Source organism: Geodermatophilus sp. SYSU D01180, assembly GCF_054050415.1.
Genome location: NZ_JBJGZH010000035.1, coordinates 1 through 45,313, shown reverse-complemented (window position 1 = coordinate 45,313; position 45,313 = coordinate 1). Strand labels below are relative to the sequence as shown.

At 75.8% G+C, this 45,313-nt stretch carries 38 protein-coding genes; 27 read left to right on the top strand and 11 right to left on the bottom strand.

Annotated elements, in window-relative coordinates; genetic code table 11:
• Positions 1-168 precede the first annotated feature (168 nt).
• On the top strand, positions 169-2,223 hold the full coding sequence (locus ACI8AA_RS21800; protein ID WP_457046461.1) for a prolyl oligopeptidase family serine peptidase: 2,055 nt from the start codon (positions 169-171) through the stop codon (positions 2,221-2,223).
• A 1,859-nt stretch (positions 2,224-4,082) separates the two neighbouring features.
• Here ACI8AA_RS21800 and ACI8AA_RS21795 read toward each other — a convergent pair.
• Positions 4,083-5,789 carry an Hsp70 family protein gene (locus ACI8AA_RS21795; protein ID WP_457046460.1) on the bottom strand — a complete coding sequence of 569 codons (1,707 nt, stop codon included), beginning with the start codon at positions 5,787-5,789 and terminating at the stop codon, positions 4,083-4,085.
• 97 nt (positions 5,790-5,886) lie between these two features.
• Between ACI8AA_RS21795 and ACI8AA_RS21790 the strand changes: the two genes are divergently transcribed.
• Both ACI8AA_RS21790 and ACI8AA_RS21785 read left to right on the top strand, forming a co-directional pair.
• The gene (locus tag ACI8AA_RS21790) at positions 5,887-6,897 is read left to right on the top strand and encodes a TerD family protein (RefSeq protein ID WP_457046459.1); all 1,011 of its coding nucleotides are present in this window, start codon (positions 5,887-5,889) and stop codon (positions 6,895-6,897) included.
• Positions 6,898-6,997: 100 nt separating this feature from the next.
• Complete coding sequence (locus tag ACI8AA_RS21785) at positions 6,998-7,330, top strand: hypothetical protein (RefSeq protein ID WP_457046458.1); 333 nt, start codon at positions 6,998-7,000, stop codon at positions 7,328-7,330.
• A 27-nt stretch (positions 7,331-7,357) separates the two neighbouring features.
• Here ACI8AA_RS21785 and ACI8AA_RS21780 read toward each other — a convergent pair whose 3' ends face one another.
• Positions 7,358-7,600 carry a hypothetical protein gene (locus tag ACI8AA_RS21780; protein ID WP_457046457.1) on the bottom strand — a complete coding sequence of 81 codons (243 nt, stop codon included), beginning with the start codon at positions 7,598-7,600 and terminating at the stop codon, positions 7,358-7,360.
• 77 nt (positions 7,601-7,677) lie between these two features.
• Positions 7,678-8,337 (bottom strand): MBL fold metallo-hydrolase, encoded by a 660-nt coding sequence (locus ACI8AA_RS21775; RefSeq protein ID WP_457046456.1) that lies wholly within the window; start codon positions 8,335-8,337, stop codon positions 7,678-7,680.
• A gap of 48 nt (positions 8,338-8,385) precedes the next feature.
• Between ACI8AA_RS21775 and ACI8AA_RS21770 the strand changes: the two genes are divergently transcribed.
• From ACI8AA_RS21770 to ACI8AA_RS21760, 3 genes are all read left to right on the top strand, one after another.
• Entirely contained in the window at positions 8,386-9,807 is a 1,422-nt protein-coding gene (locus tag ACI8AA_RS21770) for an amidase (RefSeq protein WP_457046455.1), read from the top strand.
• 136 nt (positions 9,808-9,943) lie between these two features.
• Positions 9,944-12,841 carry an excinuclease ABC subunit UvrA gene (uvrA, locus tag ACI8AA_RS21765; RefSeq protein WP_457046454.1) on the top strand — a complete coding sequence of 966 codons (2,898 nt, stop codon included), beginning with the start codon at positions 9,944-9,946 and terminating at the stop codon, positions 12,839-12,841.
• A 10-nt stretch (positions 12,842-12,851) separates the two neighbouring features.
• Positions 12,852-13,658 carry an MBL fold metallo-hydrolase gene (locus ACI8AA_RS21760; RefSeq protein WP_457046453.1) on the top strand — a complete coding sequence of 269 codons (807 nt, stop codon included), beginning with the start codon at positions 12,852-12,854 and terminating at the stop codon, positions 13,656-13,658.
• Between the two features lie 18 nt (positions 13,659-13,676).
• Here ACI8AA_RS21760 and ACI8AA_RS21755 read toward each other — a convergent pair whose 3' ends face one another.
• Both ACI8AA_RS21755 and ACI8AA_RS21750 read right to left on the bottom strand, forming a co-directional pair.
• Positions 13,677-14,246, bottom strand: a complete 570-nt coding sequence (locus tag ACI8AA_RS21755; RefSeq protein ID WP_457046452.1) for a copper resistance CopC family protein — start codon at positions 14,244-14,246, stop codon at positions 13,677-13,679.
• A gap of 184 nt (positions 14,247-14,430) precedes the next feature.
• The gene (locus ACI8AA_RS21750; RefSeq protein ID WP_457046451.1) at positions 14,431-14,847 is read right to left on the bottom strand and encodes a hypothetical protein; all 417 of its coding nucleotides are present in this window, start codon (positions 14,845-14,847) and stop codon (positions 14,431-14,433) included.
• A 1,605-nt stretch (positions 14,848-16,452) separates the two neighbouring features.
• On the opposite strand from ACI8AA_RS21750, the gene ACI8AA_RS21745 reads away from it, so the two are divergent.
• From ACI8AA_RS21745 to ACI8AA_RS21650, 20 genes are all read left to right on the top strand, one after another.
• Positions 16,453-16,599, top strand: a complete 147-nt coding sequence (locus ACI8AA_RS21745; protein WP_457046450.1) for a hypothetical protein — start codon at positions 16,453-16,455, stop codon at positions 16,597-16,599.
• A gap of 102 nt (positions 16,600-16,701) precedes the next feature.
• The gene (locus ACI8AA_RS21740) at positions 16,702-17,136 is read left to right on the top strand and encodes a helix-turn-helix domain-containing protein (protein ID WP_457046449.1); all 435 of its coding nucleotides are present in this window, start codon (positions 16,702-16,704) and stop codon (positions 17,134-17,136) included.
• Between the two features lie 10 nt (positions 17,137-17,146).
• Complete coding sequence (locus ACI8AA_RS21735; protein WP_457046448.1) at positions 17,147-17,569, top strand: VOC family protein; 423 nt, start codon at positions 17,147-17,149, stop codon at positions 17,567-17,569.
• Positions 17,570-17,708: 139 nt separating this feature from the next.
• Positions 17,709-18,737: a Bug family tripartite tricarboxylate transporter substrate binding protein gene (locus ACI8AA_RS21730; protein WP_457046447.1), complete on the top strand. Its 1,029-nt coding sequence runs from the start codon at positions 17,709-17,711 to the stop codon at positions 18,735-18,737.
• A 23-nt stretch (positions 18,738-18,760) separates the two neighbouring features.
• Complete coding sequence (locus ACI8AA_RS21725) at positions 18,761-19,321, top strand: tripartite tricarboxylate transporter TctB family protein (protein ID WP_457046446.1); 561 nt, start codon at positions 18,761-18,763, stop codon at positions 19,319-19,321.
• Positions 19,321-20,889 carry a tripartite tricarboxylate transporter permease gene (locus ACI8AA_RS21720; protein WP_457046445.1) on the top strand — a complete coding sequence of 523 codons (1,569 nt, stop codon included), beginning with the start codon at positions 19,321-19,323 and terminating at the stop codon, positions 20,887-20,889. The genes ACI8AA_RS21725 and ACI8AA_RS21720 overlap by 1 nt, the downstream gene beginning before the upstream one ends.
• Positions 20,886-21,302, top strand: coding sequence for a universal stress protein (locus ACI8AA_RS21715; protein WP_457046444.1), 417 nt, complete (start codon positions 20,886-20,888; stop codon positions 21,300-21,302). The genes ACI8AA_RS21720 and ACI8AA_RS21715 overlap by 4 nt, the downstream gene beginning before the upstream one ends.
• Before the next feature lie 87 nt (positions 21,303-21,389).
• Positions 21,390-21,638, top strand: coding sequence for a hypothetical protein (locus tag ACI8AA_RS21710; RefSeq protein ID WP_457046443.1), 249 nt, complete (start codon positions 21,390-21,392; stop codon positions 21,636-21,638).
• A complete protein-coding gene (locus ACI8AA_RS21705; protein ID WP_457046442.1) occupies positions 21,635-22,567 on the top strand; it encodes an alpha/beta fold hydrolase in 933 nt (310 codons plus the stop codon). The genes ACI8AA_RS21710 and ACI8AA_RS21705 overlap by 4 nt, the downstream gene beginning before the upstream one ends.
• A gap of 69 nt (positions 22,568-22,636) precedes the next feature.
• Entirely contained in the window at positions 22,637-24,709 is a 2,073-nt protein-coding gene (gene uvrC, locus ACI8AA_RS21700; protein WP_457046441.1) for an excinuclease ABC subunit UvrC, read from the top strand.
• Entirely contained in the window at positions 24,706-25,671 is a 966-nt protein-coding gene (rapZ, locus tag ACI8AA_RS21695) for an RNase adapter RapZ (protein ID WP_457046440.1), read from the top strand. Before uvrC ends, rapZ begins: the two co-directional genes overlap by 4 nt.
• On the top strand, positions 25,671-26,636 hold the full coding sequence (locus tag ACI8AA_RS21690; protein ID WP_457046439.1) for a gluconeogenesis factor YvcK family protein: 966 nt from the start codon (positions 25,671-25,673) through the stop codon (positions 26,634-26,636). Before rapZ ends, ACI8AA_RS21690 begins: the two co-directional genes overlap by 1 nt.
• A 112-nt stretch (positions 26,637-26,748) precedes the next feature.
• The gene (gene whiA / locus ACI8AA_RS21685; RefSeq protein ID WP_425454189.1) at positions 26,749-27,723 is read left to right on the top strand and encodes a DNA-binding protein WhiA; all 975 of its coding nucleotides are present in this window, start codon (positions 26,749-26,751) and stop codon (positions 27,721-27,723) included.
• Between the two features lie 171 nt (positions 27,724-27,894).
• The gene (locus ACI8AA_RS21680; RefSeq protein ID WP_457046438.1) at positions 27,895-29,568 is read left to right on the top strand and encodes a histidine kinase N-terminal 7TM domain-containing diguanylate cyclase; all 1,674 of its coding nucleotides are present in this window, start codon (positions 27,895-27,897) and stop codon (positions 29,566-29,568) included.
• Between the two features lie 113 nt (positions 29,569-29,681).
• A complete protein-coding gene (gap, locus tag ACI8AA_RS21675) occupies positions 29,682-30,689 on the top strand; it encodes a type I glyceraldehyde-3-phosphate dehydrogenase (RefSeq protein WP_457046437.1) in 1,008 nt (335 codons plus the stop codon).
• On the top strand, positions 30,689-31,882 hold the full coding sequence (locus ACI8AA_RS21670; protein ID WP_457046436.1) for a phosphoglycerate kinase: 1,194 nt from the start codon (positions 30,689-30,691) through the stop codon (positions 31,880-31,882). The genes gap and ACI8AA_RS21670 overlap by 1 nt, the downstream gene beginning before the upstream one ends.
• Positions 31,883-31,894: 12 nt before the next feature.
• The gene (gene tpiA / locus ACI8AA_RS21665; RefSeq protein WP_457046435.1) at positions 31,895-32,704 is read left to right on the top strand and encodes a triose-phosphate isomerase; all 810 of its coding nucleotides are present in this window, start codon (positions 31,895-31,897) and stop codon (positions 32,702-32,704) included.
• Between the two features lie 25 nt (positions 32,705-32,729).
• Positions 32,730-34,538, top strand: a complete 1,809-nt coding sequence (locus ACI8AA_RS21660; RefSeq protein WP_457046434.1) for an ABC transporter substrate-binding protein — start codon at positions 32,730-32,732, stop codon at positions 34,536-34,538.
• Between the two features lie 35 nt (positions 34,539-34,573).
• Positions 34,574-34,807: a preprotein translocase subunit SecG gene (gene secG / locus ACI8AA_RS21655; RefSeq protein ID WP_387992967.1), complete on the top strand. Its 234-nt coding sequence runs from the start codon at positions 34,574-34,576 to the stop codon at positions 34,805-34,807.
• Positions 34,808-34,952: 145 nt separating this feature from the next.
• A complete protein-coding gene (locus ACI8AA_RS21650; protein ID WP_456929787.1) occupies positions 34,953-35,333 on the top strand; it encodes an RNA polymerase-binding protein RbpA in 381 nt (126 codons plus the stop codon).
• A 142-nt stretch (positions 35,334-35,475) separates the two neighbouring features.
• Here the strand turns inward: ACI8AA_RS21650 and pgl are convergent, their stop codons facing one another.
• From pgl to tkt, 6 genes are read right to left on the bottom strand one after another with little or no spacing between them, the layout of a single operon-like run.
• Complete coding sequence (gene pgl, locus ACI8AA_RS21645; protein ID WP_457046433.1) at positions 35,476-36,303, bottom strand: 6-phosphogluconolactonase; 828 nt, start codon at positions 36,301-36,303, stop codon at positions 35,476-35,478.
• The gene (locus ACI8AA_RS21640) at positions 36,300-37,445 is read right to left on the bottom strand and encodes a glucose-6-phosphate dehydrogenase assembly protein OpcA (RefSeq protein WP_457046432.1); all 1,146 of its coding nucleotides are present in this window, start codon (positions 37,443-37,445) and stop codon (positions 36,300-36,302) included. Before ACI8AA_RS21640 ends, pgl begins: the two co-directional genes overlap by 4 nt.
• Positions 37,446-37,470: 25 nt before the next feature.
• Entirely contained in the window at positions 37,471-38,988 is a 1,518-nt protein-coding gene (gene zwf / locus ACI8AA_RS21635) for a glucose-6-phosphate dehydrogenase (RefSeq protein WP_457046431.1), read from the bottom strand.
• Positions 38,989-39,012: 24 nt separating this feature from the next.
• Positions 39,013-40,623: a glucose-6-phosphate isomerase gene (locus ACI8AA_RS21630; protein WP_457046430.1), complete on the bottom strand. Its 1,611-nt coding sequence runs from the start codon at positions 40,621-40,623 to the stop codon at positions 39,013-39,015.
• Positions 40,620-41,717 carry a transaldolase gene (tal, locus tag ACI8AA_RS21625; RefSeq protein WP_457046429.1) on the bottom strand — a complete coding sequence of 366 codons (1,098 nt, stop codon included), beginning with the start codon at positions 41,715-41,717 and terminating at the stop codon, positions 40,620-40,622. Before tal ends, ACI8AA_RS21630 begins: the two co-directional genes overlap by 4 nt.
• Before the next feature lie 30 nt (positions 41,718-41,747).
• The gene (tkt, locus tag ACI8AA_RS21620) at positions 41,748-43,973 is read right to left on the bottom strand and encodes a transketolase (RefSeq protein WP_457046428.1); all 2,226 of its coding nucleotides are present in this window, start codon (positions 43,971-43,973) and stop codon (positions 41,748-41,750) included.
• Positions 43,974-44,302: 329 nt separating this feature from the next.
• Here tkt and ACI8AA_RS21615 point away from each other — a divergent pair, with 329 nt between their 5' ends.
• Positions 44,303-45,217 carry a heme o synthase gene (locus ACI8AA_RS21615; protein ID WP_457046427.1) on the top strand — a complete coding sequence of 305 codons (915 nt, stop codon included), beginning with the start codon at positions 44,303-44,305 and terminating at the stop codon, positions 45,215-45,217.
• Positions 45,218-45,313: the final 96 nt, after the last annotated feature.

The window sequence follows — 45,313 nt, the reverse complement described above, 5'->3', positions numbered from 1 at the left end:
GCCTCGTCCTCGGGCTCGAGCGCGTGCAGCGCCCAGCCGACGGCCAACTCGTCGAAGGGCTCGTGGGAGTCGGGGCGGGGGGGGGGCCCCCCCCCCCCCCCCCCCCCCCCCGCCCCCCCCCCCCCCCCCCCCCCCCGGGGGTGACGACTGCACTACGCTCGGTGGGCCATGCGGCCCGCCGACCTCGCCCTGCTGCGGACGCCGGGGACGCCGGCGGTCTCGCCGGACGGACGCATGGCCGTGGTCGCGGTCGCGCGCCCCGACCTGGACGCCGACGCCTACGGCGCCCAGCTGTGGGCGGTGCCCACCGACGGCTCGGCGCCGGCCCGCCCCCTGACCTCCGGCGCCCGCGACTCCGCCCCGGCGTTCTCCCCGGACGGCCGCTGGCTGGCCTACCTGTCGGCCGCGCCCGGCGGGCACCCGCAGCTGCACCTGCTGCCCACTGCCGGCGGCGGGGCGCGCCGGCTCACCGACGCGCCGCTGGGCGCCGGCGCCCCGGTGTGGTCACCGGACTCCCGCCGGCTGGCCTGGGTGGCCCGCGTGCCCGAGGAGGGCCGCTACGGCACCGCTGACGACGTGCCGCCGGAGGCCGAGCCGCCGCGACTCGTCACCCGGCTGCGGCACCGGGTCGACGACGTCGGGTACACCGCCGACCGCCCCAGCTGCGTGTTCGTCCTCGACCTGCCTCCGGACCCGTTCGACGACACCGGTGACCCGCCCGAGGCGCGGCAGCTCACCGACGGCCGCGGCGAGGACACCGACGTCGCCTGGTCGCCGGACGGCGGGACGCTGGCGTTCGTCTCCGCGCGGCACGCCCGCGCCGACCGCGACTGCGTCCGCGACGTCTGGCTCGTCCCGGTGGGCGGCGGGGAGCCGCGCCGGGTCACCCGCGGCCGCGGCGAGTGCCGGCTGCCGGCGTTCGACCCGGCCGGGACGTGGGTCTACGTGACCGCCCGCCCCGACCTCGGCCCCGACGGGCTGGACGTCGCGGGGCGCGGGCTGACGCTGTGCCGGGTGCCGGCCGCCGGCGGCCCGCTGGAGGCCGTGCTCGACCCGCGGGACACCCACCGCGGCGACGAGACGCCGGCGACGGTGCTCTGCGGCGGCGCGGCGCTGGTCGGCGTCGAGCGGCGCGGCTCGGTGGCGCTGCTGCGGGTGCCCCTCGACGGCGGCGCCCCCGAGACCCTGGTCGAGGGGCCGTTCACCGTGCGCGGGGTCGCGGCCGGGGACGGGGTCGTCGTCGCCACCGTCGCGCACGACCGGTCGGCGGGGGAGCTGGTGGCGATCACCCCCGGCCGGCGCCGGCTGCTCACCGGCTTCGGCGCCGCGCTCGGCGCCACCGGCCGGCTGCACCGCGCCACCGAGCGCACCGCCACGGCTCCCGACGGGGCGCCGGTGCACGGCTGGGTCACCGTGCCCGACGGCCCCGGCCCGCACCCGGTGCTGCTCCTGGTGCACGGCGGGCCGTTCGCCCAGTACGGCTGGTCGCTGCTGGACGAGACGCAGGTGTACGTGTCGGCGGGCTACGCGGTCGTGCAGTGCAACCCGCGCGGCTCGTCCGGCTACGGCGAGGAGCACGCCCGCGCCGTCGTCGGGGCCTGGGGCGACCGGGACGCCGCCGACGTGCTGGCCTTCCTCGACGCCGCGCTGGCCGACCCGGCGCTGGACGCGGAGCGGGTCGGGATCCACGGCGGCTCCTACGGCGGCTTCCTCACCGCGCTGCTGCTCACCCGCACCCACCGGTTCGCCGCCGCCGTCGTGGAGCGGGCGGTGACCGACCCGGCGTCGTTCGCCGGCTCCAGCGACATCGGCTGGTGGTACGCCGACGCGTACCTGGGCGCCGAGCCGGTGAGTCCGCTGGCGCAGGCGGCGGCGATCCGCACGCCGACCCTCGTCGTCCACTCCGAGCAGGACGAGCGCTGCCCGGTCGAGCAGGGCCGGCGGCTGTTCGTCGCGCTGCAGCGGCAGGGCGTGCCGAGCGCGCTGCTGCTGTTCCCCGGCGAGGGCCACGAGCTGTCCCGCTCCGGCCGCCCCCGGCACCGGCTGGCCCGCTTCGAGCACCTGCTCGCCTGGTGGGACCGCTGGCTGCCGGCCGCCGCTCAGGCCGGCCGCAGCCGCGCGCCCTCGGCGGACACCACCAGCCGGCCGTCGACCCGGGTGGCCGGGAACACCGCGACGTGGCCGGGCGCCGCCGGGACCGGCAGCCCGCCGTCGATCTCGTAGCGCGAGTTGGTGACCTTGCGGCGGGTGCCGGCCGGGTCGTCGGGGCCTGCCGGCGGCGCGTCGGGCCGCAGCACGACGACCACCTCGGTGCAGCCCGGGGGCCAGTCCCAGCGCAGCCTGTCGCCCCGCAGCACCACGCCGGTGACCGGCGGCAGGGAGACGGCAGGGGGCCGCGGCCGGGCGTCCCCGCCGTGCGCCTCGGGCGCCGCGACGCCGAGCCGCGAGGCGACGACGACGTAGCCGGCGACCTCGCCGTACCCGCCGTCCTCGAGCGCGGTGACCGTGGTCGACCCGACCACCTGCCGGGTGCCGTCGGGACGCACCCGCAGCACCCGGTACTCGACCGGCCCGGCGGAGGCCGACGCCGTCCAGCGCACCTCGCGGGCGCCGCCGGGCGCCGGGGCGACGACGACGTCGGTGGCCGGCGCGAGGCCCAGCGCGGCGAGCTCGGCCCGGGCGGCGGAGTGGTCGGCGACGGCGTCGAGGGCGGCCACCAGCGCGTCCTCGCGGTCCCGGCCGGTGCAGGGCGGGGCGAGGACCGCGTCGGCCAGCGCCAGCGCCTCACGTGACCGCCGGAGCAGCTCGGCGGCGTCCTCCCCGCCCGGGCCGGGGACGTCGGCGGCCGTGGCGACCAGCTGCCCGAGCGCGGCGGCGGCAGCCGCGTGGCGCCGGGCGGCGACGGCAGGGGCCACGCCGCGCCAGGCCGCCTCCGCCCGCGCGACCGCCTCCGCGGCCTCGTCCTGCACCGCGCGGATCGGCGGCTGCATGCCGCCGGCCGCGGCCAGCGCGGCGGAGGCGTGCCGGCGCGCGGCGACCGGCCGCCCGGCCCGCAGCGCCGCCCGGGCCGCGGACACCTCCGCCTGCCAGTCGCCCCGGCCGGGCGCGGGCGGCGGGGCGAGCTCGACCGCGGTGCCGACCGCGGCGGCCAGCTCGGTGACGACGGCGGCGGCGCGCCGAGGGTCGAGCCCGGCGGCCATCGCCTCTCGCACCAGGACGTGCGCGTCGGCGGGGGTGAGCCGGTCCTCGACGAGCACCGCGGCGGCCACCCGCGGGCGCAGCGCCTCGCGGACGTCGGCGGCCAGCGCGTCGAGGTAGCGGTCCGGGTCGCCGTCGACCAGCAGCGCGCCGACGGCGGCCAGCAGGTCGTCGACGAGCGCGCGGCGCCGGTCGGGGCGGCGCTGCCGGTTGAGGACGAGCAGCGCGTCGCGGCGGCGGCGCACGGTCTCCCGGTCCGCCGTCGGGGGCAGCTCGAGGAACGCGTGCAGGCCCGGCACCGGGGTGCCCTCGATCCGGCCGAGCTCCTCCAGCCCGTCGCGGACCTGCCGGAGGACGGCGGCGTCGGCCCCGGCGGCGTCGTCGGCGGTCGGGGCGGCGCCCAGCTGCCGGTGGCGGCGCAACCGGACCTCGAACTCGGCGTCACCGACGCCCGCGGCGGCGGCCAGGGCGCGCAGCCCCTCGACCTTGTCCGCCGGCACGCCGCCGAGGCGCTCGGCCAGCCGCTCCAGGGCGGCGTCGAGCTCGGCGAACCGGGCGGCCTCCCGCCGCTCCCGCTCGGCGCGGGTCTGCCCGGCCAGCCACTGCCGCCCGCCCGGGGTGCGCAGCTGCACGGCGAGGGCGTCGTGCGACTGCAGCAGCGCGGTGACCAGCCCGCGGTACTTGGGGTGGTCGCGCTGCTTCTGCCAGAACGCCCAGACCTCCTCGACCCGGCGGGCGACCTCGTCGTCGGTCAGCGACGCCGCGGCCTCCAGCGGGAGGTCGTAGACCTCGAAGGGGTCGGTGGCGTCGGGGCCGCCGCGGCGCTCGATCGCGGCGAGCACCCGCTTGCGGTAGCCGTTGCCGTCGAAGGGAGGGAGCACGGGTCAGTCCTGCCGGCGGCGGACCCGGCCGACCTGCGCGCGCTCGCGGGCGACGTCGGCCTGGCTGAGCGCCGCGCCGGTCTCCACCCGCACGGTCAGCGGGCGGTCGGCCAGCCCCTCGTGCAGCGCGGTCAGCTCGAGGATGCCGTCGAAGCCCATCCGCAGCACGACCTGGATCTCGGTGCCGGCGGGGTGGCCGGGCGGGATGTCCTCGATGGAGGCCTCGGCGAGCAGCTTGGCGTCCTCGGGCCGGGCGGACTCGGCGCCGCCGCCCTGCTCCACCACCCGGATGGTCACCACCCGCTGGTCGTCGTGCACGGTGCCGAACGAGCGGCGGACGGCGACCGGCAGCCGGTCGTCGCGGTGCACGAGGAAGACCGCCGACGGCTCGCCGAACCGGTCCAGCGCCAGGACGCCGAAGCCGCGGGAGACGGTGTTGAGGACCTGGATCTCCACCGTGCGCCGCACCTGCGCCGCGGTCAGGCCCACGGCGTCGCCGAGGCGGGCGCAGGCGGCGTCGACGTCGGCGGGAGCGGCGTACTCCAGCGGGGAACCGTCGCGCAGCTGCCCGCGGGTGACCAGGTCGGCGGTGAGCAGCCGCTCCAGCTGCTTCTTGCGGCCGTAGACCGCGGCGCCCTTGGCGACGGCGAGGTCGGGGTCGTGCACCTCGGCGGGCACACCGAGCTCGGCGGTCAGCCGGCGTGCGACGGCGGGCATCCGGGTCGAGCCGCCGACCAGCAGCACCCGGTCGATCCGGTCCACGCCGCGGGCGCGGGCCGCCGCGACCGCCGCGCGGGTCAGCTCCATCGTGCGGTCGAGCAGGCCGGCGGTGAGCCGCTCGAACTCCGCGCGGGTCACCGGCACGTCCACCCGGCGGCCGTCGTGCTCGACCGGCACGACGACGCTCTCGCGGACGCTGAGCTCGCGCTTGGCCCGCTCGGCGGCGAGCACCAGCGCCTGCCCGCCGGCGCCGTCGTCGAGCGGGTCCTCGGCGTCGGGGTGGGCGGCGAGGAAGGCGCGCGAGAGGTGGACGGCGAGCTTCTCGTCCCAGTCGGCGCCGCCGAGCTCGTGGTCGCCGTCGGTGGCGACGACGGCCAGCCGCCGGTCGGCCAGCTCCACGACCGCGACGTCGACGGTGCCGCCGCCGAGGTCGTAGACGAGCGCGACCTCCTCGAGGTGCCCCGCCGGCCCGCCGCCGTCGAGGCGGGCGAAGCCGTAGGCCAGCGCGGCCGCCGTCGGCTCGTTGATGACGTCGAGGACGGTGAGGCCCGCGTACTCTCCGGCCAGCCGGGTGGCCCGCCGCTCCTCGTCGCCGAAGTAGGCGGGCACGGTGATGACGACGTCCTGCACGGGGCTGTGCGTGGAGAAGCTCGTCTCGCTGACCAGCGCCTTGAGCACCAGGCTGCTGACCGCGGGCGCCGACCAGGAGCGGCCGTGGCTGACGAACCGCCACGTGCTGTCGCCCATGCGCCGCTTGACCAGCGTGCACACGTCGTCGGGCACGGCCCGGGCCAGGACGCGGGCACGCTCGCCGGTGACGTAGTCGTCGGGGCCGACGAACAGCACGACGCTGGGCAGCGTCGGGGCGCCGTCGAGGAGGGGGACGACCCGCGCGGCGCCGTCGTCGCCGACCTGCGCCAGGCAGCTGTACGTGGTGCCCAGGTCGATCCCGTACACGGCAGGGGAGGGCGAGGGGGCACCGCGCGGCATGGGCCGGAGGGTAGCGGCGGCACATAGGGTCGGGGGGACGTGTCCGCCGCTCAGAGCGCAGGTCGGCCCGGTCGGGCGACCTGCGGGGAGGCCTCCCTTGGTCGACTACACGAAGCGCCCGAAGTCCCCGCCGCCGCAGCCGGAGACCCCTCCGGCGCCGCCGCAGCCGCCGCCGTACCAGCCCCCGCAGCCGCCGCCGGGTCAGCCGTACGGCCAGCCGCCGCACCAGGGGCAGCCGCCGTACCCGCCGCCGGGCCAGTACCCGCCGCCCGGACAGCCGCCGTACCCGCCGCCGGGTCAGCCGTACGGGCAGCCGCCGTACCAGGGGCAGCCGCCGTACCCGCCGCAGGGCCAGCCGCCCTACCCGCCCCCGGGTCAGCCGCCCTACGGCCAGCCGCCGCAGCAGGACCCGTACGGCCAGCAGCAGTACGGCCAGCCCCCGGCCCCGCCGCAGCAGGGCGGGGTGAACATGGACAAGGTGTCGCTGACGAAGTCGGCGCCGTCGGTCTCGCTGACGAAGACGGCCGGCACCACCGGCGTCCTGCGGGTCAACCTCAACTGGAACTCCCGGCCCGGTGGTGGCGGCGGGGGCGGCGGCTTCCTCAAGCGGCTGGCCGCGGCCGCCGGCGGCGGGGCGATCGACCTGGACCTCGGCTGCCTCTACGAGTACGCCGACGGCTCCAAGGGCGTCATCCAAGCGCTGGGCAACGCCTTCCGCGGGCAGCACACGCTGGGCAACGGCGGGTCGATCGTCTGGCTGGACGGCGACGACCGGTCGGGCGCCAGCAGCGGTGGCGAGAACCTGATGATCGACCTGCAGCACACGCAGCTGATCCGCCGGATCCTCGTGTTCGCGCTCATCTACGAGGGCGTGCCGAACTGGGGCCAGGCCGACGCCGTCGTCACGATGTTCCCGGCGAACGGGCCGCAGATCGAGGTGCGCCTGGACGAGCACGACCCGCGGGCCCGCATCTGCGCGATCGCGATGATCGAGAACCAGGGCGGGCAGCTCGTCGTCAACCGCGAGGTGCGCTACGTGCACGGCGGCCAGGACGTGCTCGACCGCACCTACGGCTGGGGCATGGACTGGACGCCCGGCCGCAAGTGAGCCGCTGAGGCCCCGCTCCTGGAGCCGTTCCCGTACTCCGGGGGTCCTGCAGGACCCCCGGAGGACGAGGACCGCTCCGGTCGCGGCGCACACTGCGACGGTGAGCGCACCGATCACCGTCTCCGTCGCCGCCCTGCAGCGGGCGCTGACCGCCGTCCTCGACGAGGTCGCCCGCCAGCACGGGGACGAGGTCGAGCTGACCGCCGACCACTACTGGGTGCTCACACCCCGGGCCGCGTACGACCTCACCGCCGACCCGGACGTCCGGAGCTGCACCGTCGCGCAGCTGTCCGACGACGTCGCCACCGTGAGGGAGATCCTCGGGCGCGCCGACGACGAGGAGGAGGTCCTGTCGCCGTGGCACGACCTCGCGCACCTGGCCGGGATCCTGCAGCGGCTCGCGGCGCAGGACCGCCCTCCGGCGCGTGCCTGACGCGTTCCCGGGCGATCCGGGCGCCGGTCAGGCGGTGCGTGTCCGGGAGGACGCCCCGTTGTCCGCGGCCTTCTGCGGTGCGGGGGCCGCCCGGCGCGAGGAGGTCTCGGGCATCGGGCCGCCGGCGGTGAGCCGGTAGGCCTCCGCCAGCCGGCGCAGGAGCGCGGCCTTCTCCGCGGGCCGCATCGCGGACCGCATGTTCTTCTCGGCCTGGTCCCTGATCGCGGTGAACAGGGCTTCCTGCGCCTCTTGCTTCGCCTGGGAGTGCATCCGGTGCCTCCTCGTGACCCGCCGCCGGCCGTCCTGGCCTGCACGGATGGTCGCACCGGGAGGCGCTCCGCAGCGAGTCACCAGCCGCGGGCGCGCCACTCCGGCAGGGACGGGCGCTCGGCGCCCAGCGTGGTGTCCTGGCCGTGGCCGGGGTAGACCCAGGTGTCGTCGGGCAGGACGGCGAACAGCCGCTGCTCGACGTCGTCGATCAGGCTGGCGAACCGCTCCGGGTCCTGCTGCGTGTTGCCGACGCCGCCGGGGAAGAGGCTGTCGCCGGTGAAGACGTGCGTGCCGGCGCCCTCCGGCCCCCGCCAGACCAGCGCGACGCTGCCCGGCGTGTGCCCGCGCAGGTGCACCACCTCCAGCACCTGCTCGCCGACCGCGACGGTGTCGCCGTGCGCGACCGTCCGGTCGACCGGGACGGGCAGGTCGCCGGCGTCGGCGGCGTGCGCCACCGTCTGCGCCCCGGTGGCCGCGACGACGTCGGGCAGCGCGCGGTGGTGGTCCCAGTGCCCGTGCGTGGTGACGACGGTGCGCAGGTCGGCGTCGCCGATCAGGGCGCGCAGGGTGTCGGGTTCGGCGGCCGCGTCGACGAGCAGCGCCTGCCCGGTGGCGGTGTCCCGCAGCAGGTAGGCGTTGTTCGCCATCTCGCTGACGGCGACCTTGCTGATCGTGAGCCCGGGCAGCTCCCGCACGTCGGCCGGGCCGCCCACCTCGACGTCGCCGGTGTAGGTCATCGGGCCTCCGTTCGAGAACTGTCGGCGACCGCGGTTACGGTCGCCCGCATGGACGCTAGCGGAGCTCCGGGCGGCGCCCGGCTCGTCGGCCTGCCCGCCTCCGTCCTCGCCGCGCGGGTGCGCGCGGGCGAGGTGTCCGCGGTCGAGGTGGTGCGCGCGCACCTGGCCCACCTCGCCGACGTCGAGCCCCGGATCGGCGCGTTCCGCGTGGTCCGCGCCGAGGAGGCGCTGGCCGAGGCGGCCGCGGTCGACGCCGACCCGCGCCGGGCCACGCTGCCGCTGGCCGGCGTCCCGGTGGCGGTCAAGGACAACGTCGGCGTCGCCGGGGAGACGGTGACCGACGGCTGCTCCGCGGCCTCCCTCGCCGACGCCGACCACGAGGTCGTCGCCCGGTTGCGCGCCGCGGGCGCCGTCGTCGTCGGGATCACCCGGGTCCCGGAGCTGTGCCTCTACGCCGCCACCGACGGGCCGGGCACCGTCACCCGCAACCCCTGGGACACCGCGCTGTCCCCGGCCGGGAGCTCCGGCGGCAGCGCCGCCGCGGTCGCCGCGGGCGCGGTCCCGCTGGCGCACGGCAACGACGGGATGGGCTCCCTGCGGCTGCCGGCGGCCGCGTGCGGCCTGGTCACCCTCAAGCCCGGGCGCGGCGTGCTGCCCGGCGGCATCGGCGCCGACGACTGGTCGGGCATGGCGGTCAACGGCGTGCTCGCCACCACGGTCGAGGACGTCGCGCTGGGCACCGCGGTCCTGGCGGGGGAGGACCCCGGCCTGGACTGGTCGGCGCCCGACCCGGGGCGGCCGCTGCGGATCGCCGCGGGCCGGCGCTCCCCGCTGCCGTGGGCCCGTCCCGACGCCGCCGCCCGAGGGGCGGTCGAGCGCACGGCGCGACTGCTGCGCGGCGCCGGGCACGTCGTCGTCGAGCGGGACGCGGTGGTCCCGTGGGGAGCCGCCTTCGGCGCGACCGCCCGCTGGCTGGCCGGCGCGGAGGACGACGCCGCGGCGCTCGGGCTCGACCGCGCGGCGCTGCAGCCCCGCAGCCGCACGCACGCCCGGCTCGGGCGGCTGGCCCGCCGGGCCGGCCTCGTGCGGCCGGCGACCGCCGAGCGGTTCCGGGAGCGGACGGCGGCGTTCTTCGCGGACGGCGACCTCGACGTGCTGCTGACCCCGATCACCAACGGCCCGCCGCTGCCGGCGCGGCCGTGGCACGAGCGCGGGTTCCTGGCGAACTTCGACGCCAACAACCGGTGGGCCCCGTGGGCCTGGCCGTGGAACCTGGCCGGGGTCCCGGCGGTCGTGCTGCCCGTCGGGACGCGCGAGGAGGGGGTGCCGCTGGCGGTCCAGCTGGTGGGCTCCCCGGGTAGCGAGACGCGACTACTCTGGCTGGCCGGAGAGCTGGAGCGACGCGCGCCCTGGCGCCGTCACGCCCCGGTGTTCGACCCCGCCGGAGCGCCGTCCCCAGCTCCCGTCTGAGCACCCCCACCCGGCGGCAACGTCGCCGTCGTCACGGATTGCCCGCGGTCGGTGACGGCGTTGTCCGTATCGACATCTCGACACCCCTCCGCGGCCCGGCGAGACCGGCCGGCCCGGCTGACCGACAGGGATCACTTTGGACCGTCTCGTCGTCCGCGGCGCCCGTGAGCACAACCTCAAGGACGTCCACATCGACCTGCCCCGCGACGCCCTGATCGTCTTCACCGGGCTGTCCGGGTCGGGCAAGTCGAGCCTGGCCTTCGACACGATCTTCGCCGAGGGCCAGCGGCGCTACGTCGAGTCGCTGTCGGCCTACGCCCGCCAGTTCCTCGGCCAGATGGACAAGCCCGACGTCGACTTCATCGAGGGCCTGTCGCCCGCGGTGTCGATCGACCAGAAGTCGACCAACCGCAACCCGCGGTCGACCGTCGGCACCATCACCGAGGTCTACGACTACCTCCGGCTGCTCTACGCCCGCGCCGGCCAGCCGCACTGCCCCAACTGCGGCAAGCCGATCGCCCGGCAGACGCCGCAGCAGATCGTCGACCAGGTGCTCGCCATGGAGGAGGGCACCCGCTTCCAGGTGCTCGCCCCGGTCGTGCGGGCGCGCAAGGGCGAGTACGTCGACCTGTTCAGCTCGCTGCAGACGCAGGGCTTCTCCCGCGTCCGGGTCGACGGCGTGGTGCACCCGCTGACCGAGCCGCCGAAGCTCAAGAAGCAGGAGAAGCACACGATCGAGGTGATCGTCGACCGGCTGACGGTGAAGGAGAGCGCCAAGCGCCGCCTCACCGACTCGGTCGAGACCGCGCTCGGCCTCGCCGGCGGCCTCGTCGTCCTCGACTTCGTCGACCTGCCCGAGGACGACCCGGAGCGCGAGCGGACCTTCTCCGAGCACCTGGCCTGCGTCGACGACGGCCTGTCGTTCGAGGCGCTCGAGCCGCGCTCGTTCTCGTTCAACTCGCCGTTCGGCGCCTGCCCGGAGTGCACCGGCATCGGGACGCGCAAGGAGGTCGACCCCGACCTCGTCGTCCCCGACCCGGAGAAGAGCCTGGCGCAGGGCGCGATCGCCCCGTGGGCCGGCTCGATGAGCAACGAGTACTTCCAGCGGCTGCTGTCCGGGCTGGCCGACCAGCTCGGCTTCTCCATGGACACCCCGTGGGAGAAGCTCCCGGCGAAGGTGCAGAAGGCCGTCCTGCACGGCTCTCCGGACCAGGTGCACGTCCGCTACAGGAACCGCTACGGCCGCGAGCGCAGCTACTACGCCGCGTTCGAGGGCGTGCTGCCGTTCCTCGAGCGCCGGCACGAGGACACCGACAGCGACTACATGCGGGACAAGTACGAGGGCTACATGCGCGACGTGCCCTGTCCCGTCTGCCACGGCACCCGGCTCAAGCCCGAGATCCTCGCGGTCAAGCTCAACGGCCGCTCGATCGCCGAGGTGACCGGCCTGTCGATCGGCGAGGCCTCCGACTGGCTGGGCGCCCTCGAGCTGGGCGAGCGGGAGCGTGCGATCGCCGACCGCGTGCTCAAGGAGATCCAGGCGCGGCTGTCGTTCCTCGTGGACGTCGGCCTGGACTACCTGTCCCTCGACCGGCCGGCGGCGACGCTGGCCGGTGGCGAGGCGCAGCGGATCCGGCTGGCCACGCAGATCGGCTCCGGCCTGGTGGGCGTCCTGTACGTGCTCGACGAGCCGTCGATCGGGCTGCACCAGCGGGACAACACCCGGCTGATCGAGACGCTGGTCCGGCTGCGGGACATGGGCAACACGCTCATCGTCGTCGAGCACGACGAGGACACGATCAAGACCGCCGACTGGGTGGTCGACATCGGCCCGGGCGCCGGCGAGCACGGCGGCGAGGTGATCGTCAGCGGCACCGTCGAGGAGCTGCTCGCCAGCGAGGAGTCGCTGACCGGGCAGTACCTGTCGGGCCGGAAGGAGATCACCGTGCCGAAGGTGCGGCGGCAGCCGCAGCCCGGTCGCGAGCTGGTGGTCAAGGGCGCCCGGGAGCACAACCTCAAGGGCGTCGACGTCACGTTCCCGCTGGGCATGCTGGTGGGCGTCACCGGGGTGTCCGGCTCGGGCAAGTCCAGCCTGGTCAACGACATCCTCTACACGGTCCTGGCCAACGAGCTGAACCGGGCGCGGATGGTGCCGGGCCGGCACCGGACGGTCACCGGGCTCGAGCACCTGGACAAGGTGGTGCACGTCGACCAGTCGCCGATCGGCCGGACCCCGCGGTCCAACCCGGCCACCTACACCGGCGTGTGGGACCAGGTCCGCAAGCTGTTCGCGCAGACGTCGGAGGCGAAGATCCGCGGCTACCAGCCGGGGCGGTTCTCCTTCAACGTCAAGGGCGGGCGCTGCGAGGCGTGCTCCGGCGACGGCACCCTCAAGATCGAGATGAACTTCCTGCCGGACGTCTACGTCCCGTGCGAGGTGTGCAAGGGCGCCCGGTTCAACCGGGAGACGCTCGAGGTGCACTACAAGGGCAAGACGGTCGCCGAGGTCCTCGACATGCCGATCGAGGAGGCCGCGGACTTCTTCGCCGCGATCCCGGCGATCTCGCGGTACCTGCGCACGCTGACCGACGTCGGCCTGGGCTACGTGCGGCTCGGCCAGCCGGCGACGACGCTGTCCGGCGGCGAGGCGCAGCGGGTGAAGCTGGCCAGCGAGTTGCAGAAGCGGTCCAACGGCCGCAGCGTGTACGTCCTCGACGAGCCGACCACCGGCCTGCACTTCGAGGACATCCGCAAGCTGCTGCAGGTGCTGCAGGGGCTGGTCGAGAAGGGCAACTCGGTCATCGTCATCGAGCACAACCTCGACGTGATCAAGAGCGCCGACTGGCTGATCGACATGGGGCCCGAGGGCGGGTTCCGCGGCGGCACGGTCGTGGCCGAGGGGCCGCCGGAGTTCGTCGCGTCGGTGCCCGAGTCGCACACCGGCCGGTACCTGGTACCGCTGCTGGACGCCGCCGCGATCGAGGCGGCGGCCGCCGGCCCGAAGAAGCGGGCCACGCGCAAGCGCGCGAGCTGAGCGGGACCGGGTGCGCGTCGGGGACGTGCGGGTCGACGCCGTCGCGGACGGGACGTTCGTCGCCCGCCGGAGCTACTTCGGCGGGGACGTCCCGCCCGGCGCGCACCCGGAGCTGTTCGACCGGGACGACGCGGCGTGGCTGCCGATCGGCTGCTTCGTCGTCCGCACCGGCGGCCGGGTCGTCCTGGTCGACGCCGGGATGGGCCCGGAGGCGCAGACGCTGCCGGACCGGATGCTGCTGGTCGGCGGGCAGCTGCCGACCGGCCTGCGGGCGCTCGGCGTGCACCCGGACGACGTGACCGACGTCGTGTGCACGCACCTGCACGCCGACCACGTCGGCTGGCTGTTCGGGCCCGACGGGGAGCCGGTGTTCCCCGGAGCGACGATCTGGTTCGGCGCCGCCGACGGCGCCCACTTCGTCGACGGGCCGGGGGAGATGGCCGCGCACGTCCGCACCGGCTTCCGCCGCTGGGCCGGGACCGGGCGGCTGCGTCCGCTCGCCGGGGACGCCACCGTGACCCCCGGGGTCGACGCCGTGCTGACGCCCGGGCACACGCCGGGGCACCTGGCCGTGTCGGTGACCTCCGGCGACGAGCGCCTGGTGCTGCTCGGCGACGCCATCACCTGCCCGGTGCAGCTGGCCGAGCCGGGGTGGCGGTCGATGGGGGACGTCGACGCCGCCCTCGCCGACCGCACCCGCCGGCGGCTGTGGCGGGAGCTGGGGGAGGAGGGGACCTCCGGTGTGGGCGCCCACTTCCCGCAGCTCGCGCGCGGCCGGGTGACCCGCGCGGGCCGGCGCTGGGAGCAGGCGGACTGAGACCGGCCCCGCCGCGCCTCAGCGGCGTCCGCGCCGGGCGAGGAGCCTGGCGGCCAGGACGGTCGTGAGCGCGACGGCCACGAGGACGGGCACCGCCCGGGCCGCTGCGCCGCCGTCGTCGGGGGTGGACGCCGTGCCGGTGCCGGCCGGCTCGGCGGCGGTGGGCGGCGGGGTGCTCCCGGCCGGCGCGAGTCCGGACGGCGACGCCGCGGGTGCGTGGTAGAAGACGAAGGCGCCGCGCTGCCGGTGGCCGTCGTCGGAGACCGCGGACCAGGTGACGGCGTGCCGGCCCGCTGCGGTGAGGGCGACGGGTGCGGCCAGCACGGCGCCGTCGAGCACCACCGGGCCGGCGCCGACGGACGCGCCGTCCGGCCCGGTGACCGCCACCTCGCCGCCCGCGGGCCGGGCCGCGAAGGTCAGGGTGACCGCCTGCGGGGTCGTCCTCACGGTGCTGTCGGCCACCGGCTCGGTGGCGAGCAGCAGCGGGTGCGCCGACGCGGTGCCGGGCGCGGCCAGCGCGAGGCCGAGGACCAGCAGCGCCGTGAGGAGCAGGTGCGGCGGTGTCGTGGGTCCGCGGACGGTCGGCACGAGGGCCTCGGGGCGCCGCTACGTCCAGTCGTGGGTGATGACCCGACCGGCCTGGACGGCGGGCAGGTCCTGCGCCGTTGTCGACTCCGTGTCCCCCATGGTCGCTCGCCACTCGGGCCGGTGCACGGCAGGTCGGCCGTGGATGGCGTGCGCCCGTCATCGTGTCCGCGGGCTCCGGGACCGGTCAACGTCCCGGGTCCCTGAGCCGGTGCGCCTCAGTAGGGCGGTGGGGTGGTGACGGCGGTGAGGCCGGTGGGGGTGGTGACGGTGAGGGTGCCGTCGGGCGTGAGGTCGTGCCGCCAGCCGGGGCCTGGTGCTTGCCGCGGTGGTGGCCGGCGCAGTAGCCGGCGAGGTTGTGCGCGGCGGTGGGTCCGGCCGGCCAGGGGACGGCGTGGTCGAGGTGGCCGGTGCGGCGGCGGCAGCCGGGGAACCGGCAGCGCCGGTCGCGGGCCCGGGCGTGCCGGTCGAGTGCCGTGGCGGGGTGGTAGCCGGCGGTGGGGCCGGGGACGGTGAGGCCGGTGCCGGTGGTGTCCGCGCGGTGCAGGGCCGGTAGGTCGGTGAGGGTGAGCAGCGCGCCGGTGAGGGCGTCGGTGAGGACCAAGCGGGGCCGGTCGGCCAGCCCGCCGCCGGCGGTGCGCCGGAGAGGTCGGCGAGCGCCTCCCGCGCGGCGTCGGTCGCGGCGGCGAGGGCGGTCAGGGCGTCGGGTGCGGCGGTGATCCGCCCGGCGGGGCTGTCGGCCCGGGCGGTCTCGTCGGCGGTGTCGGCGCGCTCGGCGGTGGCGACCATCCGGGCGGCATGGCCCAGTGTCCGCTGGGCGGTGAGCAGGGCGGTGCCGGCGTCGTCGACGGCGCAGTCGGCGCGCGCCCACCAGCCGTCAGGCTCCTCGCCCGGCGCTGACCCGTCGTCCGGCGGTGGACCGGGCTCGGTTGAGCCCTCGCCGATCGCCCACCGCGCCCCCACCTCGGTGAGATCGACCAGGGGTGGGTGCCCGCCGGCCAGTTCCTCGACCAGCACCCGGCGCACCGTGTCGATCCACCACCGGACGAAGTCCGGATCGAGCTGCCCGTCCCCGGTGCCCGCGCACAGCGGAGGCGCCGGTGGAGCCTCGGTGTCGGAGCCGATCGGGCCGTCGGAACCGGTGGGCGCGCTGTCGACCGCGGTGGTGCTGGTTGCGGCGGTGTTGGTTGCGGTGTCGGCGACCGGGGCGCTGGCGTCCGGGATGTTGTCAACCGGGGTGTCGACGGCCGCTGGGCCCCGGGCGTGGTGGTCACGCGCGAGGAGCCGGTGAGCGCGGTGCGCACGGCGCGGACCACATCCGCGGGCACCACCTGCCCGTCGATCTCGCACGGCTGGTCGCCGCCCAGCAGTGCCCCCACCGGCGCCACGACGTCCAGGCGCACCTGCACCGGCGGCAAGCCCGGTCTCCCCGGGACGCAGCACCAGGTCGAGCAGGCGCCCAGCTGCGCCGGCGTGGTCACCCGCCCCGCCATCCACCTCAGCAGGTCGGCCTCCAGCGCGGCGCGCACCGCGTCGTCGGCGATCGGTGCGACCTGGTCCAGCAGCGGCCACAGGTGCCCCGGGTGCAGCATCCCCGCCTCCAGCGCCGCCAGCGTGGCCGGCAGCCGGTGCACCAGGGTCAGCGACCGCTCCAACAGCGCGTGCGCCGCCTCCGCGGACAACGACAGCGCCACCGCCAGCTCCTGCGTCGCCCACGCGCTCACCGGCCGCAGCACCTCCGGCCGCGCCGCCCACCGCTCCGCCGACATCGCCCCCAGCGCACCCAGCGCACCCAGCGCACCCTGCGGACGATCCACCGAGGCCGGCCGGGAGGCCGCGAACGCCGCCACCGCCCGCGCCCGCAGCGCCGTCGGCCGGGCGATCTCCCGGTCCGCGGCCTGCACCGCACCCAGCGGCCCGGACGACAGCCCGGCCGGCGCGGCGGCACCACCGGCACCGGAGCGGTCAGCACGTCGTCCACGCGTTCGATCCATACGTTCGACGACCGACCGGACAAGCGGTTGACCTGCGAGGACGACGCCCACGGTAACAAGACGGCATCGTCCGAGGCGCGGCCGGATGTGATCCGGGGCACGCTGGGGTCGTGATTACTGACCGAACAGTCAGTGCGGCCGGCGCGAGCCTCCTGTGCGGCCGGCCGCGGTCCTGCTGGCCCCCACGGATGAGCCCGGGCGGGGAGGCGGGGCTCGTGCACGCCGTCGAGGTGCACCGCAGCGCGGAGGAGTTGACGGGGGAGAACGAGGTGGCTCTCTGCGGGGCGATCGTGCAGGTGCTCGACGCCCCGTGGCGCGTGGCGGACGACCCCTGCCCGCGGTGCCGCCGGCTCGTGGGGTGAGCGGGTGGCCCGAACCCCCCCCGTGGCCCTGGACCGCCCTCCGCGGAGTGACGTCCCGCCGTCGTGCGTCAGGATCCCGTCGAGCCCTGGGATGCTGCCTGGGTGAGCCGGGCCAGCGAGGACTCCAACCGGCGCATGCTGCGGGCGCGGGACGAGATGGACCGCTCCTACGGGGAACCGCTGGACGTCCCGGCGCTCGCCCGCATCGCGCACGTCTCCGAGGCGCACTTCATCCGCACCTTCAAGGAGACCTTCGGCGAGACGCCGCACCGGTACCTGCAGCGCCGCCGGGTGGAGCGGGCGATGTTCCTGCTGCGCAGCACCGACCGCACGGTCACCGACGTCTGCATGGCCGTCGGCTTCTCCAGCCTCGGCACGTTCAGCCGGGTGTTCACCGAGGTCGTGGGGGAGCCGCCGAGCGTCTACCGGCGGCGCGGGCCGCTGGCGCCGGTGCCCTCCTGCTTCGGCATGCGCTGGCTGCGGCCCAGCGAGAAGACAGCAGTTCCGGAGAAGCCCGCCGACGGCGCCCGCCCCTAGCGTCGTCGGCATGTTGACCTCCATCTCGATCACCTCCCTCTACGTCCTCGACCAGGACCAGGCGCTGGACTTCTACGTCGGCAAGCTGGGCTTCGAGGTCCAGACCGACCAGCAGTTCGGGCCGATGCGCTTCCTCACCGTGGTCCTGCCCAGCGACCCCGGCCACGCGGTGCTGCTGGAGCGGCCCGCCCCGCCGTCGGTGAGCCCGGAGATCGCCGACACGGTGCGCGACCTGGTCACCAAGGGCGCCGGCGGCGGCCACCTGTTCCTCACCACCGACGACGCGCACAAGACCCACGCCGCGCTCAAGGAGCGGGGCGTCGACCTGCCGGAGGAGCCGGTGGTGCAGCCCTACGGCATCGACTTCGGCTTCCGCGACCCGTTCGGCAACTCCGTCCGCATCGCCCAGATGACCCCGCCGCCCTCGGCGTGACCCCGCCGGCCGGGTCCGCCGGGACCGCGTCGCCGTCCCGGGCCCGGCCGTCACGGAGCCGACCGCGCAACCCGCACGTCGGGGTCCGCCGGCTCGACCGCGCGTTGGACCGCGCCTCCGGCCGGGTCTAGCGTCCGGTGTGACCGACGTCACCACCGAGGGGAGGCCGTCGGTGCCCCTGAGCCGGAGGTCCTTCCTCGCGGGGACGGTGGCCGTGCCGGCGCTGGCGGCCGCGGCCGGGGCGGTCACCGGATGCGCCGGGACGGTCGTCCAGCCCGGCGACCTCTCCCGGCTGCGGCTGATGGCGCCGGCCAGCCCCGGCGGCGGGTGGGACACCACGGCGCGGGTCTTCCAGCGGGTCGTGCAGACCAGCGGCCTGGCCCGCAACGTGCAGGTCTTCAACGTCGAGGGCGCCGGCGGCACCATCGGCCTCGGCCAGCTCGCCCGGGAGACCGACGACGCGCTGCTCATGATGATGGGCCTGGTCATGGTCGGCGCCGTGGACACCAACGACTCCACCACCCGGCTGTCCGACGTCACCCCGATCGCCCGGCTCATCGGCGAGACCGAGCTCATCGTCGCCCCGGCCGAGGCGCCCTACACCGACATCGCCGGCTTCGTGGAGGCGTGGGCCGCCGACCCGGCCGGCACCCCCATCGCCGGCGGCTCGGCCGGCGGCACCGACCAGATCCTCGCCGGATTGCTCGCCGAGGCCGCCGGCATCGACCCCGCGCAGGTCAACTACATCGCCTACTCCGGCGGCGGCGAGTCGCTGGCCGCGCTGCTCGGCAACCAGGTGGCCGCCGGCATCTCCGGCCCCACCGACTACGGCGAGCAGGTCCGCACCGGCGACCTGATCGGCCTCGCGGTGTCCACGGCCGAGCGGTCGGAGCAGGTGCCCGACGTCCCGACGCTGGTCGAGTCCGGCTTCGACGTCGAGGTCTCCAACTGGCGCGGCCTCATGGCCCGGCCGGGGATGTCGGCGAAGGCGCGCGAGGACCTCACGCAGCTCGTCGTCGACGTCCACGACACGCCCGAGTGGGCCGAGGCGGTCGAGACCAACGGCTGGGACGACCTGCTGCTCACCGGCGACGAGTACGGCGACTTCCTGGCCGACGAGGAGGAGCGGGTGCGCGCGATCCTCGAGCAGATCGGGCTCGTGCAGTGAGCGGCGGCTCGCCGGACCCGGACGTGTCCACCGCCGACGCCACCGGCACGCACGACGCCGCGGAGTCCCGGCACCCCGCCCCACCACCGACGGGCGTCAGCCGCGGCGAGCTGGCGATGGTGGTGCTGCTGGGCGCGCTCGGGCTCTACCTGGTCCTCGACGCCGCGAGCATCGCCGTCCCCGGCTCGGCGAACACCATCGGCCCGCGGTTCTTCCCCTACCTGGTCGGCGGGGTGGTCCTGGCCACCGCCCTGGCGCTGGGCTTCCGCGTGCTCAAGGGGGACCGCGGGCCCTCCGACGAGAGCGAGGACGTCGACCCCGACGCCCCGACGTCGTGGTCCGCGGTGGGCATCATCGCCGTCGCCTTCCTCGGGCACGCGCTGCTCATCAACGTCATCGGCTGGCCGCTGGCGGTCACGCTCATGTTCGCGCTCGTCGCCTGGGCCCTCGGCGCCCGCGGCATCGTGCGGCCGCTGCTCGCGGGCGGGGTGCTCTCGGTCGTCGTCTGGATCGTGTTCGTCAAGGGCCTCGGCGTCGCGCTGCCCGGCGGCACCCTCCTCGAGCTGGCGACGGGCTGGTTCTGATGGGCGCGCTCGCGGACCTGGCCGCCGGCTTCGCCGACGCGCTCACCCCGGTCAACCTGCTGTTCGCGCTGCTCGGCGTGCTGCTCGGCACCGCCGTCGGCGTGCTGCCGGGCATCGGCCCGGCCATGACCGTGGCGTTGCTGCTGCCGGTCACCTACGCGTTGGAGCCGACGACGGCGTTCATCATGTTCGCCGGCATCTACTACGGCGGCATGTACGGCGGGTCGACGACGTCGATCCTGCTCAACACCCCCGGCGAGTCCAGCTCCATCATGACCGCGCTCGAGGGCAACCGGATGGCCAAGGCCGGCCGCGGCGCCGCCGCGCTGGCCACCGCGGCGATCGGGTCGTTCGTCGCCGGCACGATCGCCACCCTGCTGCTGGCGCTGGTCGCGCCGACCGTCGTCGACCTGGCCATCGGCATCACCCCGGCCGACTACTTCGCCCTCGCCGTGCTGGCCTTCGTCGCGGTGGCCACCGTGCTCGGCGCCTCGCCGCTGCGCGGGCTGGCCTCCCTCGGCGTCGGCCTCTACCTCGGGCTGGTCGGCACCGACGTGCTCACCGGGCAGGAGAGGTTCACCCTCGGCGTCCCGCAGCTGACCGACGGGGTCGACGTCGTCGTGGTGGCGGTCGCGCTGTTCGCCGTCGGGGAGGCGCTCTACGTCGCCTCCCGGCTGCGCCGCGGGCCGGTGCAGGTGATGGCCGCCTCCGGGCCCTGGCTCACCCGCCGCGACCTGCGCCGCTCGGTCGGCCCGTGGCTGCGCGGGACGGCGCTGGGCTTCCCGCTCGGCGCGCTGCCGGCCGGCGGCGCGGAGATCCCGACGTTCCTGTCCTACGCGGCCGAGCGGAAGCTCACGAAGCACCCGGAGGAGTTCGGCCGCGGCGCGATCGAGGGCGTCGCCGGGCCGGAGGCGGCCAACAACGCCGCGGCCGCCGGCGTGCTCGTCCCGCTGCTCACCCTCGGCCTGCCCACCTCGGCCACCGCGGCGATCATCCTGGCCGCCTTCCAGGGCTACGGCATCCAGCCCGGCCCGACGCTGCTGTCCACCGAGTCCTCGCTGGTCTGGACGCTGATCGCCGCGCTCCTCATCGGGAACGTCATGCTGCTGGTGCTCAACCTGCCGCTGGCCCGGGTGTGGGTGCAGCTGCTGCGCGTCCCGCGGCCCTACCTCTACGCCGGGATCCTGCTGTTCGCCTCGCTCGGCTGCTACGCGGTCAACGCCGACCCGCTGGACCTGGTCCTGCTGCTGGTCCTCGGCCTGCTGGGCTTCGCGATGCGCCGCTACGGCTGGCCGGTCGCACCCGCGGTCATCGGGCTGATCCTCGGCCCGGTCGCCGAGACCAACCTGCGGCGCGCGCTGGCGATCAGCAGCGGCGACCTCGGCGTGCTGGTCGAGACCTGGTTCAGCCGGGTCGTGCTGTTCCTGGCGCTGCTCGCGCTCGTGCTGCCGGTGGTGCTGCGCGCGGTGCGCGGCCGCCGCTCCACCCCGGAGGAACTGCAGGCGGGAGAGGGGCTGCGGCACCACGAGCGCGTCGGTGCGCCCGCCGACGGGGAGGAGGAGCGGTGAGCCGGCAACCGGTGGTCGTCGTCGGGCACGTGCCCACCCCGCGCGGGGAGGCGGCGCTCGAGCACGCGCTGGCCGAGGCGCACCGCCGCGGCGCCCGGCTGGTCGTCGTCAACAGCAGCCGCGGCGACGCGCTGGTCGACGAGGAGTACCTGCAGGGCGCCCCGCTGCGCCGGCTGCAGGACGAGCTCACCGTCTCCGGCCTGCCCGTCGAGCTGCGCCAGCCGATCGGCCGCGACGTCGCCGAGGAGCTCGCCGACGCCGTCTCCGAGACCGGCGCGGAGCTGCTGGTCATCGGCCTGCGCCGGCGCAGCGCCGTCGGGAAGCTGCTGATGGGCAGCGCGGCCCAGCGGATCCTGCTCTCCGTGGACTGCCCGATCCTCACCGTGAAGGGGCCGCCCGCGGCGACGGCTTGAACGCCGGGCGTCACTGCGCTTATCGTCTGTGTGACGGACGTCACGCCGTGGGGCGGCGTGGCGGGGCCCTCGATGGAGGAGTCGCCCATGAGCGCGCTCACGCCCGACTGCGATCCCGACCTGGCGCACTGCGGTCAGCCCCGGCCCAGTGACGGGATCCGCTCCACGCTGGTGCTCGTCGCGCTCGTGACCGTCGCGGCCCTCGCCGTCAGCGGCGAGGCCGTCCCGGGTGCGGTCGCGGTCGTCGCCGGCGGTGTCGGGCTGGTCGCGGCGCTCCTGCTGGGCACCCGCGCCGTCCGCCTGGGCCGGCGCGCCGTCGCGGCGGTGCACCCATGACCCTGTCCGCCGACCCCACCCTCGTCCCCGCCGCCGACGGCACGCGGCTTTCCGAGCGCCGCTGGATCCCCGACGGCGAGGTGCGCGCGGTCGTGCAGGTCGTGCACGGGCTCTCCGAGCACGCCGGCCGCTACGGCCGCCTGGCCGCCGCGCTCACCGCCCGCGGGTTCGCCGTCGCCGCCCAGGACCAGCGCGGGCACGGGCTCACCGCGCGGTCGACCGGTCCCGGCCGGTTCGGCGACCCCGCCGCCGGACACGCCGCGGGCAGCGACGCCGTCCTCGACGACGTCCGCGAGCTCGGCCGCCGGCTGGCCGCCGACCACCCCGGCGTCCCCTACGTCCTGCTCGGCCACTCGCTCGGCTCGGCGGTCGCGCTGGCCTCGGCCGAGCGGGACGGCGACGGGCTGGCCGGGCTGGTCCTGTCCGGGCCGATCGGCGTGGCCCCCCACTTCGCCGCGACGGCGCAGCAGCTCGAGGCCGCGGTCGCCGGCGGGGCGGGCGACGAGCCGATGGAGGCCCTCGCCGCCTTCAACGCACCGTTCGAGCCGGCCCGCACGCCCTACGACTGGCTGACCCGCGACCCGGCCGAGGTCGACGCCTACCTCGCCGACCCGCTGTGCGGCGACGACGTCCCGCCCACCCGCCGCTACGGCGCCGGGATGTTCGCCCTCGTCGCCCGCGCCGCGACCCCCGAGGCCGTCGCCGGGCTGCCGGACGGCCTGCCGGTGCTGCTGCTGTCCGGGCAGCGCGACCCGGTCGGCGGCGAGGACGCCGCCCAGGTGACCGCGCTCGCCGGCCTGCTGCGCGACCGCGGCCTGCCCGTCGGGCAGCACGTCTACCCCGACGCCCGCCACGAGGTGTTCAACGAGACCAACCGCGACGAGGTGACCGCCGACCTGCTCGCCTGGCTGGAGTCGCGGGTGGGCTGAACCACACGGATGTGGTTCCCCGCGACCGAGGGTGAGCAGACCGTCGGCCGCGCCACCTACTGTGGGTGCGTGCCCGACCCGTCCACGTACCGCCCGGCGGTCGGCTCCATCCCCGAGTCGCCGGGGGTCTACAAGTTCCGCGACCCCACGGGCCGCGTCGTCTACGTCGGCAAGGCCAAGAGCCTGCGCCAGCGGCTGAACAGCTACTTCGCCGACGTCGCGGGCCTGCACCCGCGCACCCGGCAGATGGTCACGACGGCGGCGAGCGTCGAGTGGACCGTCGTCGGCACCGAGGTCGAGGCCCTCCAGCTCGAGTACAACTGGATCAAGGAGTTCGACCCGCGGTTCAACGTCCGGTACCGCGACGACAAGAGCTACCCGTCGCTGGCCGTGACCCTCAACGAGGAGTACCCGCGGCTGCAGGTGATGCGCGGGCCGAAGAAGAAGGGCGTCCGCTACTTCGGCCCCTACGCGCACGCCTGGGCCATCCGCGAGACCCTCGACACGCTCACCCGCGTCTTCCCCGCCCGCACCTGCTCCAACGGCGTGTTCAAGCGGGCCGGGCAGATCGGCCGGCCGTGCCTGCTCGGCTACATCGGCAAGTGCTCCGCGCCCTGCGTGGGCCGGGTCAGCGCCGAGGAGCACCGGGCGATCGTCGACGACTTCTGCGACTTCATGGCCGGCCGCACCGACCTCATGGTCAGGCGCCTCGAGCGCGAGATGGCCGAGGCCGCCGAGGCGATGGAGTACGAGAAGGCCGCCCGGCTGCGCGACGACCTCGGCGCGCTCAAGCGGGCGATGGAGAAGCAGGCCGTCGTCCTCGGCGACGGCACCGACGCCGACGTCGTCGCCTTCGCGCAGGACGAGCTCGAGGCCGCCGTCCAGGTCTTCCACGTCCGCGGCGGCCGGGTGCGCGGCCAGCGCGGCTGGATCATCGACAAGGTCGAGGAGGTCACCACCGGCGAGCTGGTGGAGCAGTTCCTCCTCCAGGTCTACGGCGGCGTCGACGAGCAGACCGGCTCCTTCGAGGCGGGCGAGTCGGTGCCCAGGGAGGTGCTCGTCCCCGAGCTGCCCGACGACGCCGACGTCTACGAGGAGCTGCTCAGCGAGCTGCGCGGCTCGAGGGTGTCCCTGCGCGTGCCGCAGCGCGGCGACAAGCGCAGCCTGCTGGAGACCGTCGAGCGCAACGCGAAGGAGGCCTTCGCCCGGCACCGGGTGAAGCGCTCCAGCGACCTCACCGCCCGCTCGCTGGCGCTGGCGGAGCTGCAGGAGGCGCTCGAGCTGCCCGAGGCGCCGCTGCGCATCGAGTGCATCGACATCAGCCACGTGCAGCAGACCAACGTGGTCGCCTCGATGGTGGTGTTCGAGGACGGGCTGGCGAAGAAGTCCGACTACCGGCGCTTCGCCGTGCACGAGGGCACCGACGACACCGCGGCGATGGCCGAGGTGGTCCGCCGCCGCTTCGCCCGGCACCTCAAGGAGGAGGCCGACCGGCGCGACGAGCAGGGCGTCGCCGCGGAGGAGGGCCGGCCTCGCCGGTTCGCCTACCCGCCGAACCTGCTGGTCGTCGACGGCGGCGCTCCGCAGGTCGCCGCGGCGGCGCGGTCCCTGGACGAGCTGGGCATCGTCGACGTCGCCGTCTGCGGGCTGGCCAAGCGCATGGAGGAGGTGTGGCTGCCCGGGGAGAGCGACCCGGTGATCCTGCCGCGCACCTCCGAGGCGCTGTACCTGCTGCAGCGGGTGCGGGACGAGGCCCACCGGTTCGCCATCACCTACCACCGGCAGAAGCGTTCGGTCAGCATGCTGGTCTCCCTGTTGGACGACGTCCCCGGTCTCGGGGAGACGCGGCGGAAGGCGCTGATGAAGCAGTTCGGGTCCCTCAAGCGGCTGCGCGCGGCCACGGTGGAGGAGCTGACGGCCGTCCCCGGCATCGGCCGCCGGACGGCGGAGGCGGTCATGGCCGCCGTCGCGGAGCCCGCCGCCGACCGTCCCGCGGGGGAGGACGCGGCCGCGGAGGCCGGTGCGGAGACCGTCGCGGAGACCGTCGTGGAGAGCACCACGGCACCCAGCGGGCCGGCGGAGCGGGGCACCCCCCGCACCGGGGCCGGGGAGACCGCCGAGGTCGGCCGGGTCGCCTCGTGAGCGCCGGTCAGGACGCGGGGACGGCGCCGGTGCCGTCCCCGGAGGGCCAGCACGGGCCGCACGCCGACGTCCCCGCCGGGCTGGACCCGGCGAGCACCGAGACCCCGCCGGTCGAGGTCGTCGTCGTCACCGGGCTCTCCGGCGCGGGCAAGAACACCGCCGGCCGGGTGCTCGAGGACCTCGGCTGGTACGTCGTGGAGAACCTGCCGCCGGCGCTGCTGCTGCCGATGGTCGAGCTCGGCGCCCGCGGCGACGTGCGCCGCTTCGCCGCCGTCGTCGACGTCCGCAGCCGGGCCTTCTCCAGCGACCTGCAGGAGGCCATCCGGGTGCTCGCCGAGGCCGGCCACCGCCCCCGGGTGGTGTTCGTGCACGCCCGCGACGAGGTGCTGGTGCGCCGCTACGAGTCCAACCGGCGGGAGCACCCGCTGCAGGGCTCCGGGCGCCCCCTCGACGGCATCACCGCCGAGCGCACGCTGCTGACCGGCATCGCCGGCGAGGCCGACCTGTGGGTGGACACCAGCGACCTCAACGTGCACCAGCTGCGCGCCACGCTGGAGAACGCCTTCGCCCGCGAGGGCCGCACGCCGCCGCTGACGGCGACCGTGCTCAGCTTCGGCTTCAAGTACGGGCTGCCGCTGGACGCCGACCTCGTCGTCGACGCCCGGTTCCTGCCCAACCCGCACTGGCTGCCCGAGCTGCGCCCGCACACCGGGCAGGACGCCGACGTCCGCGACTACGTGCTCGGCCAGTCCGACGCCGGGCCGTTCCTCGACCGCTACACCGAGGTCCTGCGGCTGCTCATCCCCGGCTACCGGCGCGAGGGCAAGCGCTACCTGACGCTGGCGGTCGGCTGCACCGGCGGCAAGCACCGCAGCGTCGCCATCGCCGAGGAGTTCGCCCGCCGGCTGCGCGCCGAGGGCACCGACGCGGTCGCGCGCCACCGCGACCTGGGCCGCGAGTAGTGGGCGCCCCGTCCCCGGGCGCCGCGCCGCGGGTCGTCGCCCTCGGCGGCGGCCACGGGCTGGCGGCGGCGCTGGGCGCCTGGCGGCGGATCACGCCCGACCTCACCGCCGTCGTCACGGTCGCCGACGACGGCGGCTCGTCCGGCCGCATCCGCCGCGAGATGCCGGTGCTGCCGCCCGGCGACCTGCGGATGGCGCTGGCCGCGCTGGCCGGCGAGGACCACGGCCGGCAGGAGATGGCCCGGCTGCTGCAGCACCGCCTCGGCGGCACCGGCGTGCTGGCCGGGCACCCCGTCGGCAACCTGCTGCTCATTGGGCTGGTCGAGCTGCACGGCGGCGACACCGTGCGCGCCCTCGACGCGGTCTGCCAGCTGGTCGGCGCGTGCGGCCGGGTGCTGCCGATGGCCGACGTGCCGCTGGACCTCGTCGCCCGGGTGGAGACCGTCGACCCCGACGACCCCGCGCGCACCCGCACCATCCGCGGGCAGGTCGCCATCGCGTCCACCCCGGGCCGGGTGCGCGACATCCTCGTGTCGCCGCCGGACCCGCCGGTGCACCCCGACGTCCTCGAGGCGATCGCCGCGGCCGACGTCGTGTCGCTGGGCCCCGGCTCCTGGTACACCTCGGTGCTGCCGCACCTGCTGGTGCCGCGGCTGCGCGCCGCGCTGGCCGCCACCCGCGCCCGGGTGGTCGTCGTCCTCAACCTGGAGCCGCAGCCGGGGGAGACCGACGGCTTCTCGCCGGAGGAGCACCTCCGCGTGCTGCAGGGGCACCTGGGCGGTGTGGCGCTGCACACCGTGGTCGCGGATGCGGAATCGGTGGTTGACCGCTGTGGTCTCCTGTCAGCGGTGCGCGAGTGTGGCGCCGAGCTGGTCCTGGCTCCGGTCGCCGCGCCCGACGGATCACCACGCCACGACCCCGCGCGGCTGGCGGCCGCACTGAGCTCGGTGGTCGAGGCGCGGTGAGCGGGAACGGTCCCAGCCGGAGCACCGGGAGCGGGGGTGCCCGGACGGTACGAGGGGGAGAGGTGACGCCGAGGATGGCGCCGCAGCAGAGCAGGGGGTGGTCGTCGTGGCGATGACGGCCATGGTCAAGGACGAGCTGTCGCGGGTGGAGTGCACGCGCACCTCCGAGCGCAAGGCCGAGGTGACGGCGCTGCTGCGCTTCTCCGGCGGCCTGCACATTGTGGGCGGCCGGGTGGTCATCGAGGCCGAGCTGGACACCGGCTCGGTCGCGCGCCGGCTGCGCCGGGACATCAGCGAGGTCTACGGCTACACGAGCGGGGTCAGCGTGCTCGCCGGCGGCAACATCCGCCGCGGCGTGCGCTACCTCGTCCGGATCGCCAAGCACGGCGAGGGCCTGGCCCGCCAGACCGGGCTGGTCGACCAGCGCGGGCGCCCGGTGCGCGGCCTGCCGCCGTCGGTGGTCTCCGGCAGCATCAACGACGCCGAGGCCGCCTGGCGGGGCGCCTTCCTCGCGCACGGCTCGCTCACCGAGCCCGGCCGCTCCTCGTCGCTCGAGGTGACCTGCCCCGGCCCGGAGGCGGCCATGGCCCTGGTCGGCGCGGCCCGCCGGCTGGGCATCGCCGCCAAGGCCCGCGAGGTCCGCGGCGCCGACCGGGTCGTCGTCCGCGACGGCGACGCGATCAGCGCGCTGCTCACCCGCATGGGCGCCCACGACGCGGTCCTGGCCTGGGAGGAGCGGCGGATGCGCCGCGAGGTCCGGGCCACCGCCAACCGGCTGGCCAACTTCGACGACGCCAACCTGCGCCGCTCGGCCCGCGCCGCGGTCGCGGCCAGCGCGCGCGTCGAGCGGGCGCTGGAGATCCTCGCGGGCGACGCCCCCGAGCACCTGCTCGTCGCCGGCCGGCTGCGCCTGGAGCACGGCCAGGCCTCGCTGGAGGAGCTCGGCCAGCGCGCCGACCCGCCGATGACCAAGGACGCCGTCGCCGGCCGCATAAGGCGTCTGCTGGCCATGGCCGACAAGCGGGCCAAGGACCTCGGCATCCCCGACACCGAGTCGGTGGTCACCGAGGACATGCTGGCCCAGTAACGCCCGCGGCACCGACGACGACGGGGCGCCCTCCGCTCGCGCGGGGGGCGCCCCGTCGCCGTCACCCCCGGGGGTGACGGCCGCGCCGCGCCGCTGCAGGCCGCGCCCCCCGCCGCCGATGCGGCGGGGGAGAGGGCGCCGTCCGCGCGCCCGGTGCGGAGCGGAGGCGGCATGACCGCGGGGAGCTGGGCCGTCGTCTTCGGCTGTGCCGCGCTGGTCGCCGTCGGCACCGCCGTCCTGGCCTGGCGCCGGCGGCGGCGCACCCCCGCGGCCACCGCGCTCGCGGTCACCATGGCCGGCGTCACCACCTGGTCGGCCGCCGACGGGGTCGTCTACCTGGCCGGCAGCGAGCCGGTCCAGCGCGTCTACGTCCCCCTGCTCATGGCCGCCGTCGGGCTGGTGGTCGTGGGCACCTGGGTGCTGGCCCGCACCGTCGCCGACCCCTCGTGGCGGCTCTCGCCGCGCGCCGCGGCGCTGCTGGCGGTCGAGCCGGTCCTGCTGGTCCTGACCGGGGCGTTCCCGGCCACCCGCGACCTGGTGATGACCGACATGGTCACCGGCACCGCCGGCGCCGAGTCCCGGGTGACGTTCGGGCCGCTGTTCCTGGCCCACACCGCCTACTCCTACGCGCTGATCGGCGTGGCCTACGCCGTCCTCGCCCGCCGCTGGCTGCGCGTCGCCGGCGTCTTCCGCCGCCAGATCGGCATCCTGCTCGGCTCGGCGTTCCTGTCCACGGTCGGCAACGTGGTCGCCGTCGGGTCCCAGCTCGACGGGCACGGCACCGACGTCACCCCGCTGTTCTTCCTGCTCACCGGGCTCGTCGACTGCTGGGCGATCTTCCGCGGCGGCCTGCTGCGGCTGGTCCCGGTCGCCCGCGAGCAGGTCGTGGAGACCGTCCCCGACGCCGTGCTGGTCGTCGACCCCGACGGCGTCCTCATCGACTGCAACCCCGCCGCCACCCGGATGCTGCGGGAGCTGCGCCCCGACCTCGACGGCGACCTGGTCGGCCGGCCCCTCCACGACGTCGCCGGCCCCCGCGCGGTCGGGGTGCTGCTCAGCACCGAGCGCCGCGACGGCCACCGCGTCGCCGAGGTCCGGCCCGGCGTGTGGCTCGACGTGCGCGACTCCGCCGTCGCCGACCCCCGCGGCCGCGCGCTGGGCCGCATCCTCGTGGTGCGCGACGTGAGCGAGCAGCAGCGGCGGCAGCTCGCCGTCGAGCGGCTCAACCGGCAGCTGGCCGAGCAGGTGGAGGTCATCGAGCGGCTGCGCGCGGTCGTCGCCGAGGAGGCCGTCCGCGACCCGCTCACCGGCCTGCACAACCGCCGGCACCTCGACCGGGTGCTGGAGGCCGACCTGGCCCGCCGGCCGCGCACCGGGCAGCTGTCGCTGCTCGTCGTCGACGTCGACCACTTCAAGGCCGTCAACGACCGCTTCGGGCACGCCTCCGGCGACCGGGTGCTCCTCGGCGTCGCCGGGACGCTCGCCGCCGCCGTCCGCGAGGGCGACACGGCCGCGCGGCTGGGCGGCGAGGAGTTCGTCGTGGTCCTCCCCGGTGCCGGGCGGGAGCAGGCGCTGGCCCGCGCCGAGCAGGTCCGCCGCGAGGTCGCCGCCACCAGCCACCTGCTCGACGGCGAGGACGTCGCCGTCACCGTGAGCGTCGGCGTCGCCGTCTGCCCGGCCGACGGCACCTCGGCGGCCGCCCTGCTCGAGGCCGCCGACCGCGCCCTGTACACCGCCAAGGCCACCGGCCGCGACCGCGTGGTCGCCGCCGCGCCGGCCGCCGGCCCCGCGCTGCCCGCGCCGGCCCCGCCGGGTGACCTCCCGGAGCTCGTGGCCGGGGCCTGACCTCACCCGGACGGGCCCCGCCCCGGTGCCGATAGGGTCGTCGCCGATCGAGGCCGCGCGCCGTGCGGCCGACCGGGGCGACGAGCGTCGCCGGGGACACATGGAGGTCAGTCGTGACCGTACGCGTGGGCATCAACGGGTTCGGCCGGATCGGGCGCAACTTCTGGCGTGCCGCCGCGGCCAGCGGCAAGGACATCGAGATCGTGGCGGTCAACGACCTGACCAGCCCCGAGGTCCTGGCCCACCTGCTCAAGTACGACAGCATCCTGGGGGTGCTGGGTGAGGAGGTCGCCGCCTCCGACGGCGGCATCGACATCGCCGGCAAGACGATGAAGGTCCTGTCCGAGCGCGACCCGGCCGCGCTGCCGTGGGGCGACCTCGGCGTCGACGTCGTCGTGGAGTCCACCGGCTTCTTCACCAAGGCCGACGACGCCCGCAAGCACGTGGACAAGGGCGGCGCGAAGAAGGTCGTCATCTCGGCGCCGGCCACCGGCGACGACCTGACCATCGTCATGGGCGTCAACCACGAGAAGTACGACGGCACCCAGACGATCATCAGCAACGCGTCCTGCACCACGAACTGCCTGGCCCCGCTCGCCAAGGTGCTCAACGACGCGTTCGGCATCGAGCGCGGCCTGATGACGACGATCCACGCCTACACCGCCGACCAGAACCTGCAGGACGGCCCGCACAAGGACCTGCGCCGCGCCCGCGCCGCCGCGCTCAACATGGTCCCCACCTCGACCGGCGCCGCCAAGGCGATCGGCCTGGTGCTGCCCGAGCTGCAGGGCAAGCTCGACGGCTACGCCGTCCGCGTCCCGGTGCCCACCGGCTCGGCCACCGACCTCACCGTCCAGCTGACCCGCGAGGCCTCGGCCGACGACATCGACGCCGCCTACCGCGAGGCCGCCGAGTCCGGCCCGCTGGCCGGGGTCCTCAAGTACACGTCGGCGCCGATCGTCTCCTCCGACATCGTCACCGACCCGGCCTCGTGCATCTACGACGCCAAGCTGACCAAGGTCTTCGGCCCGATGGCCAAGGTCCTCGGCTGGTACGACAACGAGTGGGGCTACTCCAACCGGCTGGTCGACTCCGTCGAGCTCGTCGGCAACTCGCTCTGATGCGGTCCCTCGACGACCTGCTCGCCGAGGGGGTGTCGGGCCGGCGCGTGCTCCTGCGCGCCGACCTGAACGTCCCCCTCGACAAGCAGACCCGGGCCATCACCGACGACGGCCGGATCCGGGCGAGCCTGCCGACGATCGCGGCGCTGCGCGACGCCGGCGCCCGCGTCGTCGTCGCGGCGCACCTGGGCCGGCCCCAGGGGGCGCCCGACCCGCAGTACTCGCTGGCCCCGGTCGCCGCGCGGCTCGGTGAGCTGCTCGGCGCCGAGGTCCCGCTGGCCGCCGACGTCGCCGGCGACGACGCCCGCGCCCGGGCCGGCGCGCTCGGCGACGGCGACGTCCTGCTGCTGGAGAACGTCCGCTTCGAGGCGGCCGAGACCAGCAAGGACGACGCCGAGCGTGGCGAGCTGGCCGACCGGCTCGCCGCGCTGGCCGACGTCTACGTCGACGACGCGTTCGGCGCCGTGCACCGCAGGCACGCGTCGGTGTTCGACGTCGCCCAGCGGCTGCCGCACGTGGCCGGCCGGCTGGTGGCCACCGAGCTCGACGTGCTGCAGCGGCTGACCACCGACCCCGACCGGCCCTACGTCGTGGTGCTCGGCGGCTCGAAGGTCAGCGACAAGCTCGCCGTCATCGAGGCGCTGCTGCCCAAGGTGGACCGGCTGCTCGTCGGCGGCGGGATGTGCTTCACCTTCCTGGCCGCCCAGGGTCACGGGGTGGGCACGTCCCTGCTGGAGGCCGACCAGGTCGACACCTGCCGCCGGCTGCTGGCCGAGGCGGGGGACCGGATCGTGCTGCCGGTCGACGTCGTCGTCGCGCCGGAGTTCAGCGCCGACGTGGACACCGTCGTCGTCGCGGCCGAGCAGATCCCCGACGGCCAGATGGGCCTCGACGTCGGCCCGCGCACCGTCGAGGCGTTCGGCCGCGAGCTGGCCGGCGCCCGCACGGTGTTCTGGAACGGCCCGATGGGCGTGTTCGAGCTGGCGCCCTTCCAGGCCGGCACCCGCGGCGTGGCCGAGGCCGTGGCCGCCGTCGACGGGCTGTCGGTGGTCGGCGGCGGCGACTCCGCGGCCGCGGTCCGCCAGCTCGGCCTCGACGAGGCCGCCTACGGGCACATCAGCACCGGCGGCGGCGCGTCGCTGGAGTACCTCGAGGGCCGGGAGCTGCCGGGCCTCGCGGTGCTCGCGGACTGAGAGGGGCCGGGGATGGCACGCACCCAGCCGCGCGCCCCGCGCGAGGGCCGCCGCCCGCTGATCGCGGGCAACTGGAAGATGCACATGACGCACCTGGAGGCCATCGGCCTGGTGCAGAAGCTGGTCTTCAGTCTCAAGGAGCGCGAGCTCGACGACGCCGAGGTCGTCGTGCTCCCGCCGTTCACCGCGCTGCGCAGCGTGCAGACGCTGGTCACCGGCGACAAGCTGGCGGTCGGCTACGGCGCGCAGGACCTGTCGGCGCACGACTCGGGCGCCTACACCGGCGAGGTCAGCGGCGCGATGCTCGCCGCGCTCGCCTGCGGCTTCGTCGTCGTCGGCCACTCCGAGCGGCGCGCGCTGCACGGCGAGGACGACGCCACGGTGGCCGCGAAGGTGCAGGCCGCGCTGCGGCACGGCCTGACGCCGATCCTGTGCGTGGGCGAGGGCCTCGACGTCCGCCGCGCCGGGCAGCACGTCCCGCACTGCACCGACCAGCTCGACGCCGCGCTCGAGGGGCTCTCCGCCGACCAGGTGCGCGGGGTCGTGCTGGCCTACGAGCCGGTGTGGGCGATCGGCACCGGCGAGGTGGCCACCCCCGAGGACGCCCAGGAGGTGTGCGGCGCACTCCGGTCCCGCCTCGACGGGCGTTTCGGCCCGGAGACGGCCGCGGCGGTCCGTATCCTCTACGGCGGGTCGGTGAAGGCCGCGAACACGGCCGGGATCCTGGCCGGGCCGGACGTCGACGGTGCACTGGTCGGCGGCGCGAGCCTGGACGCCGACGAGTTCGCGCAGATCTGTCGGATCGCCGCAGGCGGCAGCTAGCCCGCGGCCGCACGGGAGCGGGTGGGTGGACAGCACGCTGCAGGGACCCGCCCGCTCCCGGGGCCGCCGCCTGCCCGAGTGGCTGCGCGGCACGCCCGGGCGCGTCCTCGGGCTCGCCCTCGTCGTCCTGCTCGTCGTCGCGGTGGCCGTGAGCTGCAGCGGCGGCGGGGACGGCGACAGCGGCGTCCCGGTGCTCGGCGACGGGCCCGACGCCGGCGTCGACGGCGTCCGCGCGCCCTCGGACGCGACCGGCGGCACGCTGCGCGTGGTCACCAGCGAGGTCGACAGCCTCGACCCGCAGCGGTCCTACCAGCCCGGCGTGTGGAACCTCATGCGGCTCTACACCCGCACGCTGGTCACCTACGCCAGCGAGCCCGGCCGCACCGGCGAGCTGGTCCCCGACCTCGCCACCGACCTCGGCACCACCCCCGACGGTGGCCTGAGCTGGACGTTCACCCTCAAGCAGGGCGCCCGGTTCGAGAACGGCCGGGCGATCACCTCGCGCGACGTCAAGTACGGCATCGAGCGGTCCTTCGCCTCCGACGTCGTCGTCGGCGGCCCCACCTACGTCGTGGACCTGCTCGACGACCCCGCGAACCCCTACGCCGGGCCGTACCAGGACGAGACCCCGGGCAAGCTCGGGCTCGCCGCCATCGAGACGCCCGACGACGCCACGATCACCTTCCGGCTGCGCTCGGCCCAGCCCGACTTCCCCTACGTGCTGGCGCTGCCCTCGAGCAGCCCGGTGCCGATCGAGAACGACACCGGCGCCGGCTACGGCAGCGACCCGGTCTCCTCCGGCCCCTACGCGGTCACCACCGTCGACGCCGCCACCGGCATCGTCCTGGACCGCAACCCGCAGTGGGACCCGGCCACCGACGACGTCCGGACGGCGCTGCCCGACCGCGTCGTCGTCCGCACCGGGCTGTCCACCCTGGAGCGCGACCAGCAGCTGCTCGCCGGCTCGGCCGACGTCGACGTCTCCGGCGCCGGCCTGCACGCGGCCACCGCCGCCCGGCTGGCCGAGGGCGCCGGGGGTGAGGTGCCGCTGACCGACCGGGTCGACGACCTGACCACCGGCGCGGTGCGGCTGCTCGCGCTGCCCACCGACGTCGCGCCGATGAACGACCCGAACTGCCGCGCCGCGGTGGCCTCCGCGATCGACCGCAGCGCCGTCCAGGAGGTCGCCGGCGGTGCGGACAACGCCGTCCGCACCTCGCAGCTGTGGCCGCGGTCCCTGGGCGACGGGCCCGAGGACCCCGACCCCGGCCCCGACCCCGACGCCGCCCGGGAGGCGCTGGCCGCCTGCGGGCAGCCCGACGGGTTCGGCACGGTGCTCGCCGTGCCCGACGCCCAGGCCAGCGTCGCGGTGGCCGAGGAGGTCGCCGCCCAGCTCGGCGCGGTCGGGATCACCGCCGAGGTGCGGCCGCTGCCGGCGACCAGCTTCTACGCCACCGACGTCGGCAGCCCGGACAACGTGGCGCGCAACGGCTTCGGCATCGTGCTGGCCACCTGGACCGCCGACTTCCCGACGCCGGGCTCGTTCCTCGTGCCGCTGGTCGACGGCCGCTCGGTGAGCCTGGTCGGCAACACCAACTACGCGCGGCTCACCGACCCGGCGCTCTCCGGGCTGGTCGACGCCGCCCGCGCCGCCGCCGACCCGGAGGCCGCGCGCGGCGCCTGGCGGGAGGTCGCGACGGCGGCCGGCGGGACCGGCGCCTACGTGCCGCTGGTGGAGACGCGGGTGCAGCTCCTGGCCGGGCAGCGGCTGCGCAACGGGCTGGTCATGCAGCCCTACGCGGGGCACGACCTGGCCACCGCGGGCGTGCGCTGAGCGGGACGCCTGCGGGCACCGGTTACGCTGGTGCCATGGTCGAGCTCGTCCTCAACGTGCTGCTGGTCCTCACCAGCGTGCTGCTCGTGGTGCTGATCCTGCTGCACCGGGGCAAGGGCGGTGGCCTGTCCTCGATGTTCGGCGGCGCGGTCTCCTCGCAGCTGTCCGGCTCGTCGGTGGTGGAGAAGAACCTCAACCGGCTCACCGTGTTCACCGGCCTGATCTGGACGGTGTGCATCGTCGCGCTGGGCATCCTGCTGAAGGTCTAAGGACCACCCTTCCCCCCACACCTCGCGGGCTCGGCGCGGGCCCCTGAAGGATGGCCGTTCCAGCACGTCACCAGGCCGGGGGCGAAATCGTGACCGGGGAGACACCCTCAGGCCCTAGACTGCCCGGGCGGCGTGATCACGCGCCGTGACGATCCAGCAGGCAGGTCGGAACGAGGGGGCGCTCGTGGCTGGTGGCAACGCGATCCGGGGGACCCGGGTCGGCGCGGGTCCGATGGGTGAGGCCGAGCGCGGAGAGGCGGCCCCGCGGCACCGGGTCGGCTACTGGTGCAGCTCGGGACACGAGACGCGGGTGGCCTTCGCCACCGACGCGGAGGTCCCCGAGACCTGGGACTGCCCGCGCTGCGGCCTCCCCGCCGGCCAGGACCCGCAGGCGCCCCCGCCGGCGCCGCGGACCGAGCCGTACAAGACGCACCTCGCCTACGTGCGCGAGCGGCGCAGCGACGCCGACGGCGACGCCCTCCTCGAGGAGGCCCTCGCCAAGCTGCGGGCCCGCCGCGGCGCCTAGGACCCCGTCTGATCGCCCCGGCGGCGGCCTCGTGGGCCTCTGCCGGGGCGTCGGGTGTGCCGGGCGCCAGCAGCCCGCGACCGCCGACCAGCGGCCCGCCCTCGCGGTGCGTCGAGGCACAGCAGGCAGCCGTCGACGGCGGTCACCCGGTCTCGGGCAGCCGGCTCGCGGCGGCGGCGTCGAGCAGCCAGCGGGTGGCGCGGCGGCCGCGGGCCCCGGCGGCCGGGACCTCGGTGCGGTCGGCGCCGCCCAGCGCCCGCGCCACGGCCTCGGCCTTGCCCTCCCCGGACACCAGCACCCAGACCTCCTCGGCGGCGGTGATCGCGGCGAAGCCGAGGCTCACCCGCGTCGGCGGCGGCTTCGGGCAGTCCCGCACCGGCACCACGGTCCGCTCGTCGGTCACCGCGGGGGAGTCCGGGAAGATCGACGCCACGTGGCCCTCGGCGCCCATGCCGAGCAGCAGGACGTCGAACCGGGGGAGCGGGCCCCCGGTCCCGGCGTCGCGGGCGGCGTCGGCCAGCGTCCCGGCGTACCAGTCCGCGGCCTCCTCCGGGGTGTCGAAGCCGGCGTCGGACGCCGGGATCGCGTGCACCCGCTCCGGCGGCGCCCCGACCCGGTCCAGCAGCGCCGCGCGGGCGCCCTTCTCGTTGCGCTCGTCGTCGTCGGCGGGGACGAACCGCTCGTCGCCCCACCAGACGTCGACCGCGGCCCAGTCGACCGCCTGACCGGGCCCCGGCTCCCCGGCCAGCTCCGCGGCGTGCCGCAGCACCGCCGTCCCGATGCCGCCGCCGGTGAGCACCACCGACGCCGTCCCGTGCACCGCCTGGGCGGCGGCCAGCCGCGCGACCAGCGCGGACGCCACCGCCCGCGCCAGCAGCTCCGGGTCGGGCTCGACGACGATCTCGGGCGTCGGGCCCTCGATCCGTTCCGCGAGCGCCTCGGCGATCCGGTCGCCGGGGGGCAGCGTCACCGGACGGCCTCGGGCGCCGTCGGGTCCGGGGTGTCGTGCTCGCCGTGCTCGGCCACCTCGTCGGCGCCCTCGGAGTCCGGCGGCACCGTCGGCGCCTCGCCGTGCGGGCTGTTCACGCCGACGTCGTCCTTCGCGAACGGCGCCCCGGCCTGCTCGGCCGGGTCCACCCACACGTGCGCGCGCACCGGCGCCCGGCCGGCCAGGCCGGTCACCCCGGTGGTGACCTCCAGCGCCTCGGCGTAGGGCTCGTCGGGGTCCAGCCGGCGCAGCTCCTCGCCGAGCAGGTCGCCGAGCGTGCGGTCGGGCAGCGCCATCGTGGCGTCGGGCCGGTACGGCTGGCTGATCACCGCGCCGCCGCGGCGGTCGGCGTGCACCCGCACCTCCTCGTCCTGGTCCAGGGTGAGGTGCACCGAGTCGATGCCGCTGGGCCCGGGGTGCCGGGTGGCCTGCACGACCTCGACCGCGCTGCCGGTGCGGGCCTCGAGCCAACCGCTGAGCAGCTGCGCGGTGGCCGCCCCGGGGTCGCCCTCGACCCGGGCGCCGAGCACCTTCACCGCGTCCCCGCGACGGCCGGACACCGAGTCCAGTGCGGAGGTGAGCGTCGCCCGCCAGCCGGTGGCGCGGGTCCAGGCCAGGTCGGTGTCGCCGGGGGAGTAGTCGTGCGCCCGGGTGCGCAGCGAGGCCAGCTGGTCCGCCGCCGACGTGCTGTCGGTGATCCGCCGGTCGGCGATGACCGCGAGCGCGTCGGTGCTCAGCTGCCGCGGCGGCTCGGTGTGCCACCAGGTGACCACCGGCGCGTCGGCGGCCAGCAGCGGCAGCACGACCGACTCGGCGTGCAGCGCCAGGCGCCCGTACATGCGCATGACGACCGCCTCGCCGGGGCCCAGCCGCCCGCCGATGGACACCTCGGCGTCCAGCCGCGGCACCGGGGCCTCGATCTGCCGGCGGACGACGACGAGGATCCGGCAGGGGTGCTGCTCGGCGGCCGTCGTCGCGGCCTCCTCGGCCTCGGCCACCCGGCCCTCGTCGGCGACGACCACCAGGGTCAGCGCCACCCCCGACAGCACCGCGCCGCCGGTCCGCCGCTGGGCGGCGAGCTCCTTGACCACGGCCGAGCCGGTGGTGTCCCAGAGCGTCGTCATCGCGTCTCCTCTCCGCGGGGGCGCCTCACGGACGCCGCCACCGGCGGCCCTCGGCGGCCAGCATCTCGTCGGCGGCGCGCGGCCCCCACTCGCCGGCCCGGTAGGGGTGCGGCGTGCTGCCGGCCCAGAACTCCTCGAGCGGGTCGATGACCGCCCAGGAGGCCTCGACCTCGGCGTTGCGCGGGAACAGCGTGGCGTCGCCGAGCAGGACGTCGAGCAGCAGCCGCTCGTAGGCCTCGGGGCTGGCCTCGGTGAACTGCTCGCCGTAGAGGAAGTCCATGGACACGTCCCGGACCTCCATGACGCTGCCGGGCACCTTCGACCCGAACTTCAGGGTGACCCCCTCGTCGGGCTGCACGCGGACCACCAGCTGGTTGTTGCCCAGCTCCTCGGTGTCGGTGTCGGCGAAGGGCAGGTGCGGCGCCCGGTTGAACACCAGCGCGATCTCGGTGACCCGCCGCGGCAGCCGCTTGCCGGTGCGCAGGTAGAACGGCACGCCGGCCCAGCGGCGGGTCTCCACCCCGAGCCGGACCGCGGCGAAGGTCTCGGTCGTCGAGTGCGCGTCGACGCCGTCCTCCTGCCGGTAGCCCTTGGCCCGCTGCCCGGCCAGCCAGCCCTGCTCGTACTGGCCGCGGACGGCGAAGGTGTGCAGGTCCTCGGGCAGCGAGATGGCGCGCAGCACCTTGAGCTTCTCGGTGCGGATCTCGTCGGCCGAGAACTCGACCGGCTCCTCCATCGCGGTGAGCGCGAGCAGCTGCAGCAGGTGGTTCTGCAGCACGTCGCGGGCCGCGCCGGTCCTCTCGTAGAAGCCGGCCCGCCCGCCGATGCCGACGTCCTCGGCCATGGTGATCTGCACCGAGTCCACGTGGTGGCCGTTCCAGACCGGCTCGAACAGCTCGTTGGCGAACCGCAGCGCCATGAGGTTCTGGACGGTCTCCTTGCCCAGGTAGTGGTCGATGCGGAAGACGTCCTCGGCGCTGAACACCGAGTCCACCAGCTCGTTGAGCTCCCGGCTGGAGGCGAGGTCGGTGCCGAAGGGCTTCTCGACGACGACCCGCCGCCACCGGTCCGGCGTGCTCTCGGCCATGCCGGTGCGCTGCATCTGCTTGAGCACGACGGGGAACATCGCCGGCGGGATCGACAGGTAGAACGCCGCGTTGCCGCCGATGCCGTGGCTGCTCTCCAGGTCCCCGAGGGCGTGGGCGAGCTCGTCGAAGGCGTTGTCGTCGTCGAAGGAGCCCTGGACGAAGCGGACGCTGTTGGCCAGCCGCTCCCACACCTCCTCCCGCCACGGCGTGCGGGCGGCGTTGCGGGCCGCGTCCCTGGCCAGCTCGGCGAAGTCCTGGTCACCCCAGTCCCGCCGGGCGAAGCCCAGCAGCGCGAAGTTGGTCGGCAGCAGCCCGCGGTTGGCCAGGTCGTACACGGCCGGGAGCAGCTTCTTGCGGGCCAGGTCACCGGTGATGCCGAAGACCACCAGGGCGCAGGGCTCGGGGACCCGCGGCAGCCGCCGGTCCCGCGGGTCGCGCAGCGGGTTGGGGATCACGTGCCCTCCTCGAGGGGTGCGGGGTCAGTCGAGGGCAGCGAGGACCTGATCGATGCCGGCGGACCGGTCGGTCAGGTGCAGGTGCAGCAGCGGCCGCTGCCGGTCGGCCAGCGCCTGCCGGTCGCCGGCGGCCTGGGCGGCCTGCAGCGTGCCGAAGGAGTACGGCCGGTCGGGCACCGGGAGGTCCTGCGTCACCGCGCCGGTGAGCTGCAGGAACGCGCCGACCTGCGGACCGCCCTTGTGGTACTGGCCGGTCGAGTGCAGGAAGCGCGGGCCCCACCCGAAGGTGACCGCGTGCTCCGTGCGGCGGGCCAGCGCGGCACGCAGCTCGCCGGCCCGGGCGTCGGCCTCGCGGTCGAGGTAGGCCATGACGGCGAGGTAGCCGCGCGGCGGGACGGCGCCGAGCAGCGCGTCCAGCGCCAGCCGCAGCCCGTCGGACTGCGCGAGGTCGACGCCGTCGAGCACGCCGCCGGAGGCGTACAGCTCCACCGCGCCGATCGTGGCGACCGGCCGCTCGTCGGGCAGGCCGGACTCGAGGATCCGCGAGGTGTTCTGCTTGGACTCGGTGACGTTGGGCTGGTCGAAGGGGTTGATCCCCAGCACCCGACCGGCCACCGCGGTCGCGTACTCCCAGCCGAGGAACTGCGCGCCCAGCGGGCCGGTCACGCCGACCGAGGGCCGGCCGTCGACCGGGTCGCCGTCGACGACGGCCAGCAGCGCGTCCGGCGCCTGCGCGCCCGGCGCGTCCACCGACTCCAGGACGACGGGCAGCAGCCCGCGGCCCTCCTTGCCGGTGGACTCGGCGATGAGCTGCTCGGCCCAGTCGCCGAAGCCCTCGATGCGCGGGCCGCTGCCGCCGGTGCCCTCGGCGAGGGCGACCTTGTCCCGGCCGGTGCGGAAGCCCGCGCCCATGGCGACGCCGAGCTCCAGGGCCGGGTTGCCCGGCTCGGCCAGGTGCTCGGCGAGGTCGGTGGCCTCGTCCAGCAGCGCGCCGACGTCGACCCCCGTCAGCGCCGCGGGCACCAGCCCGAACGCCGACAGGGCGCTGTAGCGGCCGCCGACGTTCGGGTCGGCCAGGAACACCGCGCGGGCGCCCATGGCGGCGGCGGTGTCGGCCAGCGGCGAGCCGGGGTCGGTGACGACGACGAACCGCCGGCCGACCTCCTTCTCGTCCAGCCCGGCCTCGGCGAACGCGGCGGCGAACGCCCGCCGGTGGCTGTCGGTCTCGATGGTGCCGCCGGACTTGGAGCTGACCACGACCACGGTGCGGTCGAGGTCGGTCATCGCCGCGGCGACCTGGCCGGGGTCGGTGGTGTCGAGGACCACCAGCGGCGCGCCCGCGGTGCGGCAGATGACCTCCGGCGCCAGCGAGGAGCCGCCCATGCCGCACAGGACGACGCGGTCGATCCCCTCGCCGGCGAGCTCGGCCCGCAGCTCGGCCAGCCGGGACACCAGCTCGCGCGAGGACGCGGGCAGGTCCAGCCAGCCGAGCCGGATCGAGGCCTCGCTCTCGGCCTCCGGGCCCCAGAGGGTGGCGTCCTTGGCCACCAGCCGCGCGGCGACGTCGTCGTCGGCGAGCTGGGTGCGGACCACCTCCGGGACGTCGAGGCCCGAGCAGGAGAACTCCAGCGTCATGCCTTGTCCTCGAGCTGGCCGCGCACGGAGTCGGTGAGCTCGTCCCACGAGTCGACGAACTTCTGCACGCCCTCCTCCTCGAGGACGCGGAACACGTCGTCGAGGTCGACGCCGGCGTCGGCGATGGCCTGCATGGTCGCCGCGGCGTCCTCGTAGGTCTTCTGCACCGGGGTGCCCGCCTCGCCGTGGTCGGCGTAGGCCTGCAGCGTCTTCTCCGGCATCGTGTTCACGGTGCCGGGGGCGATGAGCTCACTGACGTAGAGCGTGTCGGAGTACTCGGGGTTCTTCACCCCGGTCGAGGCCCACAGCGGCCGCTGCGGCCTCGCGCCCTTCGCCTCCAGCGCCTTCCAGCGGTCGGAGGAGAAGACCTCCTCGTAGGCCTGGTAGGCCAGCTGCGCGTTGGCCAGCGCGGCCTTGCCCTTCAGCTGGTCGGCACCGGCCTTCTCCAGCCGCTTGTCGATCTCGGTGTCCACGCGGGACACGAAGAACGACGCCACGGAGGCGATGCCCTCCAGCGACCCCCCGGCCTCGGCCCGCTGCTCCAGCCCGGACAGGTAGGCGTCCATGACGGCGCGGTACCGCTCGAGGCTGAAGATCAGGGTGACGTTGACGCTGATCCCGCGGGCGATCGACGTCGTGATCGCCGGCAGGCCCTCCACGGTGGCCGGGATCTTGATGTAGAGGTTCGGCCGGTCCACCAGCCACCACAGGTGCGCGGCCTCGGCGGCCGTGGCGTCGGTGTCGTGCGCCAGGCCCGGCGCGACCTCCAGCGACACCCGGCCGTCGCCGGGCTGCCGCTCGGCCACCGGGGCCAGCAGGTCGCAGGCGTCGCGCACGTCGGAGGCGGTGATGGTGCGCAGCGCCTCCTCGACGCTCACCTTCCGCACCGCGAGGGCGTGCAGCTGGTCGTCGTAGGAATCCGACCCGCTGATCGCCGCGGCGAAGATGGTCGGGTTGGTGGTGACGCCGACGACGGAGCGCTCGTCGACCAGCGACTGCAGGTTGCCGCTGCGGATGCGGTCGCGCGACAGGTCGTCGAGCCAGACGGCGACGCCCGCCTGCGACAGCTCTGCCAGCTTCTCGGTCTGTGCCATGGTCAGGTCCCTTCCGGTGGGTCCGACGGCTCAGCGGTCGCCGGTGGGGTGGGGGAGGCCCCCGGTGGCTGCAACCGGGCCGGCCGGGACGGCGTTCCCCGCCGCGGCCGCCTCGATCGACTCGCGGGCGGCGGCGACGACGGCCTCGTCGGTCAGCCCGAACTCCTCGTAGAGCACCGAGTAGGCGGCGCTCGCGCCGTAGTGGGTGAGCCCCACGATCCGGCCGGCGTCGCCGACGAACTCGCGCCAGCCCATGGGCACGCCGGCCTCGACGCTCACCCGCGCGCGGACCGAGGGCGGCAGCACCTCGTCCTTGTAGGCCTGGTCCTGGTCGGCGAACCACTCGACGCAGGGCACCGAGACCACGCGGGTCGGGACGCCGTCGGCCTCCAGCCGCTCGCGGGCGGCGACGGCGATCTGCACCTCCGAGCCGGTGCCCAGCAGGATCACCTCGGGCTGCCCGTTCGAGGCGTCGGCGAGCACGTAGGCGCCGCGCGCGACGCCCTCGGCGGAGCCGAACTCCGAGCGGTCGAACACCGGCAGGTTCTGCCGGGACAGCAGCAGGCCGGCCGGGCGGTCGTTGTGCTCGAGGATCGTGCGCCAGGCGACGGTGACCTCGTTGGCGTCGGCCGGGCGGACGACGTCGAGACCGGGGATGGCCCGCAGCGCGGCGAAGTGCTCGATCGGCTGGTGCGTGGGGCCGTCCTCGCCGAGGCCGATCGAGTCGTGCGTCCACACGTAGGTCACCGGCAGCTGCATCAGCGCGGCCAGCCGGACCGCCCCGCGCATGTAGTCGGAGAACGTGAGGAACGTGCCGCCGTAGACGCGGGTGCCGCCGTGCAGCGCGATGCCGTTCATGACCGCGCCCATGCCGTGCTCGCGGACGCCGAAGTGCAGCGTGCGGCCGTAGGGGCCACCGCTCCACATCTTCGTCTGGCGGTCGGCCGGCAGGAAGGACGGTTCGCCCTCGACGGCGGTGTTGTTGCTCTCCGCGAGGTCGGCCGACCCGCCCCACAGCTCGGGCAGCGCCGGGTAGAGGGCGGCGAGGACCTTGCCCGACGCCTTGCGGGTGGCCACGCCCTTGGGGTCGGCGTCGAAGGTCGGCAGGCCGTCGCTGAAGCCCTCGGGCAGCCGGCGCTCGCGCATCCGCTCCAGCAGGGCGGCGCGCTCGGGGTTCTCCTGCGCCCAGGCGTCGAAGCGCTCCTGCCACTGGGCGTGCGCCTTGCCGCCGGCGTCGACCACCGAGCGGGCGTGCGCGAGCACCTCGTCGTCGACCTCGAAGGTCTTCGCCGGGTCGAAGCCCAGGACCTCCTTGGTGGCGCGGACCTCGTCGTCGCCCAGGGCCGAGCCGTGCGCGGCGCCGGTGTTCTGCTTGTTCGGCGCGGGCCAGGCGATGATCGTCCGCAGCACGACGATCGACGGGCGGCGGGTCTCGGCCTTGGCGGCGGCGAAGGCGGCGTCGACCGCGGCCAGGTCCTCGCCGTCGTCGACGCGCTGCACGTGCCAGCCGTAGGCCTCGTAGCGCTTGCCGACGTCCTCGGTGAAGGCGACGTTCGTGTCGTCCTCGATGGAGATCCGGTTGTCGTCGTAGACGAGGACGAGGTTGCCCAGCTGCTGGGTGCCGGCCAGCGACGACGCCTCGCCGCTGACGCCCTCCTCCAGGTCGCCGTCGGAGGCGAAGCACCAGACGGTGTGGTCGAACAGGCTCTCGCCCTCGGGGGCGTCGGGGTCGAGCAGGCCGCGCTCGCGGCGGGCGGCCATGGCCATGCCGACGGCGTTGCCGACGCCCTGGCCGAGCGGGCCGGTCGTCGTCTCCACGCCGGGGGTGTGGTTGACCTCGGGGTGGCCCGGGGTCTTCGAGCCCCAGGTGCGCAGCGCCTGCAGGTCCTCGAGCTCCAGCCCGTAGCCGGACAGGTAGAGCTGGACGTACAGCGTCAGGCTCGAGTGGCCCATGGAGAGGACGAAGCGGTCACGGGCCACCCAGTTCGGGTCCGTGGGGTCGTGCCGCAGCCACTTGTGGAACAGCAGGTAGGCCGTGGGCGCCATGCTCATCGCGGTGCCGGGGTGGCCGTTGCCGACCTTCTGGACGGCGTCCATCGCCAGCACGCGCGCGGTGTCGATGGCGCGGCGGTCGAGGTCGCCGAAGTCCTCCGGCAGCGTGGGGTGCGGCTGTCGCGGCGATCCGGTGGGGGAGTCGGTCGCGGCCTCGGCGGGGGCCTCGGACTCCGTGCTCTTCGTGTCGTCAGCCTGGGTCATGTCGGGCGGAACTCCTCGAGGTCGGCCGTGCGCGGGGCCGTCCGGGGAGCGGTGGTCCGGTGCTCCCGGGCGGACGACGTCGGGTGCGGGGCAGCGGATCGGCCGTGTCCCTGGTCTCCCTCGACCCGTGACCCACCGTCGTCGGCGACGGCCCTACCCGCAGTTCCCGCGGCGTCAACGTGATCAGACCCTAGTCATCCGCACCGGTGGGCGGGGTGGCCGAGGGCTACAGTGGGCGCGTTCCATCCCCGGTTCGAAGGGACCATCGTGCTGTCTTCGTGCCCGGTGGCTCCCTGCCGTCCGTGCGTGCGCGCGGCAGAGGTCGCCCGGTGACGGCGCTCACCCAGCGGCCGGCCGTCCCGGCCCGCCGGCTGTCGGGCGTGGTCGGGGCCTACGTCGCGCTGACCAAGCCGAAGCTCGTCGAGCTGCTGCTCGTGACGACGCTGCCGGCGATGATGATGGCGGCCGACGGGTGGCCGTCCTGGCGGCTGGTGGCCGCCACGATGGTCGGCGGGATGTTCGCCGCCGGCGCGGCCAACGTGTTCAACTGCTGGTACGACCGCGACATCGACCGGCTGATGTCCCGCACGCGCAACCGGCCGATCCCCTCCGGTGTGGTGTCCCCGCGGGCGGCCCTGGTCTTCGGTGCGGCCCTCGCCGCGGCGTCGCTGGCGATCCTGTGGTTCGAGACCACGCCGCTGGCCACCGCGCTGGCCGCGGTCGCGATCCTGGCCTACTCCGTCGTCTACACGATGGTGCTCAAGCGCCGGACCCGGCACAACACGGTCTTCGGGGCGTTCCCGGGGGCGGCGCCGGTGCTCATCGGGTGGGCGGCGGTGACCGGCTCGCTCGCCTGGCCGGCGCTCGCCTTCTTCGCGGTCGTCTTCTGCTGGCAGATGCCGCACTTCTGGGCGCTGGCCAGCCGCTACCGCGACGACTACGCCCGCGCGAACGTGCCCATGCTGACCGTCGTCGCCGGCCCGGAGAGCGTCGGCCGGCAGTCGGTCGCATGGGCGTGGGCGACCCTGGGCGCCACCCTGCTGATGGGGTCGATCACCCCGGTGCTGAACTGGGCCTTCGCCATCGGCGGGGGGCTGCTCGGCGCCTGGTACGTCGCCGAGACCCACCAGTGGCTGGACCGCATCCGCAGCGGTCTGCCCGACCGGCCGATGAAGCTCTTCTCGGTGTCGATCACGCACATGACGCTGCTGTCGATCGCCATCGCCGTCGACGTCCTCGTCTGACCCGCCCCGCTCTGCGCCGGGGGGGCCGCGCCCCCCCGGCGGCCGGGCGGGGGCCGGGGGGCCCGTGGGGGGGGGGGGGCGCGCCATCCGGGGGGG

Coding starts and splice junctions, on each gene's coding strand:
- tkt (WP_457046428.1), bottom strand. CDS start 43,973: ATGACCCAGGCTGACGACACGAAGAGCACGGAGTCCGAGGCCCCCGCC.
- whiA (WP_425454189.1), top strand. CDS start 26,749: ATGACGGCCATGGTCAAGGACGAGCTGTCGCGGGTGGAGTGCACGCGC.
- ACI8AA_RS21670 (WP_457046436.1), top strand. CDS start 30,689: ATGCGGTCCCTCGACGACCTGCTCGCCGAGGGGGTGTCGGGCCGGCGC.
- ACI8AA_RS21800 (WP_457046461.1), top strand. CDS start 169: ATGCGGCCCGCCGACCTCGCCCTGCTGCGGACGCCGGGGACGCCGGCG.
- ACI8AA_RS21720 (WP_457046445.1), top strand. CDS start 19,321: ATGGGCGCGCTCGCGGACCTGGCCGCCGGCTTCGCCGACGCGCTCACC.
- ACI8AA_RS21775 (WP_457046456.1), bottom strand. CDS start 8,337: ATGACCTACACCGGCGACGTCGAGGTGGGCGGCCCGGCCGACGTGCGG.
- tpiA (WP_457046435.1), top strand. CDS start 31,895: ATGGCACGCACCCAGCCGCGCGCCCCGCGCGAGGGCCGCCGCCCGCTG.
- secG (WP_387992967.1), top strand. CDS start 34,574: ATGGTCGAGCTCGTCCTCAACGTGCTGCTGGTCCTCACCAGCGTGCTG.
- ACI8AA_RS21710 (WP_457046443.1), top strand. CDS start 21,390: ATGAGCGCGCTCACGCCCGACTGCGATCCCGACCTGGCGCACTGCGGT.
- ACI8AA_RS21705 (WP_457046442.1), top strand. CDS start 21,635: ATGACCCTGTCCGCCGACCCCACCCTCGTCCCCGCCGCCGACGGCACG.
- tal (WP_457046429.1), bottom strand. CDS start 41,717: ATGGCACAGACCGAGAAGCTGGCAGAGCTGTCGCAGGCGGGCGTCGCC.
- ACI8AA_RS21770 (WP_457046455.1), top strand. CDS start 8,386: ATGGACGCTAGCGGAGCTCCGGGCGGCGCCCGGCTCGTCGGCCTGCCC.
- ACI8AA_RS21630 (WP_457046430.1), bottom strand. CDS start 40,623: ATGACGCTGGAGTTCTCCTGCTCGGGCCTCGACGTCCCGGAGGTGGTC.
- ACI8AA_RS21780 (WP_457046457.1), bottom strand. CDS start 7,600: ATGCACTCCCAGGCGAAGCAAGAGGCGCAGGAAGCCCTGTTCACCGCG.
- ACI8AA_RS21640 (WP_457046432.1), bottom strand. CDS start 37,445: ATGACGACGCTCTGGGACACCACCGGCTCGGCCGTGGTCAAGGAGCTC.
- ACI8AA_RS21680 (WP_457046438.1), top strand. CDS start 27,895: ATGACCGCGGGGAGCTGGGCCGTCGTCTTCGGCTGTGCCGCGCTGGTC.
- ACI8AA_RS21735 (WP_457046448.1), top strand. CDS start 17,147: ATGTTGACCTCCATCTCGATCACCTCCCTCTACGTCCTCGACCAGGAC.
- ACI8AA_RS21795 (WP_457046460.1), bottom strand. CDS start 5,789: ATGCCGCGCGGTGCCCCCTCGCCCTCCCCTGCCGTGTACGGGATCGAC.